The 57671-nt window shown below is 34.0% G+C and carries 58 protein-coding genes, 6 tRNA genes and 2 pseudogenes (1 of these 66 running past the window's edge); 23 read left to right on the top strand and 43 right to left on the bottom strand.

What is annotated here, in order from left to right:
• Positions 1-235: 235 nt before the first annotated feature.
• From hemC to IKS50_RS06085, 5 genes are all read left to right on the top strand, one after another.
• Complete coding sequence (gene hemC, locus IKS50_RS06065; protein WP_292846959.1) at positions 236-1105, top strand: hydroxymethylbilane synthase; 870 nt, start codon at positions 236-238, stop codon at positions 1103-1105.
• Between the two features lie 14 nt (positions 1106-1119).
• Positions 1120-2076, top strand: coding sequence for a Gfo/Idh/MocA family protein (locus IKS50_RS06070; RefSeq protein ID WP_292846962.1), 957 nt, complete (start codon positions 1120-1122; stop codon positions 2074-2076).
• A 9-nt stretch (positions 2077-2085) separates the two neighbouring features.
• Positions 2086-2697 carry an orotate phosphoribosyltransferase-like protein gene (locus tag IKS50_RS06075; RefSeq protein WP_292846965.1) on the top strand — a complete coding sequence of 204 codons (612 nt, stop codon included), beginning with the start codon at positions 2086-2088 and terminating at the stop codon, positions 2695-2697.
• A 93-nt stretch (positions 2698-2790) separates the two neighbouring features.
• Entirely contained in the window at positions 2791-3162 is a 372-nt protein-coding gene (locus tag IKS50_RS06080) for an HIRAN domain-containing protein (protein ID WP_292846968.1), read from the top strand.
• A gap of 29 nt (positions 3163-3191) precedes the next feature.
• Entirely contained in the window at positions 3192-4121 is a 930-nt protein-coding gene (locus IKS50_RS06085; protein ID WP_292846971.1) for an ARPP-1 family domain-containing protein, read from the top strand.
• Here the strand turns inward: IKS50_RS06085 and IKS50_RS06090 are convergent.
• The 6 genes and pseudogenes from IKS50_RS06090 to IKS50_RS06115 form a co-directional block, all read right to left on the bottom strand.
• A complete protein-coding gene (locus tag IKS50_RS06090; RefSeq protein WP_292846974.1) occupies positions 4104-5777 on the bottom strand; it encodes an N-6 DNA methylase in 1674 nt (557 codons plus the stop codon). The genes IKS50_RS06085 and IKS50_RS06090 overlap by 18 nt on opposite strands.
• Positions 5774-6337: a restriction endonuclease subunit S gene (locus tag IKS50_RS06095; RefSeq protein WP_292846977.1), complete on the bottom strand. Its 564-nt coding sequence runs from the start codon at positions 6335-6337 to the stop codon at positions 5774-5776. The genes IKS50_RS06090 and IKS50_RS06095 overlap by 4 nt, the downstream gene beginning before the upstream one ends.
• 74 nt (positions 6338-6411) lie before the next feature.
• Positions 6412-6756, bottom strand: coding sequence for a hypothetical protein (locus IKS50_RS06100; RefSeq protein WP_292846979.1), 345 nt, complete (start codon positions 6754-6756; stop codon positions 6412-6414).
• A gap of 394 nt (positions 6757-7150) precedes the next feature.
• Positions 7151-7654 (bottom strand): annotated as a pseudogene (gene mtrA / locus IKS50_RS06105) (tetrahydromethanopterin S-methyltransferase subunit A); the annotation flags it as partial.
• Between the two features lie 45 nt (positions 7655-7699).
• Positions 7700-8008, bottom strand: a complete 309-nt coding sequence (locus tag IKS50_RS06110; RefSeq protein WP_292846985.1) for a hypothetical protein — start codon at positions 8006-8008, stop codon at positions 7700-7702.
• A gap of 84 nt (positions 8009-8092) precedes the next feature.
• Complete coding sequence (locus IKS50_RS06115) at positions 8093-8611, bottom strand: nitroreductase family protein (protein ID WP_292846988.1); 519 nt, start codon at positions 8609-8611, stop codon at positions 8093-8095.
• A gap of 511 nt (positions 8612-9122) precedes the next feature.
• Here IKS50_RS06115 and IKS50_RS06120 point away from each other — a divergent pair.
• Both IKS50_RS06120 and IKS50_RS06125 read left to right on the top strand, forming a co-directional pair.
• The gene (locus IKS50_RS06120) at positions 9123-9413 is read left to right on the top strand and encodes a lipopolysaccharide assembly protein LapB (RefSeq protein ID WP_292846991.1); all 291 of its coding nucleotides are present in this window, start codon (positions 9123-9125) and stop codon (positions 9411-9413) included.
• Positions 9414-10307, top strand: coding sequence for a lipopolysaccharide assembly protein LapB (locus IKS50_RS06125; protein ID WP_292846994.1), 894 nt, complete (start codon positions 9414-9416; stop codon positions 10305-10307).
• Positions 10308-10330: 23 nt separating this feature from the next.
• Here IKS50_RS06125 and IKS50_RS06130 read toward each other — a convergent pair whose 3' ends face one another.
• Positions 10331-10729, bottom strand: coding sequence for a PaaI family thioesterase (locus IKS50_RS06130; protein ID WP_292846997.1), 399 nt, complete (start codon positions 10727-10729; stop codon positions 10331-10333).
• 110 nt (positions 10730-10839) lie between these two features.
• Between IKS50_RS06130 and IKS50_RS06135 the strand changes: the two genes are divergently transcribed.
• The gene (locus IKS50_RS06135; RefSeq protein WP_292847000.1) at positions 10840-11307 is read left to right on the top strand and encodes a hypothetical protein; all 468 of its coding nucleotides are present in this window, start codon (positions 10840-10842) and stop codon (positions 11305-11307) included.
• 72 nt (positions 11308-11379) lie between these two features.
• Positions 11380-11859 (top strand): GNAT family N-acetyltransferase, encoded by a 480-nt coding sequence (locus IKS50_RS06140; protein WP_292847002.1) that lies wholly within the window; start codon positions 11380-11382, stop codon positions 11857-11859.
• A gap of 26 nt (positions 11860-11885) precedes the next feature.
• Here IKS50_RS06140 and IKS50_RS06145 read toward each other — a convergent pair whose 3' ends face one another.
• Positions 11886-13274, bottom strand: a complete 1389-nt coding sequence (locus tag IKS50_RS06145; RefSeq protein ID WP_292847005.1) for an MFS transporter — start codon at positions 13272-13274, stop codon at positions 11886-11888.
• Between the two features lie 11 nt (positions 13275-13285).
• Positions 13286-13735, bottom strand: coding sequence for a MarR family winged helix-turn-helix transcriptional regulator (locus IKS50_RS06150; protein WP_292847008.1), 450 nt, complete (start codon positions 13733-13735; stop codon positions 13286-13288).
• 356 nt (positions 13736-14091) lie between these two features.
• Between IKS50_RS06150 and IKS50_RS06155 the strand changes: the two genes are divergently transcribed.
• Both IKS50_RS06155 and IKS50_RS06160 read left to right on the top strand, forming a co-directional pair.
• On the top strand, positions 14092-14706 hold the full coding sequence (locus tag IKS50_RS06155) for a TetR/AcrR family transcriptional regulator (RefSeq protein ID WP_292847011.1): 615 nt from the start codon (positions 14092-14094) through the stop codon (positions 14704-14706).
• Positions 14703-15794, top strand: a complete 1092-nt coding sequence (locus IKS50_RS06160) for a radical SAM protein (protein WP_292847014.1) — start codon at positions 14703-14705, stop codon at positions 15792-15794. Before IKS50_RS06155 ends, IKS50_RS06160 begins: the two co-directional genes overlap by 4 nt.
• A 1004-nt stretch (positions 15795-16798) precedes the next feature.
• Here IKS50_RS06160 and gdhA read toward each other — a convergent pair.
• Entirely contained in the window at positions 16799-18133 is a 1335-nt protein-coding gene (gdhA, locus tag IKS50_RS06165; RefSeq protein WP_292847017.1) for an NADP-specific glutamate dehydrogenase, read from the bottom strand.
• Between the two features lie 468 nt (positions 18134-18601).
• On the opposite strand from gdhA, the gene IKS50_RS06170 reads away from it, so the two are divergent.
• Positions 18602-18841: a hypothetical protein gene (locus IKS50_RS06170; RefSeq protein WP_292847019.1), complete on the top strand. Its 240-nt coding sequence runs from the start codon at positions 18602-18604 to the stop codon at positions 18839-18841.
• On the opposite strand, the gene prf1 is transcribed toward IKS50_RS06170, so the two are convergent.
• Positions 18838-20082, bottom strand: coding sequence for a peptide chain release factor aRF-1 (gene prf1, locus IKS50_RS06175; RefSeq protein ID WP_292847022.1), 1245 nt, complete (start codon positions 20080-20082; stop codon positions 18838-18840). The genes IKS50_RS06170 and prf1 overlap by 4 nt on opposite strands.
• Before the next feature lie 107 nt (positions 20083-20189).
• On the opposite strand from prf1, the gene dusB reads away from it, so the two are divergent.
• Complete coding sequence (dusB, locus tag IKS50_RS06180; RefSeq protein WP_292847025.1) at positions 20190-21167, top strand: tRNA dihydrouridine synthase DusB; 978 nt, start codon at positions 20190-20192, stop codon at positions 21165-21167.
• On the opposite strand, the gene IKS50_RS06185 is transcribed toward dusB, so the two are convergent.
• Positions 21156-22124, bottom strand: coding sequence for a hypothetical protein (locus IKS50_RS06185; RefSeq protein ID WP_292847028.1), 969 nt, complete (start codon positions 22122-22124; stop codon positions 21156-21158). The two genes, dusB and IKS50_RS06185, sit on opposite strands and share 12 nt — an antisense overlap.
• 91 nt (positions 22125-22215) lie before the next feature.
• Here IKS50_RS06185 and IKS50_RS06190 point away from each other — a divergent pair, with 91 nt between their 5' ends.
• Positions 22216-22734 (top strand): zinc ribbon domain-containing protein, encoded by a 519-nt coding sequence (locus tag IKS50_RS06190; protein WP_292847031.1) that lies wholly within the window; start codon positions 22216-22218, stop codon positions 22732-22734.
• Here the strand turns inward: IKS50_RS06190 and rimI are convergent.
• Positions 22708-23160 (bottom strand): ribosomal protein S18-alanine N-acetyltransferase, encoded by a 453-nt coding sequence (rimI, locus tag IKS50_RS06195; protein WP_292847034.1) that lies wholly within the window; start codon positions 23158-23160, stop codon positions 22708-22710. The two genes, IKS50_RS06190 and rimI, sit on opposite strands and share 27 nt — an antisense overlap.
• Positions 23161-23230: 70 nt before the next feature.
• On the opposite strand from rimI, the gene IKS50_RS06200 reads away from it, so the two are divergent.
• The 3 genes from IKS50_RS06200 to cobK are packed head-to-tail and all read left to right on the top strand — an operon-like array spanning position 23231 to position 26836.
• Entirely contained in the window at positions 23231-23620 is a 390-nt protein-coding gene (locus tag IKS50_RS06200; protein WP_292847037.1) for a UPF0146 family protein, read from the top strand.
• Between the two features lie 4 nt (positions 23621-23624).
• Entirely contained in the window at positions 23625-26054 is a 2430-nt protein-coding gene (locus IKS50_RS06205) for a cation-translocating P-type ATPase (protein WP_292847040.1), read from the top strand.
• Positions 26051-26836 (top strand): precorrin-6A reductase, encoded by a 786-nt coding sequence (cobK, locus tag IKS50_RS06210; RefSeq protein WP_292847043.1) that lies wholly within the window; start codon positions 26051-26053, stop codon positions 26834-26836. Before IKS50_RS06205 ends, cobK begins: the two co-directional genes overlap by 4 nt.
• Before the next feature lie 17 nt (positions 26837-26853).
• Here cobK and IKS50_RS06215 read toward each other — a convergent pair.
• The 19 genes and pseudogenes from IKS50_RS06215 to IKS50_RS06300 all read right to left on the bottom strand — a co-directional run bounded on the left by IKS50_RS06215 (position 26854) and on the right by IKS50_RS06300 (position 42889).
• A tRNA-Ser gene (locus IKS50_RS06215) sits at positions 26854-26937 on the bottom strand.
• Between the two features lie 35 nt (positions 26938-26972).
• Positions 26973-27281, bottom strand: coding sequence for a 30S ribosomal protein S10 (rpsJ, locus tag IKS50_RS06220; protein WP_042691424.1), 309 nt, complete (start codon positions 27279-27281; stop codon positions 26973-26975).
• Between the two features lie 67 nt (positions 27282-27348).
• A complete protein-coding gene (gene tuf / locus IKS50_RS06225) occupies positions 27349-28590 on the bottom strand; it encodes a translation elongation factor EF-1 subunit alpha (RefSeq protein WP_292847046.1) in 1242 nt (413 codons plus the stop codon).
• 155 nt (positions 28591-28745) lie between these two features.
• Positions 28746-30944 carry an elongation factor EF-2 gene (locus IKS50_RS06230; protein WP_292847049.1) on the bottom strand — a complete coding sequence of 733 codons (2199 nt, stop codon included), beginning with the start codon at positions 30942-30944 and terminating at the stop codon, positions 28746-28748.
• A gap of 31 nt (positions 30945-30975) precedes the next feature.
• Positions 30976-31536, bottom strand: a complete 561-nt coding sequence (locus IKS50_RS06235; protein WP_292847052.1) for a 30S ribosomal protein S7 — start codon at positions 31534-31536, stop codon at positions 30976-30978.
• A gap of 13 nt (positions 31537-31549) precedes the next feature.
• A complete protein-coding gene (locus tag IKS50_RS06240) occupies positions 31550-31975 on the bottom strand; it encodes a 30S ribosomal protein S12 (RefSeq protein ID WP_149730666.1) in 426 nt (141 codons plus the stop codon).
• A 377-nt stretch (positions 31976-32352) separates the two neighbouring features.
• Positions 32353-32784 carry a NusA-like transcription termination signal-binding factor gene (locus IKS50_RS06245; RefSeq protein ID WP_292847055.1) on the bottom strand — a complete coding sequence of 144 codons (432 nt, stop codon included), beginning with the start codon at positions 32782-32784 and terminating at the stop codon, positions 32353-32355.
• Between the two features lie 6 nt (positions 32785-32790).
• Complete coding sequence (locus IKS50_RS06250; RefSeq protein ID WP_292847058.1) at positions 32791-33090, bottom strand: 50S ribosomal protein L30e; 300 nt, start codon at positions 33088-33090, stop codon at positions 32791-32793.
• Positions 33091-33098: 8 nt separating this feature from the next.
• The gene (gene rpoA2, locus IKS50_RS06255) at positions 33099-34322 is read right to left on the bottom strand and encodes a DNA-directed RNA polymerase subunit A'' (protein WP_292847061.1); all 1224 of its coding nucleotides are present in this window, start codon (positions 34320-34322) and stop codon (positions 33099-33101) included.
• Positions 34323-34330: 8 nt separating this feature from the next.
• The gene (locus tag IKS50_RS06260; protein ID WP_394357527.1) at positions 34331-37162 is read right to left on the bottom strand and encodes a DNA-directed RNA polymerase subunit A'; all 2832 of its coding nucleotides are present in this window, start codon (positions 37160-37162) and stop codon (positions 34331-34333) included.
• A 39-nt stretch (positions 37163-37201) separates the two neighbouring features.
• Positions 37202-37732: pseudogene (locus IKS50_RS09145) on the bottom strand (hypothetical protein); the annotation flags it as partial.
• 70 nt (positions 37733-37802) lie between these two features.
• A complete protein-coding gene (gene rpoB, locus IKS50_RS06265) occupies positions 37803-40166 on the bottom strand; it encodes a DNA-directed RNA polymerase subunit B (protein ID WP_366664937.1) in 2364 nt (787 codons plus the stop codon).
• Between the two features lie 11 nt (positions 40167-40177).
• Positions 40178-41722, bottom strand: coding sequence for a DNA-directed RNA polymerase subunit B'' (locus tag IKS50_RS06270; protein ID WP_292847067.1), 1545 nt, complete (start codon positions 41720-41722; stop codon positions 40178-40180).
• A gap of 248 nt (positions 41723-41970) precedes the next feature.
• Positions 41971-42204, bottom strand: a complete 234-nt coding sequence (locus IKS50_RS06275; RefSeq protein ID WP_292847070.1) for a DNA-directed RNA polymerase subunit H — start codon at positions 42202-42204, stop codon at positions 41971-41973.
• Between the two features lie 43 nt (positions 42205-42247).
• A tRNA-Lys gene (locus tag IKS50_RS06280) sits at positions 42248-42321 on the bottom strand.
• Positions 42322-42350: 29 nt separating this feature from the next.
• Positions 42351-42422 (bottom strand) — tRNA-Asp (locus IKS50_RS06285).
• 122 nt (positions 42423-42544) lie between these two features.
• Positions 42545-42618, bottom strand: a tRNA-Tyr gene (locus IKS50_RS06290).
• Between the two features lie 5 nt (positions 42619-42623).
• Positions 42624-42698, bottom strand: a tRNA-Pro gene (locus IKS50_RS06295).
• Between the two features lie 117 nt (positions 42699-42815).
• A tRNA-Thr gene (locus IKS50_RS06300) sits at positions 42816-42889 on the bottom strand.
• A gap of 117 nt (positions 42890-43006) precedes the next feature.
• On the opposite strand from IKS50_RS06300, the gene thiM reads away from it, so the two are divergent.
• Together thiM and thiE are read left to right on the top strand one after the other, a co-directional pair.
• A complete protein-coding gene (gene thiM / locus IKS50_RS06305) occupies positions 43007-43873 on the top strand; it encodes a hydroxyethylthiazole kinase (protein WP_292847073.1) in 867 nt (288 codons plus the stop codon).
• A complete protein-coding gene (gene thiE / locus IKS50_RS06310; RefSeq protein WP_292847076.1) occupies positions 43870-44490 on the top strand; it encodes a thiamine phosphate synthase in 621 nt (206 codons plus the stop codon). Before thiM ends, thiE begins: the two co-directional genes overlap by 4 nt.
• Here the strand turns inward: thiE and IKS50_RS06315 are convergent.
• Both IKS50_RS06315 and tpiA read right to left on the bottom strand, forming a co-directional pair.
• Positions 44487-45704 carry a phosphoglycerate kinase gene (locus IKS50_RS06315; RefSeq protein ID WP_292847079.1) on the bottom strand — a complete coding sequence of 406 codons (1218 nt, stop codon included), beginning with the start codon at positions 45702-45704 and terminating at the stop codon, positions 44487-44489. The genes thiE and IKS50_RS06315 overlap by 4 nt on opposite strands.
• Before the next feature lie 9 nt (positions 45705-45713).
• Positions 45714-46382 (bottom strand): triose-phosphate isomerase, encoded by a 669-nt coding sequence (tpiA, locus tag IKS50_RS06320; protein ID WP_292847082.1) that lies wholly within the window; start codon positions 46380-46382, stop codon positions 45714-45716.
• A 141-nt stretch (positions 46383-46523) separates the two neighbouring features.
• Here tpiA and twy1 point away from each other — a divergent pair, with 141 nt between their 5' ends.
• A complete protein-coding gene (gene twy1 / locus IKS50_RS06325; protein WP_292847085.1) occupies positions 46524-47441 on the top strand; it encodes a 4-demethylwyosine synthase TYW1 in 918 nt (305 codons plus the stop codon).
• Between the two features lie 56 nt (positions 47442-47497).
• Here the strand turns inward: twy1 and sucC are convergent, their stop codons facing one another.
• Genes sucC through IKS50_RS06350 form a run of 5 tightly spaced genes read right to left on the bottom strand, consistent with a single transcriptional unit; the run spans position 47498 to position 51445 of the window.
• On the bottom strand, positions 47498-48616 hold the full coding sequence (gene sucC, locus IKS50_RS06330; RefSeq protein WP_292847088.1) for an ADP-forming succinate--CoA ligase subunit beta: 1119 nt from the start codon (positions 48614-48616) through the stop codon (positions 47498-47500).
• 8 nt (positions 48617-48624) lie between these two features.
• Complete coding sequence (locus IKS50_RS06335; protein WP_292847091.1) at positions 48625-49173, bottom strand: 2-oxoacid:ferredoxin oxidoreductase subunit gamma; 549 nt, start codon at positions 49171-49173, stop codon at positions 48625-48627.
• Between the two features lie 9 nt (positions 49174-49182).
• Positions 49183-50043 carry a thiamine pyrophosphate-dependent enzyme gene (locus tag IKS50_RS06340; RefSeq protein WP_292847094.1) on the bottom strand — a complete coding sequence of 287 codons (861 nt, stop codon included), beginning with the start codon at positions 50041-50043 and terminating at the stop codon, positions 49183-49185.
• A 1-nt stretch (position 50044) separates the two neighbouring features.
• A complete protein-coding gene (locus tag IKS50_RS06345; protein WP_292847097.1) occupies positions 50045-51175 on the bottom strand; it encodes a 2-oxoacid:acceptor oxidoreductase subunit alpha in 1131 nt (376 codons plus the stop codon).
• 9 nt (positions 51176-51184) lie between these two features.
• The gene (locus IKS50_RS06350; RefSeq protein ID WP_292847100.1) at positions 51185-51445 is read right to left on the bottom strand and encodes a ferredoxin family protein; all 261 of its coding nucleotides are present in this window, start codon (positions 51443-51445) and stop codon (positions 51185-51187) included.
• Between the two features lie 134 nt (positions 51446-51579).
• Here IKS50_RS06350 and IKS50_RS06355 point away from each other — a divergent pair, with 134 nt between their 5' ends.
• A complete protein-coding gene (locus tag IKS50_RS06355) occupies positions 51580-52071 on the top strand; it encodes a fumarate hydratase C-terminal domain-containing protein (RefSeq protein ID WP_292847103.1) in 492 nt (163 codons plus the stop codon).
• Between the two features lie 8 nt (positions 52072-52079).
• Here IKS50_RS06355 and IKS50_RS06360 read toward each other — a convergent pair whose 3' ends face one another.
• Positions 52080-52814, bottom strand: coding sequence for a peptidylprolyl isomerase (locus IKS50_RS06360; protein ID WP_292847106.1), 735 nt, complete (start codon positions 52812-52814; stop codon positions 52080-52082).
• Positions 52815-53015: 201 nt separating this feature from the next.
• Here IKS50_RS06360 and IKS50_RS06365 point away from each other — a divergent pair, with 201 nt between their 5' ends.
• The gene (locus IKS50_RS06365; protein WP_292847109.1) at positions 53016-54110 is read left to right on the top strand and encodes a DUF763 domain-containing protein; all 1095 of its coding nucleotides are present in this window, start codon (positions 53016-53018) and stop codon (positions 54108-54110) included.
• On the opposite strand, the gene IKS50_RS06370 is transcribed toward IKS50_RS06365, so the two are convergent.
• The 3 genes from IKS50_RS06370 to IKS50_RS06380 form a co-directional block, all read right to left on the bottom strand.
• A complete protein-coding gene (locus IKS50_RS06370; protein ID WP_292847112.1) occupies positions 54107-54646 on the bottom strand; it encodes a tRNA (cytidine(56)-2'-O)-methyltransferase in 540 nt (179 codons plus the stop codon). The genes IKS50_RS06365 and IKS50_RS06370 overlap by 4 nt on opposite strands.
• 236 nt (positions 54647-54882) lie before the next feature.
• A complete protein-coding gene (gene cobS, locus IKS50_RS06375) occupies positions 54883-55665 on the bottom strand; it encodes an adenosylcobinamide-GDP ribazoletransferase (RefSeq protein WP_292847115.1) in 783 nt (260 codons plus the stop codon).
• Between the two features lie 2 nt (positions 55666-55667).
• On the bottom strand, positions 55668-56744 hold the full coding sequence (locus IKS50_RS06380) for a phosphatidylglycerophosphatase A (RefSeq protein WP_292847118.1): 1077 nt from the start codon (positions 56742-56744) through the stop codon (positions 55668-55670).
• A 64-nt stretch (positions 56745-56808) separates the two neighbouring features.
• Here IKS50_RS06380 and larC point away from each other — a divergent pair, with 64 nt between their 5' ends.
• Positions 56809-57671: the 5' portion of a nickel pincer cofactor biosynthesis protein LarC gene (gene larC, locus IKS50_RS06385; protein WP_292847121.1), read on the top strand. Its footprint extends 307 nt past the window's final position; the window shows 863 of its 1170 coding nt (coding positions 1-863); its start codon is at positions 56809-56811; its stop codon lies beyond the right edge, outside the window.

Genomic DNA, 57671 nt, shown 5'->3' on the forward strand with positions numbered 1-57671 from the left:
GTATTTGTTTTTTGGTTATGCATAATAAAAACTTTTACTCCACCTATTTATTAAATTTAACTATTTTTAAGCAAAATTAAAAATTACAAACTAATTTTCATTAAAAAATTTCAAATCAACAAAGTTTTTGAAAGAGTCAAATTGAAACATTTAATATATATTAATACAATAGTTAATAATGTAACAAAATTTATAGGCCATAACCTATAAAAAAATTTTAAATTGGAGATAATTAATGATTGTTGGAACCCGTGGGAGTCAATTAGCTTTAGCCCAAACAAAACAAGTTTGCGCTGATTTGTCTAAAATAACTGGCGAATCTATTGATGTTGAGATTATCAAGACAAAAGGAGATAAAATTACTACATCACAATTATATAACATGGATTCAAAAGGTCTTTTTACAAAAGAATTAGATATTGCTCTTTTAGAAGAGGAAGTTGACTTCACAGTACACAGTTTTAAAGATTTGCCTACTGAATTAGATGAAGATTTAGAAGTTGTTGCTGTTCCAAAACGTGAATCTCCAAATGAAGTGTTAATCTCAAAAAAAGACTGGAATGATCTGGGGCCAGGTTCTCGCCTTGGAACAAGCAGTCTTAGAAGAGAAGCATTCTGTAATCTTTACAATAAAGAATTTGAACTCAGACCTATCAGAGGAAATATTGAAACTAGGATTCAAAAAGCTTTAGAAAGCGATTTAGATGCAACTATCATGGCACAGGCGGGCCTTAAAAGATTGAATCTGACAAAATATATTAAAAATGTATTTCCACTAGATTATATCACTCCCCCTGCTGGTCAAGGTGCATTAGCTATAATTACAAGGCGCGACTCAGATAAAAAAGAGTTAATTTCTAAATTAAACGATTACATCTCAATGCAAGAAGTATTTGCAGAGAAAAAAGTGCTTGAAGAGCTGGGCGTTGGTTGTCAATGGCCAATAGGCGCTATAGCACGTGTGAAAAATGATGAATTTAATATTTATTCAATATTATTAACTAAAGAAGGAGAAATCCTTAAAGAACACACAGAAAAAGGATCTATAAAAAATGCGGTTGAACTTGGCGGCCGCATTGGAAGAATTTTTGAGGATTATGTTTAAACGGAGGAATTAGATTGAAGAGTGTTAACGTAGGAGTAGTCGGTGTGGGAGCGATGGGTGAAAACCATGTTCGTGTTTACCACAAAATGGAAGAAGCAAATTTAGTCGCTGTAAGTGATGTAAGTGAAAGAGCACTTAAAAAAATCGAAAAGAAATACGGTGCTAAAGGTTTTACAGAATACAGTGAACTATTAGAAAACCCCGAAATTGAGGCGGTGAGTGTATGTGTACCAACCACATTCCACCATGCTGTTGTAATGGAAGCTATTAAACATGGAAAACATGTTCTAGTTGAAAAACCTATTGCATTTACAGTACAGGAAGCTGAAGAAATGATTGCTGCTGCTAAAGAAGCAGGCGTTCTACTTGCAACCGGACATGTTGAAAGATTTAATCCTGCTGTTCAAAAAGCTAAGGAACTTATTGATGATGGAGTAATTGGAGATGTAGTATCTGCTTTTGCAAAAAGAGTAGGACCACTCCCACCAAGAATTAAAGATGTCGGTGTATCAATTGACTTGGCTATTCACGATTTAGATATAATGAATTACTTATTTGAAGAAGAAGTTACTCAAGTTTACGGTTCAATGAACTGTAGTTTCGATGACAGTGAATTTGAAGACCATGCAGAAATAATGGTTAACTTTGACAACGAATCTACAGGAATTGTTGAGGTAAATTGGTTGACTCCATACAAACGTAGAGAATTGGAACTTACCGGTACTGCAGGAATCATATCTGTAGATTATATTAAACAGAGCATTGAAGTGTATGGTAAATTTGCCCAAGATATTCAAATTAAACACGAAGAACCGCTTAAAAGTGAATTAAGATCATTCTTAAATGCAGTGATGAATGGAGAAGAACCAGAAATTACTGGTGAAGATGGGCTTAAAGCTCTTAAAATGGTTATTGCTGCAAACAGATCCTCTAAAGAACATAAACCAATTAGTTTTGAAGAACTTAAGTAAGGTGATAATGTGAAAGAAAAATTAATAGCAAAAGCTCAAGAACTCAGACAACATGGATTTACCACTGGGGAAATTGCTGACGAATTGAATGTTAGTATGGATACTGCTAGATGGTTAACTCTTCAAAAAACAACTGAAGAGAAAACAGAAGCTCCAGTTGATTTTGCTATAAACTGGAAAAGCATTGGTGGAAACTCAACCCGTTTAAGTTATGTTTCAGGCGCTTTAAGTGATATGGCATTATCACATGGGGAAGCTGATACTGTAGTTGGTGTTGCAGTTAGTGGAGTTCCATTTGCAACAGTAATGGCCGATTTGATTGAAGATATGAGCGGAGAAGATACTTCCTTAGCTATTTTCCACCCTCATAAACATAGAAAAGATGCTGACGAAAGCAACGACGAAGGTACCATCAGTACCAACTTCGGAAGCGTTGAAGGAAAAAGAGTCGTGATTGTTGATGATGTAATCACAAGCGGAAAAACCGCAAAAGAAGTTATCCACACTGTAAAAGACCTTGGCGGAGAACCTACTTGTGTTACAGTATTAATCGACAAAGCAGGCCTTTCCGAAATCGAAGGCGTGCCTGTTGAATCTTTAATTAAAGTTAGTAGATTATAATCTACTACAATTTTTTCATTATTTAAAACACCACCACACTAAAAAAAAATATTAATAACTTAATTGATACACTTTAAATACAGAGGTGAAAAAATGTTCATTACCATTCTGGCCTTTAAGAACTTGCATGGTGAAAAACCACTCAAATTAGACGCAATAGTCAAATTAGTCAAAGAACCTGACAACAAATATGATACAGAAGCGATAGCCTGCGAAGTAAGATATTTCGGAAAAATCGGTTATGTTGCAAACAGTACAAATACCGTGATAAAAGGCTGCATGAGTTCAGGCCGTGTTTTCGATAAAATTGATGACGAATACTTTGCTAAAGTTAAATTCATAACCGACAATAATGCAATAGCCAAAATATTGTCTGCAGATGAATTCATTGAAGAAATTGAAAATCCGGAAAGTGATGTTCACTATTTAAGTGAAAATCCATCAAAATTGGAAGCACCACATTAAACCACATTACGATTTAGAAGATGATATAAATGATGACCCTTGGCAAGGATATTGAACTTTTAAAACCGCAAGTGCACGAAAACCTCGCAATAATCCCCCTAAAAACTGAAAAATCATATATTGACATAATGACCCTTAAGAAAGGTTTTGAATTGGGATTAGCTGAAGTTAAAGAATGTGACAATTCACAGGTAAACACATTAATCGTCAAAAATATGGCAGTTACACCATTAATCTTAATTGATGGTGAAGAAGTAGTTGGAGGAGACCAGAACCGTATAGTGAATGCAACTATCCTGATTGATGCAAAAAGTGAGATGAAGATACCTGTAAGCTGTACTGAAAAGGGAAGATGGGGTTTTAAAAGCGAATTCAAGCAGTCAAATTATATTGCAAACTATAACACCAGAAGAGCGAAGGAATACGCTTCAAGAAAGCATCATCATTTTCAAGACGTAATTTGGTCATCAATCAATGATTTGGAAATTGAAAATTCATTCGCATCACCTACAAGCGCAATGGAAGAAAGCTATGAAAATCTAAAGATTGACCACAACAAGATTATAAGCGAATTTGATATTGTTCCGGGCCAAAATGGCGTTTTGATTATTGTAGACGGTGAAATCAAAGGTTTTGAATTATTCCTAAACTCTGAAATCTACAAAGAGTTTCATGAAAAGATACTTAAAAGCTATTTGATCGACTCAAAAATAGAAAACAAGACATTTACAATAAATGTTGATGCTGCACAACTGGTGATTAACAATGCTCTTGCTTCAACATTTGAGGAAAAACAGAATCACGGTGTTGAAGAAGCATTTGAATTTGAAAATGATGAGGGTCTTGGAACACTTTATACCTACAAGGACCAAATTATTCACTTATCCTACTTTAAAAAGTTAGAAGATATTATTGAGGATGGAGTCATTGAAGATATCTCTTTAAAAACGGATATCTAGTTCATCCATCATCTTTTCTATTTTTAAATTTAAATCCCTGATGTTGGAATCAATGTCCTGTTTTTCCATAACCAATTCATCAAGGGAAATGAATTCCCCTTCAAATGTGTCCACATAACGGGAAACTGAAAGATTAAAATTGTTATTTTTTATTTCATCAATGGAAATTAAATTGGAGAATTTAGGCAATGACAATCTCCTTACAAAAGCATTCTCCATCTTTTCAATGGTTGTATCATCTAAAATGAGATTTTTTCTAAATAATCCCGGATAAACAATATCGCTTCTTTTTGTTTCATAGTCTGAAGACATGTCAATGAACAGAATATCCTTATTTACCCTGTTTTTCCTGAATACGATTACGACTTCCGGCCTTGAACGGTTGATCTCATTCGGAATCCTAATAATCGTATCAATGTAATTTTTCTTCAATGTCAAGTATTTCCTAAGAATTTCAAGTGAATTCTTGAATAGGAAATTTTCAGAAATGCTTATAGCCATTATTCCATCATCTTTTAGGGAATCAATCAGATTGAGCAAAAATAAAAATTCACTATCCCTAAGAATTTCATATTGTCCTTCAAAATCTATATTTAACTCATTTTCAACATCGATTTTATTGACAAGATTTTCCAAAGCACTGTTTAATTCACTGTCTAATTTGAATGAATCCCCATCAATGCCGAAGTTATTCAGCAAAAGATTTTCCAATTCGCTGCGTTTGCTTCTTTTTGACATTTCCCTGCTTTGGTTGATATTTGAAGAATAGTAATTCTTAATGGCTATCGGAATTCTGGATAGAATAACATCAAAAGATGCTCCATTAATGTCGACTGAATCAAGAGCATCCTCCTGTTTTAAAAATACGTTTTTAAATGAAAAGTTATTTATGAAAAATCTGACAATCGTATAAAGATAATTCAGCCTACTTATATCCTTGCCGTAGCAATAGCTTAAACCGTATTCTATTTCTTTACGCAATTTCATGATGGAGCTTCCATCTTTCATAAATGGATCGTAAGCACTTTCAATAGTTTGTTTTTCACTTAAAACCAGTTTAGACAATATTTGTGTGATGAATTCCGGATTGGAACTGACATGGGCCAATCTGGATGCAGAAATTATATCAAATACATCACTAAACTCCAAATCCAATTCAAAAACGTCCAATTGGGAAATTAAATATATGATTTCGCAAACATTTTTGGTAACTTCCTCATCATATTCATAAGTATCGATTTCATTGTCGATGGTTTTGAACAAATCATCAAAATATTTTAGATTATGATATTCTGAGCTGAATATTGAGTATTCTGGAAATATTTTTAAGAAATCCGGCAGAAATCCTGGTTTTAGGTAATTATTGTTAACAACCTCATCAATGAAAGCTTCAGATCTTTTAATATAAAATCCGTATAATTTCAATGCATCGAAGGACACCCTTTCCTGATAAGCAGGATTCCTATAGGATTCATCGATGGTTAACTCCTTATCCTTTAATTCAAGCAAGAGGAAGTCTTTTATGTTATCTGAGCAATATTTATATAAAAAAGTGTAAAGAACTATGTAGTCCATTTCATCAGGAAGCTTGACCCCTCTGGATTTGGACATCAGTTGTTTTAAAATGGTGTAATTTGTTGATTTTTTATCTTTCATGGATTATCTCCCCACAAATCATTTAGAATTGCTTCTTTGAGGTGTCTGTCATATTCGACCTGGCGTTGGTCTTCGAATATTTTATCATTGATCGTGTTTAAAAGTTCCCCATATTTTATCTGTGTTTCCAAATCCGGAAGGATGAGTTGAAGCTGTTTTATTTCCTTAAGAGATGTATGAGGCAGCTTTCCACTACCTCCGAGTTCATGCAGTTGCTTTTTAATATGAGCATTTGTTAGCAGATGTGCAATGAATTCCGGATCAAATCCCTTTTTGAGTCTTATTATTGCAATCCTGTCACTTATTATCAAGTCTTCATCTTTAACGCAAACAACATCATAAGGATATGTCATTTTCATTAACACATCATTTTTTCGTGTATAATACCTGTCTTTAAAGGTGCCATTCAGTTTCACTTCTTCAAAATCGGATAATATTCCATCTTTTTTAATGGATCTTTGCACAATTACCTTGAATTTTTCCCCATCCTCATCTAAGTAACGCCTATATGAGAGTCCGGAAATGATTTCTGCTATATCATTTAATATTATTTTTTGCATTTTTATCCCTTTGAAGAAAGTTTTTGTGATGGTGGTTGAATGAGCATTAGTTTTGGTGGTGAGCCAAAACTAATCTATTGGTAGAGGCCTCCTACATCATCGAGCAGTGGTGTTTCATCAGGGATTTCTGATGGGTCGATTTTTTCTGCGGAAACTCCGCCAATTACTCCTACGCTTTGAATATTATCTTTCAAAACCGCAGTTGAGGTGATTCCAGGACCTTGCGGTGATAATACGAATAAATCAAGGAATACTTCATCTTCACCAACAATGAATGCCGGTTCGATTGCCTCTGACGCTTTTGTTTGAACTTTGATTAAGATATGTTTGGCTTCGTTTTCGCCTTCAATACCAATCTCTTTCCTTATTGTTTCATCTAAATGTTTTACTTTTTCGCTCCAATTAATTTTTGAGTTCATATCATTACCTCGCTTATTTTTTTATTTTTCACCTTAAAATACAATGGTGTGGCTTTAGTGTCAATGCATTTTTTAGAAAGTTATGCCCTTTCTAATAATACATTGAATTTCATAGTATATAAACTTAACTATTTTAATTATATTTTTCAAAAAATTACAGTTTTCAACTGCAAAATAATATATATTTCAGGTTATATATAAAGGTTTTTGTATTTTTTAAAAAAATGCAAAAAAGTGAGTCCGTGCTTATGCACAAATATTAAAAAAAGGTTAAAGTTTAAGATTAAAAAAAGTATAGAAATTGTTGAATAAAAAATAGAATGAGAGGCAGAGATTACGCCTCATCTTTTTTCTTTTTATCTTTCTTGTCGACGATTACCATCTTTTGTTCTTCTTCGTCAACTTCCATTACAATTGGATCGGATTCTAATGCACCAGGGTCCTTTTCAATACATTCATTGATTTTAGATTGAATTGTTCCAATATCCTCTGTATCGATTAAGTCAATTATCTCTAATTGTTGTTGGAATCTTTCAATACCGTCGAGAGGAACATTTTCAACAAAAGGAATTGCCCCAGTAGCGCCGATGATTTTCTTTTTATCTGCGTCAGCACCGTGTTCATATAATGCCTGAATACTTTGACCGGTGATGTGACCTTGCACTTCAGCACCAGCCAAAATCAAGAACCTAATATTTGGATTAGATATAATATTCGCTACAACTTTTTCAATACCTAAGTTTTCTGTTTTACATGGTCCTGCAATAGCTGCTCCAGATAATTCTGCTTCAATGTGAGAAGCAAGAGTAGTTACTGCAACTGGACTTTCTGGATCTCCTACAATATAGTCACCACTAATTACCGGCCAACCATCTGCAGGTGCTTTTTTATCAGCCATGATTGATTCCTCCTATTGCATACTTGAATTTATTTATAAGAATATTTAAATATTTTGAAAACTTTGGTAGTATAGTTCAGAAGGTTTCCCAATATATTCAAAGTCATCCTTGTTTTGCAAGTATTTTACACCGATAACTTTTTCATCAGGGAATTTTGTAACAACACTCATTCCCTCATTAACATCAATTATGATTAGTTTAGTGTTTTCCTCACCAGCAGCTTCTATTTTTATGATATCATCATTTTGAAGAAGTTCCGCATCTTCAAATTCATTACTAATATCCGTTGAATACCAGTGCTGTGGCAATTTAACTCTTATATCCAAATCATCTAACAAATCTTTAACATGCATTTTAATACCCTCTCTGATTTCTATATAGAAATTATATTTAAATAATTTATAAATATTTTGTAACTTTTCAAGGGTGTTAAGTAGCTAAACCAAGAAATGTATTTTGTTCTTGTCGATGTCGTCCAGCGTATGAGCATCAGGAATATCTTCAGAATGGCCTAAAGCCATTATTCCAACAATCCTATAATGGTCATCGATTTTTAAAATATCTCTAACAATTTCCTCAGAATCCTTGCCGTTCTTACTTCTTAAATGGATTTGAACCCAACAACTTCCAAGACCCAACTCAGTTGCCATTAAATGCATGTAAGTTAGAGCAATTGAAGAATCTTCAATCCAAGTATCTGCAATCATAGTATCCCCAACGACAACTATTGCTTTATTAGCGCCCTTAATTAAATCCGCACCATGATCTTTAGATTTGGATAATTCTTCTAAAGTTTCTTCTCTTTCAACAACCATGAAGTTGCATGGTTTACGATTCATACTTGTCGGTGCGAGAAGTGCCGCTTGTAAAATTTTATCCAATTCCGATTTTGTAATCGGTTCATCACTAAATTTTCTTGTACTTCTTCTTTTAAGCATTACATCAATAAGTTCCATAGCAATATTTTTAGAAAATAATGTAATTATATATTGTGATATACCATTGGCACAATTATTCTTTCAACATTGGCATTGCATTATAGAAATTGAAAATCACGCATAATTAAATTAATAGAAATCAAATCAAACCCCATTTAATTAAATGTAATTTTAAAATACTTGAAAAAAATTATGTTTGAAAAAATAAATTAGTATATTGTTGCATTAATCAACAATCAATTGTTTAAAAAAAATCGAAGCTGCGGCAGAGCAACTTCGAAATGTTATTTTTCACGACTTGTTAATCAGTCACTTATTAATTATTACTTTCATAGTTTATAAATTAAATGGTTTAAAAAAAATCTCTTAAAATCTTTTTTGAAAAGTCCAAATTTAATGCAATAAAATCCATATTTTAAAAAGCTTAAAATCAATGATAAAATCTAAATATTGATTTAATAGCATAATAGATACATTTAAAAACTATTAATAAAATATTAAGTAAATACAAACAGAATTGGTGAGAAATATGCAATTTAAGAGCAATATTAATATGAAAGATATATCTCGCATGATAGAAATCGCAGAAATTTACAGTATTACTAATCAAAAAGGAAAATATGAAGAATGCCTTAAAAATATCATTAAACTTTGTGACGAATCCCCTAAAAATGAAGACACACTACAAATTAAAATGCACTCATTAACCTTATTAAATAAACCATATAAATCACTGGAAACGACAAATGAACTATTAAATTTAAACCCTTACAATATTCACGCATTACTTAATATTGCTGCATATTTAAGGAGTGATTAAATGTTTAAAAAAGATTCCATTGAAATAATGCTAAAAAAGGCGAACAAACGTTTAGAAGAAAAAAATTATATTGAGGCCAAGAATATTTATTTAAAATGCCTTGCAATAGAACCCGATAATCTAAATGCCCTGAATAATTTAGCGCAATTATATGGTCTGCTTGGAGACGACATAAAAGCAAAAGGATATAATGAACTACTTTTAGAAGAATGCAACAAACAGTTACAACACCAGAAAAACAGGACTCTCCTAATGTTAAAAACAAATGCATTAATTTCCCTTAAAAGAAATGAAGAATTGAATGAAACATTAGATGAGCTACTAAAAATAGAACCAAAAAACATTATTGGGCTATTTCAAAAAGCGCATTACTTGGAAATAACTAATCAGAACGAAAAGGCAATTGAATATCTTGATAGAATCTTAGATGATGACCCTTATAATATTGCGGGACTACTTTCAAAGGGAAGGAATCTTGTCAGATTAGATGAATTTGAAAAAGCGGAAGACTGCTATAACCTAGTTTTAAAAATCGAAACAAAAAACATTACTGCAATCGGTTTAAAATCAGAAATGCTTAAAAAGAAACATGACACAACAATAACCCCACATGATCTCATGCAGAAAGCCATTTATTGTTGGGAAATGAAAGATTTTGAAACATCGGCTGAATTTTTTAAAAAGGCAATCAATTTAAATCCTAATTACGATGAAATATGGTTTGCCCAGGGAGAATTGTTCATTCGTATGGGAAAAATCACAAATGCAATCAACTCATTTGAGGAGGCTTTCAAGCTCAATCCCAATAGTGGAGGAATTGTAAAGCATGAAGAATTTTTTAAGTTACTTAATCGGATGAAATGGATTAATACAGTCCTCGGATATGAAAAATAGGGCATTATTTTTAATACATCAAATTACAATTTAAAACCTGTTCCTACAAATTGTGCAACATCACGGCCGGTGTCATCGGATACATTAACAATTACGATTGAAGATGTGCGGCCACTTTTACGACATGTTGCCTCTGCAATGAGTTTTTCTCCTTTAGGAGCAGACAAATAGTTTATACTTACCTGTTGGGCCACAGTTAACTGATGAATCTGATTGGACAATACTGCAAAAGCAAAATCGGCCAATGTAAATATTACACCACCCATTACTCCTCCATAAGCATTCTTATGCTCATCAGTTACTCTTAGTGAACAAATTGCCTTGTCCTCTGTCAAGTCATCTAATGTTATTCCTGCATTTACTGCAAATTTGTCTTTGTAGAAGAATTCTCTTGCGCTTTCAACTGTTTCATAATTTACCATAAGTACACCAGATAATTATTTATTTATTCATATTAATAAAATTGCAGATAGCAATTAATAAATATCTATTTCAACATATTTTTAACTACCAAAATACGGGAGGTAATTAAATGAAATTAAATAAAGTATTTGTCGCACTAATAATTTTGATTTTTGTCTCAAGTATCGGAATGGCAGTGGCGGAAGATGCTTCTGTTGCAGGTTATACATTCACAGTACCTGAAGGATACACAATATTAAATACTACTGATGATTCTGTAGTAATGCAAATGGATGATAACAACGCAATTGTATTTTCAACCAACGTTGGAGATGACATAGAAGCTGCTAAAGAAACCTTCATATCACAAGGAAAAGAATTGATTGAAGAAAATGTTCAAGACTTAGATGGTTTAGAAGTTAATCTACAAGCTTTCTCCGTACCTGGAACTGACATTAATTCTTACAATTATATTGTATTATCCGACGACGGTAATATCTTAGTTACTGTTTCAAGTGATGATCCAAACTTTGATACTGATTTAAACTCTGAAGGCAACCCTGCTGCGGAAATCTTCAATAGTTTAGAAATGGAATAGATTTTAAATCTATTCTCCTTTTTTTTATTTATTTACATAAGAATATTAATCTGAAATTTTAAAAGTAATTATATGACAGATTTAACTTTTAAAATAGCTGAAAGACAGGATTCTCCTTTAATTTTAGAATATATTAAAAAACTTGCCGATTATGAGAAAAGATTAGATGAAGTTATCGCAACTGAAAGCGATATTGAAAAGTGGGTTTTTGATGAAAAACAAGCAGAAGTAATATTTGCCTACTTAAATGATAAAGTAATCGGTTTTGCATTGTATTTTTTAAGTTTTTCAACCTACATTGGAAATGTGAATATGCATTTGGAAGATCTTTTTATTGACCCCGAATATCGTGGCAAAGGTTATGGAAAAGCGCTTTTAAAAGAACTTGCAAATATTGTGCTTGATAGAGGTTACGGTCGCTTTGAATGGACCTGCCTTAGCTGGAACAAACCAAGCATTGACTTTTACTTATCAATTGGTGCCGAACAGAAAGATTGGAACGTATTCCATTTCAAAGGTGATGCTTTGGAAAACTTCGTGAAAAATAAATAGAAAGGAATCAATGAATGATTCCCAAATTATTCTCTTTTTGTATTGAATTCGTCTTTTGAACGTACTCCCACAAGGGAAGCAAATATTGCAAGAACGCATGCAACAGTACAGATTAAACAAATTGTCTGTGATGCCTGAACAATCATGCTTGCATATTGTGGAGCAAGTTTTAAACTGCCCATCACCCAAGCAAATATTAATGTTAAAAGGCCCAAACTCATTGTTTGACCGATTGTCCTCATTGTTGCCTGTGAAGCGGATGCAGTCGGAGCATATTTTGGTGGAACTGAACTCATTATCGCATTCATATTCGGACTTGAGAACAATCCCATACCGATACCCTGCAAAACCATAGCCAATACAACAACATAAAGCGGTGTGTCTCCATTCAAGAATGTCAATATTGCCAATGCAACTGCAGCTATTGCCATACCTGTCGCCGCAAGCTTTTGTGGATGAATCCTATCTGACAGCTTACCTGCATTAGGCGCCATCACTGCCATTATGATTGGAGTGATAATCAATATTAAACCTGACATTTGGGCGTCCCAACCACGCACATACTGGAAATGGTAATTCAAAATTGTTGTAACCACCATAATTGCGATATAACTACATAATGCAGCTACATTGGATGATGTGAACTTACTGTTTTTAAATAGTTTCATGTTGAATACTGGAGAACTTTGTTTTAACTCATAAGCACCAAATATGCATAAAACAATTAATCCAAATACAGTTAAAATGATACCCTGAGTATTAACCAGTGATGTAAATCCATAAATGAATGTTAAAATACCTATTCCCCATAAGATTGAACCGACTTTATCAATTGGCTGATCTTCATATGTTTTCCACTCTTGAGGTATTTTTAAAACCATTATTATGATACATAACACTAAAAACGGAATTACAAAATAAAATATTGATCTCCAGCCGATATTGTGGACTAAAAATCCGCAAATTACCGGTGACAGTGAGGTTGCAAGATATACTCCGGTTACGGTAAACCCTAAAGCTTTACCCCTATTTTTTGGAGGCACAGCATGAACAACCATTGCCATGGCAGAAACGTTTAAAAACGCCATTCCTGCACCCTGCATCATTCTGAAAAATAAAAAGGACTCTGTTGAAAATGATAAACAAGCCCCAATTGATCCTATTAAGAATACTATTATACCTGCCAATAATGATTTTTTAACACCGAATTTTCCTGAAATTTGCCCAGCCGGAACAGTGAACATCGCAACAACCAGGAATAATATTGTCGGCACCCAATTTTGGATGACGTTATTCATTCCAAAATCCTGCGCAATTGCTGGAACTCCTATAATTACACCATTTGATAAAAACACTGCAAAAAATGAAGTTATAAATGATATAAATACTACATATGTTTCAAATTTTATCTCCATATTTTCCCTCCTCAATTATCTTCAATAAGTTTCATACCGTTAATAGCTATTTCCATTATTCTTCTTCTTAATTCTTCATCAGAATCTGTTATTCCTACCTCTTTTTCCCATTCTTTTGAAATTTGTCTGTATTTGGGAACCAGTTCACTTCCCTTTTCAGTTGTATTAATCATATACTTTCTACGATTTTCCGGATTTATTTCCCTTTCGATATAACCTAAATCCTCTAATTTCTTTAGTACTTTAGCGATATTGCCCTTGCTTTGGCTGAACATATTTACCAAGTCTTCCTGTGAACAATCAGGATTATCATAAATGAACATGATATATCGTACATCATGGCCCAGATTTAGATCATTGAATTTTGATTTAATGTATTTCTGTTGATTTAGGGATATATTATGAATCCATGCGATGAATGGAGAATTTTTAGTTATTGCCTGAAAGCTTTCATTATCCATTTTTTCACCTAATTAATAATATTAATATAACCATATATAACTGTTTCTAATGAAACAGTTTAAAATGAAACAAAAAATTGCCAAAAAAATTCTAAATGTCATATATTTTTGTAAAATGTAAAAATTAAGCCAAAATCTACATTATTTATTAATTCCATGGATTTGACAAAATCAAAGACGCATTCATACTCATGGATGAAAAACCAAGAGACCTAATTAAACCAATTGTTTACATTGATGATTTAGATTAGATTTACAAATCTTTTCTAATCTTTTATTTTTTTTTTCACTATTTTTAGTTAACTTTATATAATTTGAAGTCCATAATTTACCTAACGAACGGTAGGTAGGTAATAATGAATACTAAAGAAAAAATATTTGAAGTATCCCTGGATTTATTTTCAAAAAAAGGATATGATTCTGTCTCATTAAGAGAGATTGCAGAAGAGGTAGGGATACAAAAAAGTTCAATTTATAGTCACTATTCTTCAAAAGAATCAATATTAATGGACATATTTAATCAGTTCACCAACAGTTTTGAAATCGATGATGAGGAAATTCAGCTAAGCGAAGACAATCCCCTATTGGAAAACCCCGAATTATTCTATCATAAAGGATCCGAAGCAATAAAGAACATGCTATTTCAAGAGACAAACCTCAAGATTTGGAAATTGATTCTTATTCAAATGCACCATAATGAAACAATAAGGTTATTTTTCCAAAACGAGATACTGGTTAAACCATTAATATTCTGGGAAGGATTATTCACAATTTTAAAGGAAAAAGGAATCATACTCCAAGACTCAAACCCCAAATTACTAGCAAAACAATATTACAGTTTCCCAATTTATTCTCTTTTAGAAATGTGTGCAAAGTATGACGACATACCGCAAGAGGTCCTGGAAAACTTCTTTAGCGAAACCGAAGAACATGCAAAATTCCTTTTTGAAAGTGTGAAGGTGAAATCATGAATAGTGATTTCAATATTCAGGAATATCTGGCGGATGGAGTTGAATATATTGTAAAGGATGCGATTCGCGCATCAATTAGAAATCCCAAAGAAATTTTATTTTTACATAAATTCTCTAAAAATACAAAAAAGGCTACTGAAATCAGACAAAAATATGATGAAAACGGGCAAAACATCCCGGTATTTTTAATTGCAAGCATTACAAGCAGCTGCAACCTACATTGCAGCGGATGTTACTCAAGATCCAATAATTCCTGCAGTGATGATGCTCCCATAAATCAGCTTTCGGATGAAGAATGGGAAGATGTTTTCAGGCAAGCAAAGGAAATGGGAATAAGCTTCATTGTTCTTGCAGGAGGAGAACCTATGATTAGGGATGACGTCATAGCTAAAGCCACCGAGTTTCCTGAAATTCTATTTCCAATATTCACAAATGGAACTATGATGAATGAAGATTATTTAAAGTTATTTGATGCCAACAGAAATATTGTTCCAATCTTTTCCATTGAGGGAGATGAAGAGACTACCGATTCCAGAAGAGGCGAAGGAGTCTATAAACAATTGGTTGAATCAATGGAAGTGATGAAGAAAAACAATATAATTTTCGGCGCTTCGCTCACTTTTACAAACAACAATATATACTCGCTCATTTCAAGGGAATTCATTGATAAACTCCATGATTTTGGATGCAAAGTGGTCTTTTTCATCGAATATGTTCCAGTCAATGGGGAAACTAAACGAATCGCTCCAAGCGATGAGAAAAGAGAATTATTATTAGATAATATTGAATGTCTGCGAAAAGAATATGAGGATATGCTATTCATGTCATTTCCAGGAGATGAAAAGACTTCCGGAGGTTGTTTGGCCGCAGGAAGAGGATTTTTCCACATCAATTCACATGGAGGGGCAGAACCTTGTCCCGCTTCACCTTATTCAGACATCAATGTTAAGGACACATCACTTCTTGAAGCATTAAATTCAAAACTGTTTAAATCACTTAGAGAAGGAGATATTCTAATGGATGACCATGAAGGGGGCTGTGTCTTATTCGAACACCGTGAAGAAGTAGAAAAATTATTAGAAAATTAACATTTTAAATAAAAAAAAGAAACAAGGAAATCTATACGATTCATTGTGTCCTTTTTTCTAAATCGTTTAGCGAAACTTTACGTAAATCATCATAGTTACCTTTTTCGAATTTCTCAATTTGTTGGTTATAGTATTCAGCTTCTTCATTGGAAAATTCCTCATTTTTCAGATAATAATCTATCAGAAAACTGATGGTATAATCAAATTTTTCCCCTTTCGAAGTTATTTCACATAGGCAGTCATAAACTTTGGGAAATTTTAATTTTTCTACTTATCATCAATATCGCCTAAAAAATATGCTTAACAATACGTTATAATTAACTTAAATTAAACTAAAGATAATGCCAGCAAACATGCGCCAACCATAATATTTAAGTATTCCTTGTTCTTATATCCTAAAAAAATTATTATTAAACATAAGATTATCTGAATTATTGTTAATATTAGTCTTACCATTAATTAACCAACTCTATTAAGTTTTTTAATGAATGTAGGAAGTATTATATACTAATGAACTAGAAAAATATGAGTAGATATTATGGGAAATTAATCCCATAATACGCATTTCAGCAGTTCAATTAATGCAGTGATCAACATTAGGACTGCTGAGATGAACCTCATTTTTTCATCATCCATTGTATTATCACCTCCTACGAGATACTCATTTATTTATCTTAGTATATAAGTTTTAAGGAACATATGGCCTTTAAAAATTGTTTTCACTACGTAAAATTGCTTTGAAAAAAACATACTATTTAAATGTTTGCTTACATTAAAAAACAACACACAATATCAAAGATATTAATCCCACTATTGAGTGAAAATTATACCCTCACAGAATATGGAAATAATATTTAAAACCAAAAAAATTAATTAATGAAAATAGTTTAAAACAATTAAGTCAAAATTAAAACAACTAATTTTAAATTTATAAAACTAAAAATATCCAATATAATAAATAAAACTCAAATAACTTAAAAAAAGAAAAAAATAAACAAGGAAATCTATACGATTCCTTGTGAATTCATTGCGTCAACAACTTTTCTGAATCCTGCAATGTTTGCTCCTGCAACATAGTTTTTGCCTAAACCATATTCATCAGCAGCATCTGCAACATTTGCAAAGATATCTTCCATGATTGTTTGAAGTCTGCTGTCTACTTCTTCAAAGGTCCATGATAATCTTTGTGAGTTTTGAGTCATTTCTAAAGCAGAAGTAGCTACTCCACCAGCATTGGATGCTTTACCTGGTGAGAACAATACATCATTTTCTAATAAGTATTCGGTTGCTTCAATAGTGGTTGGCATGTTTGCTCCTTCAGCAACTGCGAGTACTCCATTTTCCACTAAGGTTTTTGCATCTTCTAATTGCAATTCGTTTTGAGTAGCACATGGAAGAGCAATGTCACATTTTACAGACCATACGCCTTTACCTTCGTGGTATTCTGCAGAAGGTCTTGCTTCAGCATAAGCGGTTAATCTTTCACGTTTTACTTCTTTAACTTCTTTGAGTAATTCCACATCGATTCCTTCTGGGTCGTAAATCCAACCTGTTGAATCGGTACATGTTACTACTTTACCGCCTAATTGTTGAGCTTTTTCGATTGCGTAAATTGCTACATTACCTGCACCTGACACTACAATGGTTTTTCCTGCAATGTCAATATCATTTGCTTTTAACATAGCGTTTGTGAAGTATAATAATCCGTATCCGGTTGCTTCAGTTCTTGCAAGAGATCCTCCGAAGGATAATCCTTTACCGGTTAATACTCCTTCGTATAATCCTCTAATTCTTTTGTATTGGCCGAATAAGAAACCGATTTCGCGACCACCTACACCAATATCCCCTGCAGGAACATCAGTATCAGCACCAATGTATTTGCATAATTCAGTCATGAAACTTTGACAGAAAGCCATGATTTCTCTGTCAGATTTTCCTTTAGGATCAAAGTCGGATCCTCCTTTTCCTCCACCAATTGGAAGTCCAGTTAAGGAGTTTTTGAAGATTTGTTCAAATCCTAAGAATTTAATAATACCTAAGTTTACAGATGGGTGGAAACGTAATCCGCCTTTGTAAGGTCCAATTGCTGAGTTGAATTGAACACGGTACCCGGTATTAACTTGCACTTGACCGTTGTCGTCAATCCATGGGACACGGAATTTGATTTGTCTTTCTGGATTGGTTAATCTTTCAAGAAGTGCATCTTTTCTGTATTCATCTTCGTTTTCTTCAATTACAACCCTTAAAGATTCTAAAACTTCACGTACTGCTTGGTGAAATTCAGGTTCTGAAGGGTTTTGTTCTATTATAGTTTCAATTACTTCGTCTACGTATGACAAAAATATTCCTCCGAATAACTTTTGAATTATATCATTAAATTTTAACAATATAATTAATTATTTACATCTTCTCATATTTAACTATATTCAATTTTTAGTAAAAATTAGTCAAAATTATTCATAAAAATTAAGATAAATATTATACAAATTAAAAAAAATTCAGAATAAACTGATTAAATTTTTAAATCTTTTTAAATATTTTTCTACAATTGACAATAAAAATTATCTATACATAAACAAAAGTCGGAAAGCATATTCCACCATAAACTTTCCGAATGAAAAAAAATTTCAAATGTTCGGGCAAAACATGTTTTTCACTTCAAAATCCGAACAAATGAAATGAATAATAAAAAAAATTAAACAAAATTATATACAAATTTAAAAAGCATATTCCTTTATATACCATAATTTACAAATCAATATTTAAAATTGGGATGATTTTAATTTTTAATAAACAAAGTGATAAAAATGATGATTAGTAAAAGTCAATATGAAACACTTAAGGAAAATTACTTAACAAAAAATAGAAGTATGCATTCACTATATATTGAACTAAACAAAGAAAATACTGTGCCAAAACAAATATTTTTTAGATTAATCAACCAAATCCGCCAAGAAGAAGGGTTAAATGAGTATTATACAAAAAAAGAAAAAAGAAAAAGTAATGTTATAACACATTTGGACAAATCGCCAAAATGCTATAACTAACGTTCAACATAATATCTGAGTATTGCACCTATTCCACCAAATGCTCTAAACAGCTGCATACCCTCTTCAGTTTCAGTAGAAATAAACTCAACATTCGTATTCATTTCTTCAGCTTTTTCTACAAATTCTTCTGCCAAATCAATAGAAGATTCTTCTTTCAAAATTTCATTACAATTTGGGCATCTTTCTCCCATATTGTCCGCTTCCGCTTGTGTTTTAACAGTGAATTCTTTTTGTGTTCCGCAACTAGGACAAGCAAAAGTCTTGCGCATGCTGGTTAAATCTTCAGATAAAAGCAGCACGTCAACGGCACCTATGATTAAGTTATTTCTAACTTCATCTTCACCATAGGAGTAAAGTCCCTTATCTTTTCTTAATTCTTGGATGAATCTTTGGACAAGTTTCTTTTCCTGAATTACATCAAGATTTGCCAATTCATCAGCAGATTTGGCAATGACTTCACGAATACCCTCTTCACCAGTGTAGGAAGTATCGACTATAGTCATGACCTTATCCTTCAATTCATATTGTAGATAATCTCCTTCGTAGAAATCCTTTTTGGTAAAACCAGGTCCCCCTATGATAATTCCTTTCAAATCATCTTTTAAAGGTAGAAATGCTTCATTCATATGTTCTCCAATACGTTTTAAGAACTGGTGAGCAAGATCTTCGATTACCCTGTCAAACCTTCTTTGAGATTGTCCCCCGGCTTTGTGCTTGCCTGGAACACCACTAGTCAAGTGACCAAGAATATTTTCTTTTTTACCTTTTAAAGTAGCATAAGTAGCTTCGTTTCTATCAATGACCGCTACACCATAAACATCATGCTCTTCAATCATATATTCTAAAGGTTCCAAGAAAAATTCATTATTACATTTATACCAATAAGTTGTAACCGGTTCAGGCGGTTCTATAATGTATTTTTCCATTTTTTCAGTGCCCGGACCACCTTTAGGAATCATACCTACAAATAAAACTAAACCAGTTTCAGGAGGTTGTTTGTATAATTTAATACTCTCCAAAATTACAGCAATTGCAGATTGTACATTTTTTCTTGTTTGTTTACTCTTAATGTTAGCACTCTGACCCATTTCATCTCTCATGTGCTTACCAACATCACTTAATTGTTTGGTTGGTGGAATATAAACGGAAACAAGCTCAGTACCTCTGCCTCTTTTATTTGATAATTCTTTTAATGTCTTTTTAAATTCATATAATTCTTTTGATGATACGCCAGCCATGTTATCCCTATAATAATTAAATTAATATAATAGTAATAATTATATAAATACAAATATAAATAATTAATGAAAAAATGGCAAAAAATCTATAAATTAATGTGACTTTTATGAAATGGAAAATTGGAAATGTCAAAATTGATAATCAAGTAGTCCTAGCACCAATGGCCGGAATAACAGATTCCGCATTTAGAAGAATAGCTAAATCAATGGGTTGCGGATTACTATCAACAGAAATGGTGTCTGATAAGGCAATAATGTATGAAAACACCAGAACAAAAGAAATGCTTTACATGACTGAGTCTGAAAGACCCATTTCCCAACAAATATTCGGAGCAGAAGTAAAATCGTTTAAAATAGCTGCAAAATACATCTGTGAGAATATGAAACCTGACATTATTGATATTAATGTAGGGTGTCCCGTTCCAAAAGTTGCAGAAAGATCAAAGGCAGGAAGTGCACTTTTAAAAAATCCTCAAAAAATAGGTGAAATAGTAGAAGCGGTTGTTGATACCGTCAATGTTCCAGTTACTGCCAAAATCAGAAGTGGATGGGACAATACTTGTATAAATGCATTAGAAGTTTCAGGAATTATTGAAGATGCAGGAGCATCAGCAATTACTGTTCACCCACGAACAAGAGAACAAAGGTACGGTGAAAAGGCAGACTGGTCCATTATTAAGGATGTTAAAGATACATTATCAATACCTGTTATCGGTAATGGAGACATTTTCACATGCTACGATGCAAAAAAAATGATTGATGAAACAAATTGTGATGCAATAATGCTTGGAAGAGGAGCAATCGGAAATCCCTGGTTAATCAAGCAATGTATCGATTATTTGGATGAAGGCATTGAACCTGAAAAAGTAAGTTTAGATGAAAAAATTGAAATGATTAAAAAACATGCCGTGCTTCTTAGTGAATTGAGAAGTGAAAAGCCTGCAATGCATAAGATGAGAACCCATACCGCTTATTATCTTAAGGGCCAATGGAGAAGTGCAGAAATAAAGCCAAAAATATTTAAGATGAATACAAAAGAAGAGTTATTTAATCTACTTGACGAATATGTTGAATTAATCAGCTAACTTCAAATCTCCAAATCTTTCAAACAATTCCAAATCGCCATCAGAAATTGTATTAATTTCAAGAAGATCCATTCCCGTAATTTCAATTACTTCACGTGCCATGTGCACATAAGTATCCGGATAATCATTATACCCGAAAATGTGCCAGATAATATTCTTTTCAAAAACTATTTCCAAATACCAGTCGTAACCTTCCAAATCATCGGGGTCGCGTGTATTGGATTTATTGTGATATTCGTCAAAAATCCACATGTAAACATGATATCTCTCAAATAATTCCAAAATCAACTCCTTATCACTGGAAGTCAATTCTTTTTCAATATATCCTTCAATTGTATTTTTCTCAAAATTGATTATCAAACGCGGATTAGGAAGTTCATAGGGATATGTTTGGTAATGTCCGAATTCAATGGTTTTTATTGATAATTTATCATCACCGTAAATCCCATCTTTTCTAATGTCATAATATAAGGGAGTAGCTAATTGCTTTTGATAATTCAGGTGCAAAACATCAAAATCAAACAAATCTTTTAAAATTTCGCCAAATTTAATCCAATTGGAAGGGAAGTTATTTTTAAAACTGTATTCCTCATAATTATCAGTAGAATAAATAATAACATTACAGGAATAAATCAGTTCTATTTTTTCAAAATAAGTAAAATCTTCAGAAACAAATCCCTCAAACAAGTTCAAATTATTAAAATCATCCAAAAATTCATCAATCTGCGAATCAGATAAATTATGGATTTCACTAGTCATTTTACATCTCAAATCAACCAGTATTTCAATCCATGAATCATCACAAAGCGAATGTTCTGTCAAAAACTTATCTCCACTGCCTCTCTCGGAAATCTTATAATAAGCATTTTTATTAACCAAATCGATTGTGAAACATTCATAGTGGCGATTGAGCCTTTTGAAATTGAATCTTTGGGTAATTTCGATTTTTTCAATCATTGATTATTCTATCTTAAGCAAGTTTAATATATTTAACTAAATTTAAAAACATTTAAGTAATTAAGTTCAATATAATTAAGTAAGTGATAATATGATGAGAAGATGCCCACAATGCGGTACTACATCCGACGATATTTACGGCTTCTGCTACAAATGCGGACGGGAGTTTTCAAAACCGAATCCTGGAGAACATGTTTGCCCCTTATGCGGATATCAAAATCCTGATGAAGCAGATTATTGTGTTAAATGTGGTACTCCATTAGTTTTTAAAAGCCAGTTTGAACAAACAACCACCAGTAGCTTTGGCCCTATAGTCATTGAAAAAACAATTGCCAAAAATACTGCCAAACCTGGAAAATACAAAACAAGCCAATGGCTGATAATATTCGGTTATATCTTCTCAATTCTTGGAGGCCTTTTGGGTTTAATCATTGCAATCTATTTATCCACTAGAAAAGATCCTAATGCCAAAAAACATGGACATATTCAATTAGCAATTTTCGGATTTTATATATTACTAATTTTGATTTTCTATTTTACTGGAAACATTCCGGCAGAAGCTATAACCCAATATAAACAGATATTAGCGGGAAATTTTACCTCTATTTAAAGGCAGATACATTACTAAAGCCCCATCCCCATTCTCATAATAACCCGGGACGGTCCTGTCAATTTTAAAATTAAATGTTTTGTAAAATTCGACAGCTTCAGTATTATTCTCATTCACTTCCAGATATATTGTGTCGATTCTTAAAAGGGACAGTATAGAAATAGCTTTTACTAAAAGTTGAGTGCCCGCCTTTAAACGGCGGTAATTCTTATCGACGGCGATGGAAATTATGTGACCCTGATTTTCATATTTAATCCAAAAAATCACATATCCGATTACATAACCTTCTTCTTCAGCTACCAAAAAGCCAACACCCATTTCATATAACTGTTGGAACATGTTGATGCCATAGGATTGGCTAAAGGACATGTTTTCTATTTCATAAACTCTTTTTAAATCATTTGGATTAAATTTCCTAATAATCATGTAAATTAATAATATAAAAAGCAATGTATTTAATAGTTTTGTTTGCGAATATTAAATTGAGGATAAAAAAATGTGGGACGATTTTGCCGAGTATATTTTAAGTGAAGTTGGAGAAAATGAAGTTAAAATTGCAGAAATAGCTGTCGGCAAATTCGACAAAATAGCCGAATATTTAGCTTCAAAAGATAATATCACATTAATCAAAACAGATATCACTCCAAAAGATGAAACAGTACTAAAAGACGACATTACAAATCCAGATTTGGATTTGTACAAAGATATGGATATCCTTTACTCAATCAGACCTCCCAGTGAACTTCAACCGTATCTGGTGAAGCTGGCACTTGAAATAGGTTCGCAACTTATAATAAAACCCCTGACAAACGAAGATTTAAATACCGGCAAAGTTAAAATGAAATTAAAAAATTTTAAAAAAGCAAGTTTTTACACACTTAGGTGAAGTAATGGAAGATATTCTAAAGAAATTCAACACCCGAATCGAAGGACTTAACCAGGAAGAGGTTCTTGAAAGGCAAAAGGAGCATGGCCTAAACAAGATAGAAGAGAAAAAGCCGACTCCATTAATTAAACTATTCCTAATTCAATTTGTAGATATTCTCATAGGCCTTCTTTTGATAGCTGCAGTTGCAGCTTATGCCATTGGAGATGTTATTGATGCAGGAGTAATTCTGCTTGCGGTTTTGTTAAATGTCATTATGGGTTTTATTCAGGAATATCGTTCGCAAAAAGCGGTCGAAAGTCTTAAAAGTTTTATTGTGAAAACTACCATAGTCAGAAGAGAGAATATTGTAGAAAAAGTTAATGCCCAGGAGTTAACAATTGGGGATATTGTACTGTTTGAAGAAGGAGAAAAGGTACCTGCAGACTTAGTGTTAATTGAAGTTAACAATTTAACCTGTGATGAATCAAATCTGACTGGGGAATCGGAAGCCGTAAGAAAGGAAATCGAAGATGAAGTTTATATGGATTCCAATATTCTTTCAGGACATGGTCTGGGTGTTGTAAAAAACATCGGAATGAAAACACAAATTGGCGAAATTGCAGAAATTGTCCAAGAAGAAGATGAAGATACTCCTTTAAAAACTAAAGTTGGAAAGCTTGGGAAGACATTGTCTTTGATTGCAATTATAGTTTGTATTGCCATTTTTGTTTTAGAATTATTTAAAGGAGTCCCGCTTGTTGAAACATTTATGACTGCCGTTTCACTTGCGGTTGCAGCAATTCCTGAGGGATTGCCTGCTGTTCTAACATTAACACTTGCTTTAGGAATGTCTGAAATGGCAAAATCACAAGCAATCGTTAGGAAACTATTGTCTGTTGAAACTTTAGGATCATGTACAATAATATGCAGTGATAAAACAGGTACTTTAACTGAAAACAAAATGACAGTTGTTGATTCATATTATACTAATGAAGATAAAACACTTGAAATTGGAAAACTGTGCAATAATGCCAATATCCGTAATGGAGAAATAATAGGTGACCAGACTGATGGTGCGATTTTAAAATTCTGCCAAAATCATGAAAACGACTTGAAAAGAGTTGGAGAAATTCCTCTTGACAGCAATCGTAAAATGATGACTACGATACATAGATTAGACAATGAAAATAATATTGTTTATACAAAAGGTGCTCCAGAAATAATTCTAGACAAATGCAAATACATAGATTATGATGGAACTATTGAAATAATCAATGCTGAAATCAAGGAAACGATACTTAAAAAAATTGACGAAATGAGTGGGGATGCGTTAAGAGTCATAGGTTTTGCATACAAAGTTGAAGATGACGGACCAACTGAAGAAAATTTGACCTTTACCGGAATGCTTGGATTGATGGACCCTCCAAAAAAAGATGCTAAAAAAGCCGTAAGCGATTGTATCAATGCCGGAATTAAAGTAAAAATGATTACCGGGGACCATGAAAAAACAGCCCGTGCGATAGCTAAAGAGCTTGGAATACTTACAACCGGAAGGGTTATAACTGGAGATGAACTAGCTGAACTCACAACTGAAGAATACCTGTCAATAGCCGATGATATCCAAGTCTATGCAAGAGTAAAACCAACACAAAAAATGAGAATTGTCGAGGCGCTTAAAAGTTCCAACCACATTGTTGCAATGACCGGTGATGGAGTCAACGATGCTCCTGCACTCAAAAAGGCATCAATTGGAGTTGCAATGGGTGATGGAACTGATGTTGCAAAAGAATCAGCAGACATGATTCTGCAAAACAATGACTTTGCAACAATAGTGAGGGCAATAAAAGAAGGCCGTAAAATTTATGATAACATTAAAAGATTTGTTAAATTCCAAGTTTCAACAAACGTTGGTGCAATTTTAACAATTATCGGAACATCACTGCTTAGTTTACCACTGCCATTTAATCCAGTACAGCTTTTATGGTTAAACATCGTAATGGATGGCCCTCCAGCACAAACATTAGGAATTGAAGGTGCAGAAAAAGACTTAATGCAACGTGAACCTGAAACCGGAGATATTTTAACAAGAAAAACACTGCTGGAAATATTAATTTCAGGAATTGTAATGGCAATAGGAACAATAGCCGTATTCAGTTACCAGTTAAGCATCAGTTCAACAGAAAGAAAGGCTATGACAGTCGCGTTTACACTGTTTGTAATGTATCAATTGTTTAATGCATATAACAGAAAGGCGAATTCTGATAAACCAAGCACCTATCTTTATTTAGCCATCATAACGTCATTCATACTCCAAATACTAATTATATACTTGCCGCAATTGCAAATAATATTCAGAACAACAAATATTGGATTAATCGATTGGTTAATGATTATAGTTGTCGCATTTACAATTATCATTGCAGAAAAAATAATGAATAAAGTGATAACATGAAAATATTACTACTGGGAGGAACTAAAGACTCCACAAATATCATTGAACATATAAAAAAGAATTATGATGCTTACATTCTGACAACCACCACAACTGAATATGGTGCAAAATTAGCTAAAGAAAGTGGGAGCGATGATGTAATAGCTCGTCCACTACTAAAAAATGAGATAATTGAGATAATTAAAAAAGAAAATTTCAATTTACTGATTGATGCAACACATCCTTTTGCAGAACACATTACAAAAACAAGTGTCGGTATTGCTCATGAGCTAAAAATGCCCTATATTCGCTTTGAAAGACCTACCGCAAACCTTGAAAACATAGATACATCACACATCCATTATGTAAATTCATTCGATGAAGCCGGAAAATTAATAGCTGATGAATTTGTTGAAGGAAATATCCTACATTTTGCAGGAGCCAACACCATGGAGGATATCTTAAAATATGTTAGCGTTGATCGATTCTATCCAAGGATTTTAAAAGTTGAAAGCTCCCTTGAAAAATGTGAAAAACTAGGCGTCGATCCATCACATATCATCCCAATGAAAGGAGCTGCAAGTTTAGATGAAAACCTTGAGCTGATAGAAAAATATGGTGCCAGTGCAATGATTACAAAAGAAAGTGGCGAAATTGGCGGAGTAATTGAAAAAATTGAAGCTGCAAATAAAAAAAATATAGCAGTTATAATGATTCAAAGACCAAAAATAGATGGTTTAAATAAAAATAATAGTGTATCTAATCTTGATGAATTAGATATTAAATTACAAAACTTTTTTTAAAAAATAGATATTTATAACGCCGAGACTGGGATTTGAACCCAGGCGAGGATGACCTCACAGGATTTCAAGTCCTGCGCCTTACCAGACTAGACTATCTCGGCATATGAAAAGGAATATTTAGAAGGATTCTAAATATTTATCCTTTAAGTTCAATTTCAATACTTACATTATCTGGAACATTAACTTTCATGACTTGTCTCATAGCACGTTCGTCAGCTCCAATACCGATTAAACGTTTGTGAATTCTGAGTTCCCATTTTTCCCAAGAAGCTTTACCTTCTCCATCTGGAGATTTTCTTGTTGGAACTACTAATTTTTTAGTAGGTAATGGAATAGGACCAGACAAGTCGACACCAGTTCTTTCAGCAATTTTTTTAAGTTGATCACATACATATGCTAATTTTTCTGGGTCTGTTCCAGTAAGCTTAATTCTTGCTTGATTCATTTATTTTCCTCCAAAAAAACAAAAAGAAAGAAAGTAAAAAATTACTTTCTAATTATTGTTTACAAACTTATTTTGCTGAGGTAACTTTAAGACATAATCCAGCAGCAACAGTTTGACCCATATCTCTGATAGCAAACCTACCCATAGGTGGAATGTTTTTAGCTTCTTCCATAACCATAGGTTTAGTTGGTTTGATTTCAACGATAGCTGCGTCACCAGTTTTAATGAAGTCAGGTTTGTCTGCTTCAGGTTGACCGGTAGCAGGGTCGAGTTTAGAAGTTAATTCTAAGAAAGTACATGCAGTTTGTGAAGTGTGACAGTGGAATACAGGAGTGTATCCAACGGTAATTACACCAGGGTGTTGTAATACTACAACTTGTGCGGTGAATTGTTTTGCTACAGTAGGAGCGTTGTCAGTGTGTCCTGCTACGTCTCCTCTTCTGATATCGTTTTTACCTACACCTCTTACGTTGAATCCGATGTTGTCACCAGGTTCAGCTTCATCAAATACTTCGTGGTGCATTTCGATGGATTTAACTTCTCCAGAAGCTCCAGCTGGTTCAAAGATAACGTTTTCACCTTTTTTCATGATACCGGTTTCAACTCTTCCTACAGGTACGGTTCCTACACCAGTAATGGAGTAAACGTCTTGAATAGGAATTCTTAATGGTAAGTCTACAGGTTTTTCAGGTGGAGTTAATTTGTCTAACTCTTCCATGAGAGTTCCGCCTTTGTACCAGGTCATGTTGTCACTTTTTTCTTTAATGTTGTCTCCTTCAAATGCGGAAAGAGGGATGAAAGGTACATCATCTGGGTTTTTACCAATAGATTTGAGTAATACGGAAACTTGTTCTTTAACTTCGTTGAATTTTTCTTCACTGTAGTCAACAATATCCATTTTGTTGATAGCAATGATGATTTGTTTAATACCTAAAGTCATGGATAAGAACATGTGTTCTTTGGTTTGAGGCATTACACCATCTTTTGCGTCTACTACTAATACAGCAGCGTCAGCTTGGGATGCACCAGTGATCATGTTTTTAACGAAGTCTCTGTGTCCAGGACAATCTACAACAGTGTAGTCGTATTTGTTGGTGGAGAATTTTTGGTGAGCTAAATCGATAGTTACTCCTCTTTCTCTTTCTTCTCCTAATTTGTCCATAACAAATCTGAATTTGTTTTCTCCGTCATCTAATTGTTGTTCAGCGATTGCACCAGCTTTTAATAATAAGTGTCCAACTAAAGTGGATTTTCCGTGGTCAACGTGTCCAATAAATGCTAAGTTAATATGTTCTTTTTCTTTTGCCATTATATAACCTCTTTTAGTAATATTAACATACAATATTTTATAAGCTTAAATGATAGCTTAAATACCTTATATGTTTTTTAACATATAAATAAGTAATGTTTTTTTCATGAATTTTAATAAAAATATAAAAAAATTAAAAATTTAAAATTTTAATTTTATAAATCACCTAAGTAGTGGCTTGCAGGGAATGGTTCTGCGGATAAGCCTTTTCTTTGTCTGATTTCTCTTACGATTTGATTTTGCATCTCACGTGGGAGAGGTTCAAATCCTGCAATTTCAGTAGACCATAAACATCTACCTTCAGCAGCTGATCTGATATCTCCAGCGAAACCGAACATTTCAGCTACAGGTACTTTAGATTCAATTCTTGCCATGTCCCCTTCTTGACCCATGTTAACGATTTGACCTCTTCTGTTTTGGATTTCACGAGTACATGCACCCATGTAATCATTAGGAGTGTCAATAACTACTTTTTGCATTGGTTCGAGTAATGCAGGTTCAGCAAGCATCATGGAACCTAAGATTGCGTTTCTGATAGCAGGCAATACTTGTGCAGGTCCTCTGTGAACTGCGTCTTCGTGAAGTTTTGCATCGTGGAGTTTGAATTTTAATCCCATAGCGATTTCTTCACCTAAAGGACCGTTTTTCAAAGTATTTTCAAATCCTTCGAGTAACAATTCTTTAACTTCATCCAAGTATTGAATACCACGAGTCATGTTGAGGAATATGCTTCTGTTGTGAACAGCCCATACTCTTCTAGCTTCTTCTTTATCTAAACCGTATTCCATAAAGTCAGCAGCAGATTCTTTACCTTTGACTCTACCTTCTTTAATGTCTCCTTCTTGGATAGCTGCATAAAGTTCAGGTTCAATAGGTTCAACAGTAATGTAGAATCTGTTGTGTTTGTTTGGAGATTTACCTTCAACTTGTGGAGATAATTGTCTTACGGTTTCCCTGTATACAACAATAGGTTCAGAAGTTGTAATGTCTACTCCTTTTTCACTAATTCTGTAACCGATAACTTCTAAGTGAAGCTCTCCCATACCGGATACTAAGTGTTCACCGGTTTCTTCGTTAATATCGATTTTAACGGTAGGGTCTTCTTTACCAGTTTGTCTTAATACTTCAATTAATTTTGGTAAATCTTTGGTATTTTTAGCTTCTACAGCTACAGTAACTACAGGTTCAGAAATATGTTCTAATCCTTCAAACTCTTTAATTTTGTGATCAGGAGAACATAAGGTTTCACCAGCGATAGCTCCTTTTGCACCAGCAACATATACAATGTTACCAGCAGGAACCTTATCGGTATTGACTCTTTCAGGACCGAAGTATACACCTACTTGTTGTACTCTGGATTTACCATGAGAACCTACAAGATATACTTCTGTACCTTTTTCGATAGCTCCTCCGTATACTCTACCAGTAGCGATTTCACCAGCGTGTTTATCTACAGATACGTTGGTAACCATTACAGCTAAAGGTCCGTCAGGAGAAGTATTGATCATACCTTCACCAGCAGGAGAGTCAATGTCTCCATCCCAGATGTTAGGCACTCTGTATTCTTGTGCTACTTTAGGGGAAGGTAAGTGTTCTACTACCATACCTAATAATACATCGGATAAAGGTACTTTTTTAGCTAATTCTTTTTCATTGTCAGCATTACAGTAATCGATAATATGTTTAAAATTAATTCCAGTTTCTTGCATGGTTGGAACATTGATAGCCCAATTGTGGTATGCAGAACCGAATGCTACACTACCATCAGTGAAATCTAATGCCCATTCATCTTTCTTGTCTTCAGGAGCCATGTTTTTGATTAATTTGTTAGCTTCCATGAATATTTTGATGAATCTGTTTTGTAACTCTTCAGGTTCTAATTTTAACTCGTTGATTAACCTGTCAACTTTGTTGATGAACAATACAGGTTTTACGTTTTCTTTAAGTGCTTGTCTGAATACAGTTTCAGTTTGAGGCATGATACCTTCTACAGCACAAACTACAACTACTGCACCATCTACAGCTCTCATTGCACGAGTTACGTCCCCACCGAAGTCAACGTGACCAGGTGTATCGATTAAGTTAATTAAATATTCTTTTTCTTTGTAATCGTGTACCATAGATACGTTAGCTGCATCAATAGTAATACCACGAGCTTGTTCTTGTTCGTCAAAATCTAAGAATCTTTGGTCACCAGCAAGTTCTTCGGAAATCATTCCTGCCCCTGCGAGGAGGTTATCAGATAAAGTGGTTTTACCGTGATCGATGTGAGCACAGATACCAATATTTCTGATTTGATCTGGTTCGTACATTAATTCTTTGATTTTTGCAATCATTTTGTCTCTTCTACTCAAAATAACCACCTAAATAATAAATATTATACGATTAGTGTGCTGCTTTAGCAACTCTTTCTTTCTCTTCAGCTTTTTGTAAAGCAAAACTTCTTGAATCTTCTTCAGAAGCAAGAATTAATTCTTCAGCTAAACATTCTGCAACAGATTTTCTGTTTTTGAATGAAGATTGTAAAGTACCTCTAGTTAAGAATCCTAATGAAAGGTCAACTCTTCTTTGTGGAGAAATGTCTACAGCAACTTGGTATCCAATACCACCGTATTTGATACGGGTAGTTTCTTCACGAGGTGCAGTATTTTCAACTGCGGTTACTAAAACTTGAACAGGATTCTTTTTAGTCCTTTGATTAATAATTTCTAAAGCATCTCTAACAATATTGTAAGCTTTATTTTTCTTACCTGAGTTGAGATGGGTTCTCATAATCTTATTCATTAATCTTTCAACAATTGACACTTTAGATTTTGCGAATTGTCTTTTTACATGTCTACCAGAAGTATGTGGAACTAAAGTTTCGTCTAAGCATATGTATTTAACTAAACCTAAGTCCTCAACTTTTACTTCATCGAGATCCCATTTATCAAATAATTTACTCATAAATATAACCACCTTATCTTACAGGTTTTTCTATTTTTCCACTTACCATTTCTGATAAAGCTACGTTATTGACTTTGGAAACTTTCCAACGGACTCCCGGAATATCTCCCATGGATCTTCCAGATGGTCCACCGATTCCTTCAATCATTACTTCATCGTGTTCATCGATAAATCCAATAGCTCCGTCACCTGGTGCGAAAGCAGTTAATTGTTTACCGTTTTTAATTAATTGAACACGTACACATTTACGAATAGCAGAGTTAGGTTGTTTTGCTTCTATCCCTACTTTCTCAATTACAATTCCTCTAGCTTGAGGAGCTCCTTCTAAAGGATCTGCTTTAACATCTAACCTTAAAGCTCTCCTTTTATAATCTACGTCTTTCCACTTAAAATTTTGTCTATTTCTTTTAAGTTTTTTTGCAGCAAAAAGTCCCGGCATAATTTTTTCCTCGAATTTTTTGTTAAAAATATATCTAAGAATCCACCGCTGCGATTTATACTATTGACTAATAGTACAATCTAAATTCTGAGATACAATCAGTAATAATAATTAATTAGATAAAATACATTATCTAAAAGAAGATATCTTGAAATAATTATTAAAAACAATGACAAAAAGCACACATAGTCATGTTATAAAAAGTACAGATATCTTATGGTAATTTATATACTTACCCCTTTATAAAGGTATTTATTTTAAATATAAAATTAAGTAAAAATTCAAAATTTTGAATTTTTTATATTCTCTCTAAAATTATTTGAAAACCAAAAAAATTAGTTTTAAAAAAAATAATAATTATTAAAATAGCTCGAAAGCTATTTTAAAATAATATTACTAATATTATGTTGTCTATCAGCTAATAATTTAGCTCTTTCAATATTGATTCCGTTTTTACCGATAGCAATACGTTTGTTGGTATTGTCTGCTGTAACAATAGCTATCTTTTCACCTGATTGCTTTTGAGATATTTTAACAGATTGTAATTTTGCAGGAGATAAACAATTTTTAATAAATTGGATTGGATCTTCATCTAACTCTACAATTTCAATACCTTTATCTACTGCTCTTTGAACTTTAGATACGGAACTTCCTCCTTTACCAATTGCAAGTCCCATGTCACCATTTTTTACAACAAATGTGACTTTTCCATGTTCATCATCGATAATGCAATCTTTTACCATTGCTCCAGTCATATTTTCGAAAAGAGCTATGAATCTAATTTCATTTGCACTGAATTTAATAGACACTTAAATCTACCTCAAATCGTCTAATATTGTAGAATCTCCTGGATCGTTTACGATTAATGTAGCAACAGTGAAAGGTTTACCACAAACAGAACCCAAATCTACACTAGTTCCATCATATACTAAGGATGGAATTTCGGAAAGATTTGCATAATATTCAACATCTTCAAGAATTTCTTTAGGAGCGTTACTAGCAACAACTACGAGTTGGCCTTTTCCTAATTTTAAAGATTGAATTGATTTTTCAGAGCCTAATATAACATCACCAGTGTCAACAGCAACTCTGATTCCTCTATCTACGTCCATCATCTAGCCTCCTATTTATTTTTATAATCCATTTTGACACCGACTGAACCGGTACCAAGAGGTATTGGTTGTCCAATAATAATATTTTCGATGATACCTGTTAAATCATCAACTTCTCCACGGATACTTGCGTGAAGTAGATGTTTACCAGTTTCTTCAAAAGCTGCACGAGCTAAAACACTTGATTTTTCACCACTAATACCATGTCTTCCGATTGATTTAACAATACCTTCAGAAGTCATAATATCCGCAACTAACATGATATGCCTTACATCAACACTAAGACCTTGTTCGGAAAGTGTATTTTGAGCTTCATTAATAATTGATTGACGAGCTGCTTCAATACCTAACACTTCACCAATTTCATGAATGTTGTTAGTGGTGGTCCTTACAGGGTCAATACCTTCCTTACTAAGAATTTCTTTAAGGTTTGATCCTTCAGTGTGAATAATCCATTCTTTTTGACCTTCAAATTCCGCTAATTCAAATGGCACATCATCACGACGGATAATAACTTTACCAATATTTTTTATACCACTAATTTGTAAATCACGAACTTTATCAGCTAAAAGACGAAGTTCACGAATTTCAAATTTAGATTCGGATTTATCAGATTTTGAAGAAGATATGATAATTTCATCACCATTAATGACCACTTTTTTGAAAGCTTTTTCAATTGCAGCATTAATTTCATCTCTATCAAGTCTTTTTTCTTCAATTTTTTTAGAATCTAAAACCGCTTCGACTTCCATAGTACCATAGTTTAAATTGAAATCTGAAAGAATGTCATTTATGGTACTTTTACCAATTTGGTTAGCTAAAATTCTAACAAATTCTTCGTCGTCGCGTCTTTCTTCATTGAAATAAATATCCATAGTTGGAGTAGCAATATCTTTTCTTGCGTCAACAATTTCAATAAGTCTTGGAAGACCTAATGTTACGTTTAACTCAGTTACCCCTGCATAGTGAAAAGTACGCATAGTCATCTGAGTACCAGGTTCACCTACAGATTGTGCAGCTACTGTTCCAACAGCCTCGCCAGCTTCAACGCGAGCTCGGTCATAGGCCTGTTTAAGTTTTCTGATGAGTTCTTTTAACTCATCATCAGTTAAATCTTCATCAACATAAGCTTTAGCTAAATCTTTGATATAACTATCTGGAAACTCAATTTCAAGATTTTCAGTATCATTTAGTTCTACAATTGTATCTTTTACCTTAAGTATAATATCATCCATAGTTACACCTACTTACCTTCCTGAGTTAACTTTTCTTCCATTCTTATTTCATCTATAAGTTTACTTAAGTCAGCTGGTTTACCGAAGTCAGATTTAGCTGGATCTACTCCATCCTCTCCAAACATAGTTTGGATAACATTACCTTGATTATCAGTAACAAGTCCAGATGGTTTAACTTGTAAATCTTGTAGAGCGTTTACGAGTCTTCTTTGCATGTAACCGGATTGTGCGGTACGTATCGCTGTATCTACAAGACCTTCTCTTCCTCCCATTGCGTGGAAGAAGAATTCGATTGGGTCAAGACCTGATTTGTAACTTGAGTGTACAAATCCTTTCGCTTTTGCCCCTAACTCACCTTTTTTGAAGTGAGGTAATGTACGGTTTAGGTATCCTCTTTCGATACGTCCACCCCTAACTGCTTGTTGTCCTACACAAGCAGTAATCTGAGTAAGGTTCAGCATGGATGCTCTTGCACCGGTACGTGCCATTACTACAGAGTGGTTTTCAACTGCCATTACATGGTCGTATGGGTCATCATCTGATTGTTTACCCATAGTTAGGTAGTTTTCAGCAATGCTACCGGACATGTCCCTAGCTTCCCCGAGTACTTGCATGATTTTCATCTCTAAAGTCTCTTCAAGACTTCTGCCCGGTAAAGCTTGGAGATATCCTTCTTCGTAAGATTCTACAAGTTTATCTACTTCTGCCATTTTCTTATCTAAGTGCTCGTTAATACGGTCTTGAGCTTCTTGAGGAATTTCCTCATCGTTTAATGAAGTGGTGATTCCTGTTTTCATGATTCCGCAGATTGCTAAGTCAGTAGCTCTGTCTAAGAATTCTTTTGCTCTTCCTGGACCGTATTCCTTAACTATCTTATCTAAAATTTTACCTGAGAATGAACCGTAAGCGGATTCATCAATTACCCCTTGCTCAAGAATACCGTTCTTAATTACAACGGTTGCATCCTCTTGAGGGTATACCACAGGACATTTAGAAATTTCAGCAGTATAAGATAAGTTCAAATCATTTGGTAATAATAATGAGAACAATTCTTTACCAGTCCACATTGCACCTTCATCTTTATAGATATATGATTTTTCAATATCTGCTGGGGCTTCCATACCTGGTTTTAAATCTAAATCAGTTTTTAAAACCCATTGCCCTCTTTTGAATTCAGGTAATTTCAAGTGGGATTTTCTGATAATTTGTAAAGCTTGTTCTTCTGTAAATTCAACCCCATCACGAGTTAATAAGTATGCTCCACTAATGTGGTCGTGAATAGCACCAATAATTGGTCCTCCGAACCTTGGAGATAAGATATGTTCTTGTACACGCATTAATGATTTAGCTTCTGCTCTTGATTCGTCAGTTTGGAATACGTGCATGTTCATTTCGTCCCCGTCGAAATCCGCATTGTATGGAGGGCAAACACATAAGTTTAATCTGAAAGTTTTATATGGTAAAACTCTTACTTCGTGTGCCATCATACTCATTCTGTGTAAGGAAGGTTGACGATTGAATAAAACCATGTCTCCATCTTTTAAGTGTCTTTCGACTATGAAACCTGGTTCTAATTGTTCTAATACTAATTCAATAGTTTCTTCATTACGTATTCTGATTTTTCTTCCATCTTTTCTGATTACATAGTTTGCACCAGGGTGAATATTGGAACCGTTTTTAATGTATTTCTTCATTTCTTCGATGTTCCATTCGTTTACATATACTGGTACGGTTACTTCTTTTGCAATCATTTCTGGAACTCCGACCTCATTAATACTGATGTTTGGGTCTGGAGAAATAACAGTACGTGCTGAGAAGTTTACACGTTTACCTGATAAATTGGATCTGAAACGTCCTTCCTTACCTTTAAGCCTTTGAGTTAATGTTTTCAATGGTCTTCCGGACCTGTGTCTTGCAGGTGGAACACCACTTGCTTCATTATCAAAGTAGGTTGTTACATGGTATTGTAATAATTCCCATAAGTCTTCAACGATTAATTGAGGAGCTCCAGCTTCCATGTTTTCAAGTAATCTTTGATTAATACGTAAAATATCAACTAATTTGTGAGTTAAATCGTCTTCTGAACGTTCACCAGTGTCTAAAGTAATTGATGGTCTTACAGTTACTGGAGGTACTGGTAAAACAGTTAACACTAACCATTCTGGCCTTGCTACTTCAGGGTTAACACCTAAGACATATGAATCCTCATCAGTGATTCTTTCAAGTCTTTCACGAACTTCAGAAGCGGTTAATTTATAATCTCCTTGACGAATAGTAACAGGTTTGTCTAATTTAATTGGTTCTTGAATTAATTTTTGAAGATATGCTTTGATGTAATTTCTAGTTTCGGTTCTTACTTGTCTAGCCTTATCTTCTTCAAGTGATTCCAGAATTTCATCAGGAATTAAATTAGCATCTTCAACAGATTCAATGTATTTGTTGAAATCTTTACTGTTTTCATCATTCTCTGAGATATTTAATTTTTTAAGAAGATTATCATCAAATTTGCCTAATGCTTTTTTATAAATGGAAATTGAATTTTCTACATCTTTAGACTCAGAAATCTCTTTTCTCAAATCAGAAATGGTTGATTCAAAGTTAGTGAATGGACCCATATCTTCATCAGGGGATTCATCATCAAGAGTTGATTTGAATAACTTTTTGAGTCTTTTAAGAATTCTGTCAAGTTCCTTGTTTAATTCGGAATTTTTTGATGAAATAATTTTGTTAAAGTTGAAAATATAATCGATGTCACTTTGAATTGCTTTTGATTCGACATTTTCAAATGTGTTTTCAATATTATCTAATGAAGAGTTTTTCTTACAATGAGGACATAACATTTTAGCATCAATGTAAGTTCTAGGAGAATCTTCACCAGCTATATATGCATCTGTGAATAATTGTTTTGAAACACTAACTAGAATAGTTTCAATTCTTGAATAATCCAAATCATCGACACCGTCAGGGAAATAATCATTCCATACTTTTTTAACTATTTCCTCTTGCTTATCTTCTTTCATTTCCAAGTTTTTAGTAGCATTATACAATTCTTTTAAAATATTAGAAATGTTTTCTTTACCATTTTTAGATTCGTTGATTTTAGTAGTGAACTTTTCAATTTGTTCATCAGTTAAAAGAACACGACCGCATTCATTACAAGTTGAACGTAAAATCTTGTGAATTACATCACCAAAACCAATGTGAATAACCGGCCTTGCAAGTTCAATACTACCGAAATGTCCTTGACAATCTCCACCTCTAAAACCACAAGTCCTACAGACTAAACTTGGATCAATAACTCCTAAACGAGGATCCATCAAACCTTTTTCAATAGGGAAACCATCATCCTCATATGTGTCAGGAGTTTCAACAGTTACAACAGACATGTCACGAATATCTTCAGGAGACATTAGCCCAAAGTTGATTTGTTCAATTTTTTTAATAAATCCTTTCAATGTATTGGCTCCTTTAAAACTGTAATTATGCTTTGTCTCCTAAAACTAATTTAGGGAAAATACATAAACTCTTAAGTTCGTCTAATAATAATTTAAATGCGTATGAAATTTCTACTGGATATGTTTCTACATCTCCACAGATTGGGCAGTATTTTTTATTTTTATTCTTATCATATACTGCTAACATTCCACAGTTTTCACAAACAATTGCATCATATTTGTCAGATTCGTCAAGAAGTCTTTCTTTTAAGGTTAATGCTGCACCATGTGCAATGAGACAATCTCTTTCCATTTCTCCGAATCTTAATCCACCTTCACGTGCTCTACCTTCGGTAGGTTGACGTGTAAGCACTTGTACTGGACCTCTTGAACGAGCATAAACTTTATCAGTAGTCATGTGATGTAATTTTTGGTAATAAGCAACACCAACGAAAATTTCGGCATCGATTCTTTCACCTGTCACACCACTGTATAATGATTCACATCCTGCTGATTCGAATCCATTATCGATGAGTTGTTGTTTGATTTCGTCTTCAAGTGTTTGGTTAAATGGAGTTGCATCTACACGTTTTCCTTCAAGACAACCTGCTTTACCTGCAACCATTTCCAATACTTGACCAATAGACATCCTAGATGGAATAGCGTGAGGATTAACTATTAAATCAGGTACCACACCAAATTCTGTGAATGGAACATCTTCAGGAGATAATATTAAACCAACAACCCCTTTCTGACCGTGTCTTGATGCGAATTTATCACCAAACTCAGGTTGTCTGGTATCTCTTACTCTGATTTTAGCTAATCTTGAACCTTCAACAGTTTCTGATAAAAGAACTGCGTCAACAATACCTTTTTCACCGTGTCTTACAGTTACTGAGGTTTCTCTTCTTTTATCTGCAATGGTTCCTAAGTTTTCTTCCAAGAATCTTGGTGGTGAAGTTTTACCTATTAACACATCTCCAGATTCAACATAGGATTCCGGATTGACAACACCGTCTTCATCCAAGTTTCTGTAAACTTCTTCAGACCTGTATCCTTTAACGTTTTTATCAGGAACTTCGAAGTTATCGGATAAACCACCGGCATACATTTTTTCTGATGTATCATAAGACCTAAAGAAAGAAGATCTGGCTAAACCTCTTTCAAGAGATCCTTTGTTGATAACCATTGCGTCTTCCATGTTGTATCCTTCATAAGACATTAATGCTACAACAAAGTTTTGACCAGATGGTCTTAAGTCATAATTAGTTGAATCAATAATACGTGTTTTAACAATAGGGGTTTGAGGATGATGTAACAAGTGTGCCCTAGTATCAGTACGTAATGCATAGTTAGAAACATATAATCCTAATGCTTGTTTTGTCATACCCGCTTCCATTGTGTTCCTTGGGGAAGAGTTATGGTCTGAGAATGGAATAATACCTGCACAGATACCAAGCATGGTTGCCGGATCGATTTCTAAGTGAGTGTGGTCTTCATTTAACTCAGCTAAGCTCATTGAAATGTATGAATTTTCTTCTTCTTCAGCATCTAAGTATTCAATGAGACCTTTTTCAATTAAATCATCCCATTTGAGTTTACCATTAGCAATTTTGTTTAAATGTTCTTCTTTTAAAAGAGGAACTCCGTCTTTAACAATAATTAATGGTCTTCTAGCTCTACCAGGGTCATTGAATATATAAATTTCATTATTATCTTCATAATAAGTAATATTCATTTCATGAGAGATTTCGCCATTTCTTCTTTTTTCTCTCATTTCCTGAGTGAATTCAACTGGGTTTTCACAGTATCCTAAAAGTTCCCCATTAATGTAAATTTTAGTTTGATTAGGTTTTGGTTCAAATCTAACTGGTCTTTGAGGAACAACTTCTTCTTCAATAGGGACCGGTTCGATTTCGTCATCTTCAATTTCTTCTTCATCTTCATCTTCGGAAGTTTCTTCTTCAGGTTGTTCTTCAACAACTTCTTCCTCTTCTGAAACTTCTTCAACAGGAACTTCTTCAGCTTCTTCAACATCAGTTGGAGCAACTGCATCAACAATTTCCTCATCAGCAGCAGGTTCAACAACTTCTTCTTCACTGACTTCAACTGAAAACTCGAAGCCTTTGAAATCCTTTTTATAAGATTGCCATTTTTGTCTACGTTTATCTTTATTGAATCCTTTGAATATTGAATGGTCATTTCTCAATTCAGGATCTTCAAAATATGCTTCAATATGTTCTGCATGTTCATGAATTCTTTCTGCTAATTTATCATCATGACCAAAGTTTTCTTTCAATTCTTCAATTCTGCCGGCAACATCCTTAAATGGAACTATTGCATCAAAACCAAAGTAATGAAATGCTTTTCTCTCTTCAGTAGTAGGTTTTTTAATATTCTTTGACAACATCTCACCTCCCTTTAAATCAACTCAACATCCATTCTTTCAATAACATCAATAATTTCTTGTTCATCAGAACCTTCTGAAATATTACATAATAAAGCTAAGTTCTTTACCAAACCACAGTTAGGTCCTTCTGGTGTTTCGTTTGGACAAATTTTTCCAAATTGAGTTGGGTGCAAATCTCTTGCTTCGAAGTGAGGTTGACTTCTTGTTAATGGAGATACAACACGTCTTAAGTGGGAAAGGGTTCCCATGTAACTTGTCCTATCTAAAAGTTGGCTTACACCAGCTCTTCCACCAACCCAGTTTCCGGTAGCGATTGCATGTTTGATGTTTTCAGTTAAAACATCACTACGAACTGCCTGTTTAATTGAAAGTTCTTTACCACGAGAAAGGCTTCTTTCAAGTTGATAACTCATATCTCTGGTTAAATTTGTAAAAGCAACTCTGAATAAATCTTCCATTAAATCTCCAGAAACTCTGAGTCTTTTGTTAGTGTAATGGTCCTTATCGTGAGGTTCTCTTTTTCCTTCGATAACTTCTAATAACATTTCAGTCATTTCAGCTAAGTAAATAGCTTTATCATAACATCTTTCTTCTTCAGTACCCATGTGAGGTAATAAATAACGGTTTACAACATCACGAGCTCTTTTTAAACGATAATCATTAGGCATGTTTCTAGCTACTTTGTTACCAATGTATTTTACAGCTGCAAGTTGCAAGTATTCTCTTCTTTCCTCAAAGGTCATTCCATCCATTTCATTTTGGTCTAATTTCAATGCTTCGGAAGAGACTTGTAAATCATCCGCAATCATCATTTGGAAATTATTATCGTCAGAAATTGCTGTAATAATTTCTTCATCTGTAGATAATCCAAGGGCTCTTAATAAGATAACTAATGGAATTTCACCAGGAAGGTAAGGGAATGAAATTCTTAAAAATACACCATTTTTACGTGGTTTTTTATACTCTAAAGTAATTCTAGCTCTGAAACCACTTTTAATGGAAGTAACAACAGCTTTTGCATGTCTGTCTTCAGGTTTGTCAAGACGTTCAAGAATGATTTTGTTCGGAGCGATTTCTTCCATTGTAACAACTGCCCTTTCGGAACCGTTCACAATAAAGTATCCTCCTAAGTCTTGAGGGTCTTCATTCTTCTCAATCAATTCTTCAGCACTAAGACCATTGAGATGGCAAATGTCGGATTTGAGCATTACCGGCAATTCACCGATATATACTTCTTCCAATTCATTGTCTTCGCCTTCTTCATTTAAAGCCATTTCAAGATACATGTCTGCTGAATAATTTAAGTTTCTAAGTCTTGCTTCAGTTGGATCAATTTCACTGCGTGAACCGTCAGCTTCCTTATTAGATGGCTTTTCAATACGTACTTTACCAGTTTTTAAAGTGTATTTACCATCTTCTAAAGTGATAGGCTCAGTAATATCAATGATATTCTGAATTCTATTATTCACAAAATCATTGTAGGATTTGATATGATGATCCACTAAATCATATTTATCAAAAAATGCATCAACTAATTTCCAATTATTCTCTGTCATGGATATCCTCCAGCATTACGTACGCTATAAAAATAATTAACTAAATAAAAATAAAATGTAATTAGGATTAACCTAATATTAACTAAATTCATTTAATCATTATTCTTAATTTACTCATAACTATCTCCTATAGATAATTCCTCTCAAACTAAGTTCTAAATTTATTATAATGAATTTCTAAAAAAACAAAAAATACAGAAATTTTATAATATATTAAATTTCACACTCTAATATTATATTAAAAACATTTAATCTTCTACAATCCTATAAGTTACAAATTCCCCAGCAGTTTGACTTTCACGAGTTATTCTTAAGACATTACCAGGTTCAGCGCCTATAGCTTTAACAACCGGATCTTTAGATTTAATTTTGGGAAGATTTTTAAAATCATAATCAACTTCACTAAATTCTTCTGAAATTTCTTCTTCAGTCATGATTTCATGCTTTGGTACAAGCATATGGTTTTGAATATCGATTTTCAAATTTTGTCCTCCAAATAAAAAAGTTAAAATATAAAATTAGAAACAGGCCTGACGGGAATTGAACCCGCGGCCGCTTGGTTAAAAGCCAAGCGCTCTGCCAGACTGAGCTACAGGCCTATATGACTTAACTACTATTTTGATATGAGCGCCCTGGCCGGGATTTGAACCCGAGTCGCGGGCTCGACAGGCCCACATGATAGCCCCTACACCACCAGGGCATATCGGTAAACAGTAATTATACACTATCAATTAATCTAATTTTCATCATATATAAATGTTATGGAAAAATCACTTATTTTCGAAAAAATTGTATATGACTCCAAATAAATAAATTGAAAAATCCCGCCTGCCGGACTTGAACCAGCAACATTTGGATCTACAGTCCAACGCTCTGCCAAATTGAGCTAAGGCGGGCAAAATGGGTCCGCCCGGATTTGAACCGGAGTCTCAGGCTCCCAAAGCCCAAAGGATCGACCAAGCTACCCTACGGACCCACACACAAAATGCATGCAGATAACATACTAATAAAAGTATAATTCTACAACTATATAAACATTTCTATAATTCCTATAAAATAATAAAAAATCGAAAATTTTAATTATAGATAAAGAAGCCCCGGACGGGAATTGAACCCGCGACCACGAGATTACAAGTCTCGCGCTCTACCAGACTGAGCCACCGAGGCAGTATATCAATATTGTAGAACAATATAAATTATATTAAAAATCATTTAAATACTTTACTATAAAATGCAATTTTTTCATAAAAAATTTAAATAATAAAAAAATTATAATTAATAATCATGACAAATAATGAAGCTCTATTACTCGATAAAATAGATGACACTTTAAGAAACATAAAAGAAAAAAATGCATTAACCCACTGTATAACAAATTCAGTGACAATAAACGATTGTGCAAATGCGGTTCTTGCAATAGGTGGTTCCCCATTTATGGCGGAAGATGCTGAAGAACTTGAAGAAGTAGTGACAATAGCCGATGTGCTTGTCATCAATATTGGAAAATTAAGTAAAGACCAAATTGAATCCATGAAAATCAGCTGCGAAACTGCAAACAAAACAAATACTCCTATTGTTTTAGATCCTGTAGGTGTTGGAGTAACTGAACTCAGAAACAAAACAACACTGGACTTAATTGAAAATTATGATATCACAACAATAAGAGGAAACATAAGTGAAATTAAAGCAATTGCTAAATTAGTGGGCGTTTTAGATGAAAGCAATGTTGCAAAAGGCGTTGATGTTAATATTGATGATATAATTACCGAAGAAAACTTAAAAGCAAATGGAGATTTGATTTGCACACTTGCCAAAAAATTAAATACCGTAATTTTAGCCAGTGGCCCAATCGACATATTAAGTGACGGTACAACAACAGTGGCAATCAATAACGGAGATGATATGATGCCTTTAATCACAGGAAGTGGCTGTATGTTATCATCTATTGTTGGAAGCTGTGTTGGAGGGTCAAATCCATTAGATGGCAGCCTTGTAGCAATTTTAGCAATGGACATAGCTGGTGAAAAAGCAAGAGCTAAAGTTGATGAAAGAGATGAAGGAACCGGTTCATTTAGAACATATTTAATTGATTATCTCTACAAAACCGATAGTGAAACTTTAATAAACGAATCAAACATTAAGATATTATGAAAAACTTAGATTTATCCCTCTACCTTGTCACAGATAAAAGTGATGATGTAGAAAAATTTTTAAAGACAATTGAAGAAGGAATTAAAGGTGGAGTCAGCGTAGTTCAAATTAGAGAAAAAACTGCAGATACTCTTGACTTTTATAATTTAGCTTTAAAAGTCAAAAAAATAACTACAAAATATAACGTGCCTTTAATTATAAATGATAGAGTTGATGTTGCTCTTGCGATTGATGCTGACGGCGTCCATGTTGGCCAATCCGACATGCCTTGTGATGTTACAAGAAAACTAGTCGGTCCTGACAAAATTGTAGGAGTCTCAGCCGCCACAATAGATGAAGCAAAAAAAGCTGAAAAAGATGGTGCAGACTACATTGGGTCTGGAGCAATATTTCCAACCGCAACAAAAGATGATGCACCAAAAATAACTAAAAAAGATTTGAAAGAAATTGTGGATTCTATTAATATTCCAGTAGTAGCTATTGGAGGAATAACACTAGAAAATGCTCATGAATTAAGTGATACTGGAATCGCAGGACTGTCTGTTGTAAGTGCAATAATGAGCTCAGATAATCCTAAAAAATCTTCAGAAAAGTTATTAAATATATTTAATAACTAACTTTTACTATTTTTTAAAGCTTCTACTGCTGCTAATTTTTTACCTGCGAGCATACTAATACAAGCTCCGCCACCACTGCTTAAGTGACTCATATGCTCCTCTAAGCCAAGACCGGCTGTAGCCGCAGCTATGTGTCCTCCACCAATTAATGTAAAACCTTCAGAGTTTGCCATAGCATTAATTAAATCTTCCGTACCCATTGCAAATTTAGGGTCTTCAAATACACCTGCAGGACCATTAGCAAAAATATATTTAGCATTTCTGATTTCTTGTGCATAAAGTGAAATAGTTTTTTCACCAATGTCAAAGATAGCTTCATTAGGAATTTCATTGCTATCAATATCAACTCTTTTTCCATCAATTTCACAAGCCACATCAATAGGATACTTTACTTTATCACCAAATTTATCAATTAATTCTTTAGATCTGGCGACCATACTCTCATATCCTTTGCTAATAATGAAATCCTTGTTAACTTGACCAATATCAGCACCAGATGCCCATAACACAATATTTCCAACAATACCTGTTGTTAAAACTGAATCTGCTGTTCCATTACTTAAAACATTCTCCATAACGTCAATAGAATCTTCAGGTTTCATTCCGCCAAGTAAAAACACACAAGGATGATTGACATTATCAAGTGCATCTTGAATTACGGTTAATTCTTTTTCCATTACTCTTCCGGCAGCAGAAGGAGTGTTAACCGTAAAACCGACTAATGATGCTTGAGACCTATGAGCTGCTGCAAATGCATCATTGACAAAATAATCAATTAATGGGGACAAATGTCTTACAAGTAGTGTTTTTGATTGTTCTAAAGGAGTTCTTGAAAGAGTTTCTTCAGAGAAAAATCTTGCATTTTCAAGTAAAAGAATTTCATGAGGCTTTAAAGATTTGATTGCATCTTTTGCAGCATTAGAAAATAATGAATCAATATACTTGACCCTTAAGTTTAGAATGTCTGATAGAGCATCAGCATGTTGAGACAATGTTGTGAAATCCTTTTTACCCGGACGAGACTGGTGAGCAAGCAATACTACCTTTGCACCTTTATTTGACAACTCTTTAACTGTTTGAGCATGTAATTTTAATCTGGTATCATCTAAAATGATTCCAGAACTCGGATCTACAGGAGCGTTAATATCAATTCTTACAAGAACGGTTTTACCTTCAACATCGAAATCATCGATTGTATTAAATTCTTTAACCATTTTCTCACTCTATAATTTACTTACTAAATCAAGTAAAGCATCTTTAGGGTTTTCAGCTTTGATAATTCCAGATGCAAGCAGTACTCCGTCTGCACCTAAATCCATAGCTGCTTTCATATCCTCACCAGTTGTAATACCTGCACCGCACAATACTTTGACATTTTTGTTGATTGCTTTAACTTCTTTAACAGTGTCTTCAACGACTTCAGGTTGTGCTTGTGATACTGGAATACCTGTACCTATAAGTTCAGGAGGTTCAACAGCTACTGCAACAGGATTTAAAGCTGCAATCGCTTTTGAAGTTTCTATATTATTAGTGCATACACATGATTCGATTTCATTTTCCTTACATAATTTTACTACTTCAGCAATATCTGCAAGTTTCATTCTGTTTTCAGAATGGTTTATTAAAGTTCCGCTAATTCCCGCTTCAATTAATGTATTAATCAAGTTGGAGCCGGTGTGTCCGCCGGGAGATATTGCATCAATGTGTTGAGCAAAGATAGGGATTGAAGTTTCTTCACTAATCCTATAAATGTCTGCCGCTTGAGGAGCTGCAACCATAGTAATTCCAGATTCGCTGGCAGCACTTTGTAAGTCATGTGCAAGTTCTAGAGCATTTAAACCACTTGATTCCAAATAAGTTTTATAGTTCAATATTACAATTGGAGTGTCCATAATAATCCCACAATAACTTTTTGATTAAATATATATAAGACATTATTAAATAAATTTTTGATTATAAAATCCACTTTTTGATAAAATATCCTGCTGTGTAAAAATGTATATAGTATCAAAGTTAAAAATAAATCTGATTTTATGTCATTCAATAAAAGCCAAATCGAAAAACTAGAAAAAAGCGGATATAGATTCGTCGGCAAACATGGTCATGCGGCTGTTAAAACCTGCCACTGGACTCGCCAGAGCATATCTGATAAAGGAGTATGTTATAAAGAAAAATTCTATGGTATTCAGTCCCACAGATGTCTTCAGATGTCTCCTGCTGTACCTAACTGCCAGCAGGAATGTGAGTTCTGCTGGAGGGATTTGACATACACACAGACCACTTGGGAAGATGAGGAATATGACGAACCTAAAGTCATAGTCGACGAGGCCATCAAAGCTCAGAATAACTTACTGTGCGGCTTTTATGGAAATGACAAGGCAAACAAAAAGAAACTGGAAGAGATGAAAAACCCGAATAATGCAGCAATATCCCTTGCAGGAGAGCCTACTCTCTATCCGAAAATCGATGAGTTGATTGGTGAATTCAATCGCCGAGACTTTACAACATTTGTCGTTAGCAATGGGCAATGCGTCGACAGATTACGCAATCTAGAAAACGATCCATATCAACTATATCTTTCCTTGGATGCACCTGATGAGAAAATATTCAAGGATGTCTGCAGGCCTAGAATAAATGGGGCTTGGAGCAATTTAAATGAATCACTTGAAACATTAGCCAGTTTCGACTCACGTACATGTATACGAAATACCTGCGTTAAAGGAAAGAATATGGAAAACCCTGAAGGTTATGCAAAATTAATAAAAAAAGCAGACCCAGATTACGTTGAAGTGAAAGCATATATGTGTGTTGGGTCATCCCGTGAAAGGTTAACTTTGGACAATATGCCTACTTTTGATGAAATTAAAGATTTCGCCACAAAAATTGGTGATGCATGTGGTAAAGAATTAGTAAATGAATCTGAAGTTAGTCGAGTTGTCCTGCTCGAATAAGAACTTTCAGATGCATCTAACTCTTTAGTGTTAATTGAGTTTTTATATGGCAAAAGTTATTTGCCTTCTGCTTTCAATTCTTCACAAAGTTGAACAGCTTTGAGAGCAGCCTTTTCCATTGAGGTTTCAAATGGAATTCCCGCTTCTTCTAAAAGTCTTTGACCCTCTTTTTCATTGGTACCAGTCAATCTAATAACGACAGGCACTTTACGGTCGACTTGTTCTAAAGCCTTGATTACTCCACGAGCGACATCGTCCGCTTTAGTAATACCTCCTAGAACGTTTAAGAATACCACTTTAACAGGATCATAGTTTAAAACTATGCTTAAGGCTTGTTTGATAATTTGTTCTGAAGCTCCACCACCGATATCCAGGAATGTTGCCGGTTCTCCGCCATTTAGTTTAATCATGTCCATTGCAGTCAATGTTAAACCTGCACCATTACCAATAACAGCAATATCTCCATCCAATTGAACAAAGTCCACTGCTTTCTTTTTATAATGGAGTTTGTCGACCAAATCCTGATGTCTGAACAATGAATCATTTTCAACAACCATTTTTGCATCAGCGGCAATTAATCCTTTTGGAGTTAAAACTAATGGGTTGATTTCAGCGGTGTCCGCATCGTATTTGATAAATACATTATATAACTTCCAAATAATATCTCCCATTGGAGAAATTAGCTCGGATGGCACTTCCATCTTGCGTGCAACTTCACGTGCCTCATAAGGTAAAAATTCAAGTAAAGGATTTGGATAATATTTGATAATCTTTTCAGGATTGGTTTTAGCCAAATTTTCAATTTCAATTCCGCCTTCTTTACTTGCAATAATGACAGGTCTTCTAGCGCCTCTGTCAACAGAAACGGTTACAAAAAATTCATGCAAGATTTCTGCTTTTTCTTCAACTAATAAATGTTTTACTTTTTCACCTTTAATTTCCATTCCCAAAATTTCTTCAGAAACTTTTAATGCTTCACCAGGGTTGTCTGCGAATTTAACGCCTCCTGCCTTACCTCTTCCACCAGTCAAAACTTGTGCTTTGATAACAACAGGCACCCCCATCTCTGAAGAAATGGCCATTGCCTCTTCAGGATAATTTGCGACGTGACCTTCTAAAATTGGAATTCCTTCATCATGAAAAATTGTTTTCGCTACGTTTTCAAATAATCTCATATTAACACCTATTCAACTAAAGCATAACCCGCTTCGAAAGCAGAAATGTTCTTCTCTTCTGTTCCTTTAGGAACACTAGCTTCAATAGCTTTCATTGCTGCTTCTTTGGATATTACTTCAGTAATTTTTGTGATAGCTCCGACCATAACAATATTCGCTACAATTTTGAGTCCAATTTCATCAGTAGCGGTTTTTGTTGCAGGAGCTTCATAAACCTTAATATTATGTTCATCAATAAAATCCCTTACATCTTCAACATCAGTTGTTCCCGGATCAACAATTAAAGTTCCCTCATCTTTTAAATCCACAATATATTTAATTAATGCCTCATTTGACATTGCAATTAAAATATCTGGACTTTGAACTTTAGGATAGTCAACTTTAGTGTCGCTAATAACAACTTCACATTTGGAAGCTCCTCCACGAGCTTCCGGACCATAAGATTGGGTTTGGACCGCTTCTTTTTCATCAAAAAGACTTGCAGCTTTACCTAATATAATTCCTGCAAGAATTATTCCTTGACCTCCAAATCCACAAATTCTAATTTCAGTTCTCATATTATCCACCTACAATTCTGTTGAATATGCAGAATTGATAAGAGTTTTCTTACCAGATTTTTCCACACTAATCTTTTCAAGGTTATTAGTAAATTCGTCTTTTGAAACATTGGCGAATTCACCAACTACAATTTTGCCTTCAAGTTCTTTTGCGCTCATCCTATCTGCAGCAGATTTATATACAGAATTTGCTTTCATTACTGCAGCCATTGCAGTAGGAGTTCTAAGTTTATTTTTACGGCCATAATAAGTTGGACATTGTGTGGCAACTTCAATAAATGAAAATCCATCATTTTCTAGTCCGGCTTTAATAGACAATACTAAATTTTCCATTTGAACTGTTGACCATCTTGCAGAATAGCTTGCGCCTGCGGCCGCTGCAAGTTCAGCCAATTTAAATGGAGCATCCAGATTACCGTAAGGTGCAGTTGTTCCAAAACTGCCTTTAGGAGAAGTAGGACTGATTTGACCTCCAGTCATACCATAAATATTATTATTGATACATATTACAGTTAGATTAATGTTTCTTCTAGCTGCATGAATTAAATGATTACCTCCAATAGAAGCCGCATCCCCATCACCGGTAAATACTACCACATCCAAATCTTTATTGGCAGTTTTTAAACCAGTAGCAAAACTTAATGCCCTTCCATGAGTTGTATGAAGAGAATCGCATTTTAAATAACCTGGAATTCTTGAAGAACAACCAATTCCAGAAACCATTGCAATATTCTCAAAATCCATATCCGCTTTTTCCATAGCTGCTAAAAATGCATTGATAATTGCACCGTTTCCGCAACCTGGACAGAAAATATGAGGCAATCTATCTTCTCTTAAATATGGGAGAAATCTATTTTTATTTTCTGACATTTTAGTTTCCTCCAATCTTGTTAATTTCATCTAAAATTTCATCAGGAGTTGGCAATAATCCTCCAATTACTCCCATCAAATGAACATTAGTATCCTTTTTAAGAACACGGTCAACTTCATAATACATTTGACCTAAATTCATCTCTACAACAAGCACATCACTGGCATTCTTAGTAATTTCCTTTAATTGTTCATCAGGGAATGGCCATGGAGTATCGATTTTAACATAACCTATTTTTTGATTATTTTCTCTTGCCTTATTCACAGCTTCAACAGCAGATCTGACCGGAGCTCCATAAGAAACAATGATAATGTCTGCGTCTTCACAATTTTCAGACCTTACAGAGCATATTTTATCTTTATTATTTAAAACCTTGTCACAAATCCTTTTAACAAGCTTATGATGAGTTTCAGGAGTGTTTGTATCAGGATAACCCCTTTCATCATGAGTTAGACCAGTTACATGAATATTAAACCCATCACCAAATGCCGGCATCGGAGTTGTTCCGTTTTCAATATTTTCAAATGGCAAATAATCATCGGTTTTTTCAGGCCTTTTTCTTGCAACAATTTCAATATCATCGTCAATTACGATTTTTTCTCTCATATGTCCAATAACTTCATCTGCCATAACCAAAACAGGAACTCTGTATTCTTCTGACAAATTAAATGCCTTTATTGTGAAATCGAAAAATTCCTGAACGCTTGATGGAGATAATGCAATTGGCTCATAATCCCCGTGAGATCCCCAACGTGCTTGCATCATATCTGATTGTGAAGCCATTGTTGGCTGAGCTGTTGAAGGAGAACCTCTTTGAACATCGACAATGACAATTGGAGTTTCTGTCATGAATGCATAACCAATATTTTCTTGCATCAATGAAATGCCCGGACCGGAAGTTGCTGTCATTGATTTGGTTCCTCCCCAAGAACCGCCAATAATAGCTCCAGCAGATGCAATTTCATCTTCCATTTGAACAAATGAACCTCCAACTTTTGGTAATTCACGAGCTAAAGTTTCTGCAACTTCTGTAGATGGAGTGATAGGATAACCGGCAAAGAACCTGCAACCTGCAGCTATTGCCCCTTTAGCACATGCTTCATTTCCTTGAATAAATAATTCTTCAGCCATTTTATACACCTACTTTTTATGCCTTGTGAATAACGGATTAAAGTTAACATCTTCATTCATCCACCAATTTTCTGGTAAATCAACTGTAATTGCTTGGTCTGGACATGCAACTTCACAAGTACCGCATTTTGTACACCTTTCTTCAAATTTTACAAAGGGTAATTGGACTCCTTTTTTATTTACATCAGGAGATATTGCATATACATTCTTATAACACATGAATAAGCAAAGATGACATCCTTTACACAAATTTTCATCAATAATAATCAATTTAAAATCTCCTCATATATTTATAATGAATAAATATAGAACATGACATATGTATGTTAATAAACATTTAAATATCTTATGAAAAATCATGACAAATTAAAAAATTTATTAAAAATTAAAATAAAATAATTATTATGAAAGATTTAACTACTCCAATTAGTGATGATGAAATCGCTGCCCTCAAAGTTGGCGACCAAATCACTATTTCTGGAACAATCTATACCGGCCGTGACGCGGCACTTCCACAGCTTGTTGAATTGATTAAAAAAGATAAAGTCCCTATTGATTTGGAAGGAGCAGTCATAATGCACACCGCATTCAGTGATGCGGGAATTGCACCGACAACAAGCAGTAAAGTGGAAATAGAATCATCAATTGGACCATTAAGCAAGGCAGGTGTTAAAATTCACATTGGAAAGGGAAGGTTGAGTGATGCAACTGTCGATGCACTGGCTCAAAACAATTCTATTTTTGTAATAACTCCTCCAGTTGCGGCATTGCTTACAAGTAAAGTTTGTGAAAAAAAATGCGTTTTGTTTAAAAATGAGGGCATGGAAGCCATGTATGAACTGAAAGTAAAAGGTATTCCTGGAATTGTAGCAGTCCAGGATAAAAAAAGAATTTAAGAGAAGACTTATTCTTCGTCTTCTTCATCTTCGGTTTCTTCTTTTTTCTCGAAAGCATCTACGAAATTAACTTTGGTAATTTCATCGATGTTGTCCCAAATGTCTTTAGCGATTCTGAATCTTGCGAAGGTAATGTCCATGTAAGATTGTTGATCGAATTTGGACATTTCATCTAATTTGATGTTTGCAACGCCGTCTTCGATGTCGATTTCGGTTTTATCAATGTCGACATTAGGATTGGAGTAGTGTAACTCAATCATACTTTTGATTTTTTCTTCTTCATCTTGAATGATTTCAGTTACTTCAACATCATAAACTAAGTCTTTTCCTGCTAATTCATGGTTGAAATCAACTTTTACCCTTCCACCGTTAACAGTTAAGATTTTACCTGTTGCTCCTTCAGATTGGATTTTCATACCTGGGAATGGAGTCATGCCTTGTTTTTTGAATTCTTTCATAGGCACTAATTGAATTAAAGAAGGATTTCTAGGACCGAAAGCATTTTCGGAATCCACTTCAATAGTTTTTTTGTCTCCTTCTTCTAATCCGATGATTGCTTCTTCGATAGCAGGCAATAAGTGGTTTCCTCCTACAACGATAGGGATTGGTTTGTAGGTTTTCTTTTCTTCAAAAATTCCTGCTTCTTGTGCAACTTCATCATAAGTAGTATCAAATACGTCTTCAGTTTCTTTTATTTTACCAGTAAAGTTTACTCTAACAAAATCTCCGTTATCTATAGCCATAATATTCGCTCCTAATAATTTTGATTAAATAATTTGTTAATAAATATAACATTAATTAATATGATAATCAATAGTTAATAAAGTTTTGTTTAAAAATAATCTGATGCAACATTTTTATGAAAAGTGAAAAAATTAAAAAAAATTACTTATCAAATGCTCTCACTAAAAACCTAATATTTATAATAAATATAATTATATTTCATGCAAAGAAGAGGAGCAGTTAATTTACCCCTTCATGGAGGCCATCCTCCAAGATGGCTGTTTTCAAGAATGGTTAAATTATCAGGGGCGTTGACTTCAGTAATCATTGAAGAATACAGTTTGGAAGAGTTTTTAAATCGTATCTCTAATCCTTACTGGTTTCAAGCGTTTTCCTGTGTTTTGGGATTTGATTGGCATTCCTCAGGAACAACCACAACAACATTAGGCGCCTTAAGGGAATCATTGTCTCCCGAAGAGCATGGTATTTATGTAGCTGGAGGAAAAGGTGCAAAATCAAGAAGAACACCACTAAGCATTGAACACGCAGGGGAATTGTTCAATCTGAAAACAAAAACAACTGAAAAGTTAGTTGAAACAAGCAAATTATCCGCCAAAATTGATAATTCATGCATTCAGGATGGATACACTCTATACCAACATAACTTCTTTGTTACGGAAAAAGGAGATTGGGCTGTTGTCCAACAAGGTTTAAACACTGAAAACAAGTATGCCCGCCGATACCATTGGTTGGGCAGTGAAGTTGATAAACTGTTAAATGATCCACATAGCGGAATATCATGTGATTCAAAAACCCCCAATACCCTAAACATGTCTTCAAAAGACAGTACAGAAGCTCAAAAAATAAGTGTCGATTTAATTAATGATAATCCAAATCATTTAAGACAATATTTTAAAAGAAAAGATAACCAAATGCTTTTAGAAGACTTTTCAATGCCCGCTCATCACCCAGTTCTGGACATGGACATTTCCGATAAGGAATTTGAAGTGCTGACCAAGGCATGGGAAATACAGCCTGAAAACTATGAAGAATTAATTTTATTAAAGGGAATCGGGCCTAAAAAAATAAGGGCTCTTGCATTAATCTCCGATTTGGTTTATGGTGAACCTGCAAGTTGGAAAGACCCTGTAAAATATAGCTTTACACATGGCGGAAAAGACGGTTTTCCATATCCTGTTGATAAAGAGGTATATGACAATTCGATTCAAACAATGCGCGATGCGATTGATCAGGCAAGAATAAAAAAAGATGAAAAGTTAAAAGCCATCAAAAGGCTGGATGACTTCATTTCCTAGCGATTCTCATCATGAATGTTAACTGTTTTACCATGTGCGGTCGGAATAACCTCAAGCACTGGATTTTCAAATTCCAAATCAAACTCCTTGCCGTCCATCAACAAGTGCTGGAATACGGCAAGTGAAGATACTTCTGAGTGGGGTTGTGTTGTTACTGATACATTCCAATCAGCAGCCTTATAGACTTTACCAGGAACTTTAGAACCTCCGACAATAATTAAAATATCTGATCCATCATCTCGGATTTCTGGTGCTGTTTCATGGGCTTGTGTACCATACATTGTCAAATGCACTACTTTACCCCCATCTGCTTTCCACTTGTTAATGACACCCATGTAACTTTCAGCGTATTCAATTTCAAAATTTCCACCAAATCTTGAAGCAGTGTCTCTCACATTTTCCATTAAACGATTATCACGTTCTCCGGCCAAGTATATTTTGCTTGCTCCAAATGCGCGTGCGGTTAAGCATACATGAGTTGTAATACGAGTATCTCTTTTTAATCTATGGTCTAATCTTAAAACATTAACATTCATACTAATCAGTTAATTATTATCCTTAAAAATATATAAATTTGATGAGAAAAACCACTTTTTCTTTAGTGGAGGCAAACATGCGGTAATGTAAATGATTTTATTTTATACTGAAAACTAAATATTAAGAAAAACACATCTAAACAGTGGTAAATCTCATCACTACTAGATTAAACCACTTATTATTTAAACTAATGTATAAAACAACTTCAATATTGATTTTAAATTGTTAAATTTAGTTAAATGAAAAATAACGCAACTGCCATGAACAATAATGAGAATAAACGTCCTACCTCATTACTCATACCTAAAACATCCCCATTGGCAAGGACAAAATTGCGCCTTGCAATAGTTGCTATTAAAATTCCAGATACAATGGCGCCCAAAACTCCACAAATGCCGACCAATCCTCCTATAAGATATGCAATCATTGCAATGATTACAGTTGAAGCGAAATAATTGGCAGGATTAGTTTCTTTTATAAAGTAACTTCCAATTCCAGGAGTTAAAGGTTTTGATAACAGTGCAGTAGTAAGCAATGATGTTTTTGCAGTCATTTCACAAATAATAATGCCCATTATAAAATGATAATCAAGAATATTGTAAAATCCGGCAATTGTTAGGCTTGCAACTATAAACAGTGTTGCCATACCTCCTGCGCCGACGGATGAGTCTTTCATGACCATAATCTTTCTTTCAGGCTCTCCATGAACCATCACCCCATCGGCCATGTCCATTACTCCATCCAAGTGATTGTAACCTGTTATTATCATTAAGAATGCATAGACGATAGTTGCTGTGAAAAATGAATTTAAATGCAGAATCTCTAATGAAATATAACCACAAAGTGCTGCTAAAATTCCAACAAAAATGTGTAAAAACGGCCACACCCAAGTTAATTTAGTCATATACTCAATTGAAGTGTATACCTTAATTGGCAAGATTGTTGAAAATGTCAAAAGTCCTAAAATTGATTTTATTGGGGAAAACTCCTCATCTTCAAAATAGTTATCTTCTTCCATAATTATTCCTCAAATATCTTAGACATGCATCCTGCAATCAAACCGGCGAAAATATCATCAAGCATTGGAGGCAATCCATAAATTATTCCCGGTTTTGCTTCATCATATCTTTTAAAATTAAATGCGGCTTTGGTTCCTGCGATTTGGTTTGAAATAGCTAATCCCAATACTTCATCAGTGTAGAGATGAGCAGGGTCATCACTAACATCCACTTCGCGTATTCTATTACATGTCAAGTCTTGCTCTGTTCTCATTGCAGCCACCAGGAGTGAAATGACATTGATGTCAGTTAGGGATTTTAGAATTTGTGCCTTCATTTTGTCTTTTAGCTCTTCGGTTACTTCAACACCCTCAACAAGCTCCATTCCGGCATCAACCAAATCTCCAATTTGTATTCCTTCAGCAACAAAGTAATCAAGAATACCGAATGTCAAGCTAAGCTTTTCAAATGCATCTTCCAAACTAATTTCAATAGCTTCTGAAATTCTTATTTTAAAATCATCAAAATCAATATCATCATATTCCGCATTGTTGATGTCTAAAGATTCCTCGCCACTTTCAGGAACATTACCCAAAACAGCTAAAAAATCATCAGTATTTAAAATATTTTGAATATGTAGCGGCAAAGCCATATTGGCCAATACTTTAGATTTGACACTAGTAATTAATTTAAATAATCTGAGCAAATCTTTTGGGGAAATTACTTTATCAATGTAAATCACATGACTTAAATTGATTCTGGCATCACCAAATCCTTTAGGGGAATTTGCAACTTGCAAATGTTCTGTGAAATCTTCAACAACGACATCATTTGCCATGAATGTAAAAATAGTTAAATCATCATAAGTATTTGAAAAATAATCTAGAGATTCTGTTGCCTGTGCAATATATGAACCTTTCAGCCTGTTAAAAACCTCCGCTTTTTTTGCTGTGGCTTTAAAATCATTTTTAGCCTTTACAATATTAACATTTTCAACAATGTCGATTCCATCACTTACAGTAAAATCACTGAATGCTAAAAAATGATTTGGATTATTTATGCAAATCCCATAATCTTTTTTGATGACATTGAATTTCATGTGATAATATATATTAATTATTTAATTTAAAGTTATATTATACTAGTAAAAAGGACTTATCATTATGACAATAATTATTGATCCACAAGGTAGTGGAATAGCCGGAAATATGCTAATTGGCGCATTTGTTGATTTGGGTGCAGATGCTGACAGATTAAAAGAAGTAATGGAAGCATCAGCCAAAGAATTTGGAGAAGTCAATGTAGAATTCAATAAAACCAAGAAACATGGAATAGAATCAACATTTTGTAATGTTGAAATGCTGGAAAACAACCCCCCAATCAACTTTAAAGATTTCATCTTAAAAATTGAAGAATTAAAATTGGATGGCAATATAAAAGCCACTTCAATCAACATATTCAAAAGGATAGCTGAAGCTGAAGCTAAAGTTCATGGAAAAAAATTAGAGGAAGTTCATTTTCATGAAGTTGGGGCCAGCGATGCGGTAGCTGATGTGATAGGTTCTGTTTATGCCTACTTCAGTTTAGGTTATGACAATCAAAAAACAATTGGCCTTCCAATATCTGTCGGAGGAGGAAGGGTTGAGACCTCCCATGGAACAATTCCTGTTCCTGTGCCTGCAACTGTTGAGATTTTAAAAGAGGCAAATATGATTGGAGGACCTGTTGATAGTGAACTTGCAACCCCTACTGGATGTGCGATTTATATGGAATTGTGTGATGAAATAAAAGAGTTCATTCCAATGATAAAGGCTAAAAAAGTAGGTTATGGCGCGGGTAAAAGAGACTTTGACCACCCGAATGTCTTAAGAATAATTGAAAGTTCGGATATCTGTGAAAGTGACGAAATAGATGTTATTGAAACAAATATTGACCATTTGACCGGTGAGGAAATCGGTTATCTGTTTGATGTCCTACTCGATGCGGGTGCAAGGGACATATCCATTACACCCATAATAATGAAGAA

The sequence above is a fragment of the Methanobrevibacter sp. genome (assembly GCF_017539065.1).
GTDB lineage: Archaea > Methanobacteriota > Methanobacteria > Methanobacteriales > Methanobacteriaceae > Methanocatella.

What these genes read in the sequence shown, in the direction of transcription:
- hemC (WP_292846959.1), top strand. Translation starts at nt 236, where the DNA reads ATGATTGTTGGAACCCGTGGGAGTCAATTAGCTTTAGCCCAAACAAAA.
- IKS50_RS06190 (WP_292847031.1), top strand. Translation starts at nt 22,216, where the DNA reads ATGATGAGAAGATGCCCACAATGCGGTACTACATCCGACGATATTTAC.
- IKS50_RS06250 (WP_292847058.1), bottom strand. Translation starts at nt 33,090, where the DNA reads ATGATGGACGTAGATAGAGGAATCAGAGTTGCTGTTGACACTGGTGAT.
- IKS50_RS06135 (WP_292847000.1), top strand. Translation starts at nt 10,840, where the DNA reads ATGAAATTAAATAAAGTATTTGTCGCACTAATAATTTTGATTTTTGTC.
- dusB (WP_292847025.1), top strand. Translation starts at nt 20,190, where the DNA reads ATGAAATGGAAAATTGGAAATGTCAAAATTGATAATCAAGTAGTCCTA.
- thiE (WP_292847076.1), top strand. Translation starts at nt 43,870, where the DNA reads ATGAAAAACTTAGATTTATCCCTCTACCTTGTCACAGATAAAAGTGAT.
- IKS50_RS06360 (WP_292847106.1), bottom strand. Translation starts at nt 52,814, where the DNA reads ATGGCTATAGATAACGGAGATTTTGTTAGAGTAAACTTTACTGGTAAA.
- IKS50_RS06150 (WP_292847008.1), bottom strand. Translation starts at nt 13,735, where the DNA reads ATGGATAATGAAAGCTTTCAGGCAATAACTAAAAATTCTCCATTCATC.
- IKS50_RS06345 (WP_292847097.1), bottom strand. Translation starts at nt 51,175, where the DNA reads ATGGCTGAAGAATTATTTATTCAAGGAAATGAAGCATGTGCTAAAGGG.
- IKS50_RS06235 (WP_292847052.1), bottom strand. Translation starts at nt 31,536, where the DNA reads ATGAGTAAATTATTTGATAAATGGGATCTCGATGAAGTAAAAGTTGAG.
- IKS50_RS06100 (WP_292846979.1), bottom strand. Translation starts at nt 6,756, where the DNA reads ATGAACTCAAAAATTAATTGGAGCGAAAAAGTAAAACATTTAGATGAA.
- IKS50_RS06085 (WP_292846971.1), top strand. Translation starts at nt 3,192, where the DNA reads ATGATGACCCTTGGCAAGGATATTGAACTTTTAAAACCGCAAGTGCAC.
- IKS50_RS06115 (WP_292846988.1), bottom strand. Translation starts at nt 8,611, where the DNA reads ATGGAACTTATTGATGTAATGCTTAAAAGAAGAAGTACAAGAAAATTT.
- IKS50_RS06145 (WP_292847005.1), bottom strand. Translation starts at nt 13,274, where the DNA reads ATGGAGATAAAATTTGAAACATATGTAGTATTTATATCATTTATAACT.
- IKS50_RS06170 (WP_292847019.1), top strand. Translation starts at nt 18,602, where the DNA reads ATGATGATTAGTAAAAGTCAATATGAAACACTTAAGGAAAATTACTTA.
- IKS50_RS06090 (WP_292846974.1), bottom strand. Translation starts at nt 5,777, where the DNA reads ATGAAAGATAAAAAATCAACAAATTACACCATTTTAAAACAACTGATG.
- IKS50_RS06365 (WP_292847109.1), top strand. Translation starts at nt 53,016, where the DNA reads ATGCAAAGAAGAGGAGCAGTTAATTTACCCCTTCATGGAGGCCATCCT.
- IKS50_RS06080 (WP_292846968.1), top strand. Translation starts at nt 2,791, where the DNA reads ATGTTCATTACCATTCTGGCCTTTAAGAACTTGCATGGTGAAAAACCA.
- IKS50_RS06270 (WP_292847067.1), bottom strand. Translation starts at nt 41,722, where the DNA reads ATGACAGAGAATAATTGGAAATTAGTTGATGCATTTTTTGATAAATAT.
- thiM (WP_292847073.1), top strand. Translation starts at nt 43,007, where the DNA reads ATGACAAATAATGAAGCTCTATTACTCGATAAAATAGATGACACTTTA.
- IKS50_RS06155 (WP_292847011.1), top strand. Translation starts at nt 14,092, where the DNA reads ATGAATACTAAAGAAAAAATATTTGAAGTATCCCTGGATTTATTTTCA.
- IKS50_RS06160 (WP_292847014.1), top strand. Translation starts at nt 14,703, where the DNA reads ATGAATAGTGATTTCAATATTCAGGAATATCTGGCGGATGGAGTTGAA.
- twy1 (WP_292847085.1), top strand. Translation starts at nt 46,524, where the DNA reads ATGTCATTCAATAAAAGCCAAATCGAAAAACTAGAAAAAAGCGGATAT.
- IKS50_RS06240 (WP_149730666.1), bottom strand. Translation starts at nt 31,975, where the DNA reads ATGCCGGGACTTTTTGCTGCAAAAAAACTTAAAAGAAATAGACAAAAT.
- rpoA2 (WP_292847061.1), bottom strand. Translation starts at nt 34,322, where the DNA reads ATGGATGATATTATACTTAAGGTAAAAGATACAATTGTAGAACTAAAT.
- IKS50_RS06260 (WP_394357527.1), bottom strand. Translation starts at nt 37,162, where the DNA reads ATGTTATGTCCTCATTGTAAGAAAAACTCTTCATTAGATAATATTGAA.
- IKS50_RS06355 (WP_292847103.1), top strand. Translation starts at nt 51,580, where the DNA reads ATGAAAGATTTAACTACTCCAATTAGTGATGATGAAATCGCTGCCCTC.
- IKS50_RS06370 (WP_292847112.1), bottom strand. Translation starts at nt 54,646, where the DNA reads ATGAATGTTAATGTTTTAAGATTAGACCATAGATTAAAAAGAGATACT.
- rpoB (WP_366664937.1), bottom strand. Translation starts at nt 40,166, where the DNA reads ATGTTGTCAAAGAATATTAAAAAACCTACTACTGAAGAGAGAAAAGCA.
- IKS50_RS06205 (WP_292847040.1), top strand. Translation starts at nt 23,625, where the DNA reads ATGGAAGATATTCTAAAGAAATTCAACACCCGAATCGAAGGACTTAAC.
- IKS50_RS06185 (WP_292847028.1), bottom strand. Translation starts at nt 22,124, where the DNA reads ATGATTGAAAAAATCGAAATTACCCAAAGATTCAATTTCAAAAGGCTC.
- IKS50_RS06120 (WP_292846991.1), top strand. Translation starts at nt 9,123, where the DNA reads ATGCAATTTAAGAGCAATATTAATATGAAAGATATATCTCGCATGATA.
- IKS50_RS06380 (WP_292847118.1), bottom strand. Translation starts at nt 56,744, where the DNA reads ATGAAATTCAATGTCATCAAAAAAGATTATGGGATTTGCATAAATAAT.
- cobS (WP_292847115.1), bottom strand. Translation starts at nt 55,665, where the DNA reads ATGGAAGAAGATAACTATTTTGAAGATGAGGAGTTTTCCCCAATAAAA.
- IKS50_RS06095 (WP_292846977.1), bottom strand. Translation starts at nt 6,337, where the DNA reads ATGCAAAAAATAATATTAAATGATATAGCAGAAATCATTTCCGGACTC.
- cobK (WP_292847043.1), top strand. Translation starts at nt 26,051, where the DNA reads ATGAAAATATTACTACTGGGAGGAACTAAAGACTCCACAAATATCATT.
- rpsJ (WP_042691424.1), bottom strand. Translation starts at nt 27,281, where the DNA reads ATGAATCAAGCAAGAATTAAGCTTACTGGAACAGACCCAGAAAAATTA.
- tpiA (WP_292847082.1), bottom strand. Translation starts at nt 46,382, where the DNA reads ATGGACACTCCAATTGTAATATTGAACTATAAAACTTATTTGGAATCA.
- tuf (WP_292847046.1), bottom strand. Translation starts at nt 28,590, where the DNA reads ATGGCAAAAGAAAAAGAACATATTAACTTAGCATTTATTGGACACGTT.
- prf1 (WP_292847022.1), bottom strand. Translation starts at nt 20,082, where the DNA reads ATGGCTGGCGTATCATCAAAAGAATTATATGAATTTAAAAAGACATTA.
- IKS50_RS06200 (WP_292847037.1), top strand. Translation starts at nt 23,231, where the DNA reads ATGTGGGACGATTTTGCCGAGTATATTTTAAGTGAAGTTGGAGAAAAT.
- IKS50_RS06140 (WP_292847002.1), top strand. Translation starts at nt 11,380, where the DNA reads ATGACAGATTTAACTTTTAAAATAGCTGAAAGACAGGATTCTCCTTTA.
- IKS50_RS06110 (WP_292846985.1), bottom strand. Translation starts at nt 8,008, where the DNA reads ATGCATGTTAAAGATTTGTTAGATGATTTGGATATAAGAGTTAAATTG.
- IKS50_RS06335 (WP_292847091.1), bottom strand. Translation starts at nt 49,173, where the DNA reads ATGAGAACTGAAATTAGAATTTGTGGATTTGGAGGTCAAGGAATAATT.
- IKS50_RS06315 (WP_292847079.1), bottom strand. Translation starts at nt 45,704, where the DNA reads ATGGTTAAAGAATTTAATACAATCGATGATTTCGATGTTGAAGGTAAA.
- IKS50_RS06340 (WP_292847094.1), bottom strand. Translation starts at nt 50,043, where the DNA reads ATGTCAGAAAATAAAAATAGATTTCTCCCATATTTAAGAGAAGATAGA.
- IKS50_RS06130 (WP_292846997.1), bottom strand. Translation starts at nt 10,729, where the DNA reads ATGGTAAATTATGAAACAGTTGAAAGCGCAAGAGAATTCTTCTACAAA.
- rimI (WP_292847034.1), bottom strand. Translation starts at nt 23,160, where the DNA reads ATGATTATTAGGAAATTTAATCCAAATGATTTAAAAAGAGTTTATGAA.
- sucC (WP_292847088.1), bottom strand. Translation starts at nt 48,616, where the DNA reads ATGAGATTATTTGAAAACGTAGCGAAAACAATTTTTCATGATGAAGGA.
- IKS50_RS06125 (WP_292846994.1), top strand. Translation starts at nt 9,414, where the DNA reads ATGTTTAAAAAAGATTCCATTGAAATAATGCTAAAAAAGGCGAACAAA.